This is a genomic window from Pseudomonas sp. H2_D02 (assembly GCF_054677635.1).
The window spans coordinates 1-57,671 of record NZ_CP162816.1 but is presented as its reverse complement, the minus strand read 5'-3'; the positions used below and the strand labels follow the sequence as shown (position 1 = coordinate 57,671).

Annotated in this window: 42 protein-coding genes, 2 tRNA genes, 8 pseudogenes and 1 riboswitch (1 of these 53 running past the window's edge); of the genes and pseudogenes, 39 read left to right on the top strand and 13 right to left on the bottom strand. The window is 62.1% G+C overall.

The window, feature by feature from the left end; all coding sequences use genetic code 11:
• A protein-coding gene (locus AB4N42_RS00260; RefSeq protein ID WP_030140191.1) for a LysR family transcriptional regulator crosses the window boundary here: on the top strand, nucleotides 1-509 show its 3' portion. The gene continues 382 nt to the left of window position 1, outside the view; only the last 509 of its 891 coding nucleotides appear in the window; its start codon lies beyond the left edge, outside the window; its stop codon occupies nucleotides 507-509.
• A gap of 22 nt (nucleotides 510-531) precedes the next feature.
• Nucleotides 532-1,806, top strand: coding sequence for a lipid IV(A) 3-deoxy-D-manno-octulosonic acid transferase (gene waaA / locus AB4N42_RS00255; RefSeq protein ID WP_460115697.1), 1,275 nt, complete (start codon nucleotides 532-534; stop codon nucleotides 1,804-1,806).
• A gap of 189 nt (nucleotides 1,807-1,995) precedes the next feature.
• On the opposite strand, the pseudogene AB4N42_RS00250 reads toward waaA, so the two are convergent.
• A pseudogene (locus AB4N42_RS00250) lies at nucleotides 1,996-3,437 on the bottom strand (TolC family outer membrane protein).
• Between the two features lie 156 nt (nucleotides 3,438-3,593).
• Nucleotides 3,594-3,699: riboswitch (TPP riboswitch) on the top strand.
• A gap of 161 nt (nucleotides 3,700-3,860) precedes the next feature.
• On the opposite strand from AB4N42_RS00250, the gene thiC reads away from it, so the two are divergent.
• Nucleotides 3,861-5,750 carry a phosphomethylpyrimidine synthase ThiC gene (thiC, locus tag AB4N42_RS00245; RefSeq protein WP_030140188.1) on the top strand — a complete coding sequence of 630 codons (1,890 nt, stop codon included), beginning with the start codon at nucleotides 3,861-3,863 and terminating at the stop codon, nucleotides 5,748-5,750.
• Nucleotides 5,751-5,921: 171 nt separating this feature from the next.
• Nucleotides 5,922-7,214, top strand: a complete 1,293-nt coding sequence (cytX, locus tag AB4N42_RS00240) for a putative hydroxymethylpyrimidine transporter CytX (protein ID WP_198797229.1) — start codon at nucleotides 5,922-5,924, stop codon at nucleotides 7,212-7,214.
• Here the strand turns inward: cytX and AB4N42_RS00235 are convergent.
• Nucleotides 7,183-7,926 (bottom strand): DUF3298 domain-containing protein, encoded by a 744-nt coding sequence (locus tag AB4N42_RS00235; protein ID WP_030140186.1) that lies wholly within the window; start codon nucleotides 7,924-7,926, stop codon nucleotides 7,183-7,185. The genes cytX and AB4N42_RS00235 overlap by 32 nt on opposite strands.
• 214 nt (nucleotides 7,927-8,140) lie before the next feature.
• On the opposite strand from AB4N42_RS00235, the gene AB4N42_RS00230 reads away from it, so the two are divergent.
• The 10 genes and pseudogenes from AB4N42_RS00230 (at nucleotide 8,141) to AB4N42_RS00185 (ending at nucleotide 17,623) form a co-directional block, all read left to right on the top strand.
• A complete protein-coding gene (locus AB4N42_RS00230) occupies nucleotides 8,141-8,758 on the top strand; it encodes an NUDIX domain-containing protein (RefSeq protein WP_030140185.1) in 618 nt (205 codons plus the stop codon).
• Nucleotides 8,749-9,201, top strand: a complete 453-nt coding sequence (locus tag AB4N42_RS00225) for a DUF1249 domain-containing protein (protein ID WP_024618006.1) — start codon at nucleotides 8,749-8,751, stop codon at nucleotides 9,199-9,201. Before AB4N42_RS00230 ends, AB4N42_RS00225 begins: the two co-directional genes overlap by 10 nt.
• Before the next feature lie 111 nt (nucleotides 9,202-9,312).
• Nucleotides 9,313-10,129, top strand: a pseudogene (cpdA, locus tag AB4N42_RS00220) (3',5'-cyclic-AMP phosphodiesterase).
• Between the two features lie 241 nt (nucleotides 10,130-10,370).
• A pseudogene (locus tag AB4N42_RS00215) lies at nucleotides 10,371-10,466 on the top strand (helix-turn-helix domain-containing protein); the annotation flags it as partial.
• Nucleotides 10,459-10,587: pseudogene (locus AB4N42_RS00210) on the top strand (DUF6124 family protein); the annotation flags it as partial. The pseudogenes AB4N42_RS00215 and AB4N42_RS00210, both read left to right, overlap by 8 nt.
• A 244-nt stretch (nucleotides 10,588-10,831) precedes the next feature.
• Nucleotides 10,832-11,441: pseudogene (locus AB4N42_RS00205) on the top strand (YqiA/YcfP family alpha/beta fold hydrolase).
• A 42-nt stretch (nucleotides 11,442-11,483) separates the two neighbouring features.
• Nucleotides 11,484-13,388, top strand: coding sequence for a DNA topoisomerase IV subunit B (gene parE / locus AB4N42_RS00200; RefSeq protein WP_030140182.1), 1,905 nt, complete (start codon nucleotides 11,484-11,486; stop codon nucleotides 13,386-13,388).
• The gene (locus AB4N42_RS00195) at nucleotides 13,388-14,374 is read left to right on the top strand and encodes an esterase-like activity of phytase family protein (RefSeq protein WP_431146400.1); all 987 of its coding nucleotides are present in this window, start codon (nucleotides 13,388-13,390) and stop codon (nucleotides 14,372-14,374) included. Before parE ends, AB4N42_RS00195 begins: the two co-directional genes overlap by 1 nt.
• Nucleotides 14,375-14,474: 100 nt before the next feature.
• Complete coding sequence (gene parC, locus AB4N42_RS00190; RefSeq protein WP_198797224.1) at nucleotides 14,475-16,739, top strand: DNA topoisomerase IV subunit A; 2,265 nt, start codon at nucleotides 14,475-14,477, stop codon at nucleotides 16,737-16,739.
• Between the two features lie 179 nt (nucleotides 16,740-16,918).
• Nucleotides 16,919-17,623, top strand: coding sequence for a PqiC family protein (locus AB4N42_RS00185; RefSeq protein ID WP_030140179.1), 705 nt, complete (start codon nucleotides 16,919-16,921; stop codon nucleotides 17,621-17,623).
• Nucleotides 17,624-17,857: 234 nt separating this feature from the next.
• On the opposite strand, the gene AB4N42_RS00180 is transcribed toward AB4N42_RS00185, so the two are convergent.
• Nucleotides 17,858-19,375: an AhpA/YtjB family protein gene (locus AB4N42_RS00180; RefSeq protein ID WP_407684275.1), complete on the bottom strand. Its 1,518-nt coding sequence runs from the start codon at nucleotides 19,373-19,375 to the stop codon at nucleotides 17,858-17,860.
• Nucleotides 19,376-19,508: 133 nt separating this feature from the next.
• Between AB4N42_RS00180 and serB the strand changes: the two genes are divergently transcribed.
• The gene (gene serB, locus AB4N42_RS00175) at nucleotides 19,509-20,723 is read left to right on the top strand and encodes a phosphoserine phosphatase SerB (protein ID WP_030140177.1); all 1,215 of its coding nucleotides are present in this window, start codon (nucleotides 19,509-19,511) and stop codon (nucleotides 20,721-20,723) included.
• 168 nt (nucleotides 20,724-20,891) lie between these two features.
• On the opposite strand, the gene AB4N42_RS00170 is transcribed toward serB, so the two are convergent.
• The 4 genes from AB4N42_RS00170 to AB4N42_RS00155 form a co-directional block, all read right to left on the bottom strand.
• Nucleotides 20,892-22,652 (bottom strand): molecular chaperone, encoded by a 1,761-nt coding sequence (locus AB4N42_RS00170; RefSeq protein ID WP_198797223.1) that lies wholly within the window; start codon nucleotides 22,650-22,652, stop codon nucleotides 20,892-20,894.
• 122 nt (nucleotides 22,653-22,774) lie between these two features.
• Entirely contained in the window at nucleotides 22,775-23,635 is an 861-nt protein-coding gene (gene asd, locus AB4N42_RS00165) for an archaetidylserine decarboxylase (protein ID WP_460115695.1), read from the bottom strand.
• Between the two features lie 17 nt (nucleotides 23,636-23,652).
• Complete coding sequence (locus AB4N42_RS00160) at nucleotides 23,653-24,468, bottom strand: rhodanese-like domain-containing protein (RefSeq protein WP_460115693.1); 816 nt, start codon at nucleotides 24,466-24,468, stop codon at nucleotides 23,653-23,655.
• A gap of 43 nt (nucleotides 24,469-24,511) precedes the next feature.
• Nucleotides 24,512-26,050: an HDOD domain-containing protein gene (locus AB4N42_RS00155; protein ID WP_217861117.1), complete on the bottom strand. Its 1,539-nt coding sequence runs from the start codon at nucleotides 26,048-26,050 to the stop codon at nucleotides 24,512-24,514.
• Nucleotides 26,051-26,217: 167 nt separating this feature from the next.
• Between AB4N42_RS00155 and motA the strand changes: the two genes are divergently transcribed.
• Both motA and motB read left to right on the top strand, forming a co-directional pair.
• Entirely contained in the window at nucleotides 26,218-27,069 is an 852-nt protein-coding gene (motA, locus tag AB4N42_RS00150; RefSeq protein ID WP_460115692.1) for a flagellar motor stator protein MotA, read from the top strand.
• Between the two features lie 3 nt (nucleotides 27,070-27,072).
• Nucleotides 27,073-28,114: pseudogene (gene motB, locus AB4N42_RS00145) on the top strand (flagellar motor protein MotB).
• Nucleotides 28,115-28,229: 115 nt separating this feature from the next.
• Here motB and rsgA read toward each other — a convergent pair.
• Nucleotides 28,230-29,261: a small ribosomal subunit biogenesis GTPase RsgA gene (gene rsgA, locus AB4N42_RS00140; RefSeq protein WP_053117887.1), complete on the bottom strand. Its 1,032-nt coding sequence runs from the start codon at nucleotides 29,259-29,261 to the stop codon at nucleotides 28,230-28,232.
• Nucleotides 29,262-29,370: 109 nt separating this feature from the next.
• Here rsgA and orn point away from each other — a divergent pair, with 109 nt between their 5' ends.
• Both orn and AB4N42_RS00130 read left to right on the top strand, forming a co-directional pair.
• On the top strand, nucleotides 29,371-29,913 hold the full coding sequence (orn, locus tag AB4N42_RS00135; protein ID WP_030140170.1) for an oligoribonuclease: 543 nt from the start codon (nucleotides 29,371-29,373) through the stop codon (nucleotides 29,911-29,913).
• Nucleotides 29,914-30,159: 246 nt separating this feature from the next.
• Nucleotides 30,160-30,774: a trimeric intracellular cation channel family protein gene (locus AB4N42_RS00130; RefSeq protein WP_170866829.1), complete on the top strand. Its 615-nt coding sequence runs from the start codon at nucleotides 30,160-30,162 to the stop codon at nucleotides 30,772-30,774.
• Here AB4N42_RS00130 and queG read toward each other — a convergent pair.
• Nucleotides 30,756-31,835 (bottom strand): tRNA epoxyqueuosine(34) reductase QueG, encoded by a 1,080-nt coding sequence (queG, locus tag AB4N42_RS00125; RefSeq protein ID WP_198797219.1) that lies wholly within the window; start codon nucleotides 31,833-31,835, stop codon nucleotides 30,756-30,758. The two genes, AB4N42_RS00130 and queG, sit on opposite strands and share 19 nt — an antisense overlap.
• Before the next feature lie 63 nt (nucleotides 31,836-31,898).
• Here queG and AB4N42_RS00120 point away from each other — a divergent pair, with 63 nt between their 5' ends.
• The 13 genes and pseudogenes from AB4N42_RS00120 to AB4N42_RS00060 all read left to right on the top strand — a co-directional run bounded on the left by AB4N42_RS00120 (nucleotide 31,899) and on the right by AB4N42_RS00060 (nucleotide 46,907).
• Nucleotides 31,899-33,398: an NAD(P)H-hydrate dehydratase gene (locus AB4N42_RS00120; RefSeq protein WP_460115691.1), complete on the top strand. Its 1,500-nt coding sequence runs from the start codon at nucleotides 31,899-31,901 to the stop codon at nucleotides 33,396-33,398.
• Complete coding sequence (gene tsaE / locus AB4N42_RS00115; RefSeq protein ID WP_460115690.1) at nucleotides 33,386-33,853, top strand: tRNA (adenosine(37)-N6)-threonylcarbamoyltransferase complex ATPase subunit type 1 TsaE; 468 nt, start codon at nucleotides 33,386-33,388, stop codon at nucleotides 33,851-33,853. The genes AB4N42_RS00120 and tsaE overlap by 13 nt, the downstream gene beginning before the upstream one ends.
• 4 nt (nucleotides 33,854-33,857) lie before the next feature.
• Nucleotides 33,858-35,288 carry an N-acetylmuramoyl-L-alanine amidase gene (locus tag AB4N42_RS00110; protein WP_030140165.1) on the top strand — a complete coding sequence of 477 codons (1,431 nt, stop codon included), beginning with the start codon at nucleotides 33,858-33,860 and terminating at the stop codon, nucleotides 35,286-35,288.
• A pseudogene (mutL, locus tag AB4N42_RS00105) lies at nucleotides 35,285-37,199 on the top strand (DNA mismatch repair endonuclease MutL). The gene AB4N42_RS00110 and the pseudogene mutL overlap by 4 nt, the downstream one beginning before the upstream one ends.
• Entirely contained in the window at nucleotides 37,199-38,170 is a 972-nt protein-coding gene (miaA, locus tag AB4N42_RS00100) for a tRNA (adenosine(37)-N6)-dimethylallyltransferase MiaA (protein WP_431146391.1), read from the top strand. Before mutL ends, miaA begins: the two are co-directional and overlap by 1 nt.
• A gap of 91 nt (nucleotides 38,171-38,261) precedes the next feature.
• The gene (hfq, locus tag AB4N42_RS00095; RefSeq protein ID WP_003186419.1) at nucleotides 38,262-38,522 is read left to right on the top strand and encodes an RNA chaperone Hfq; all 261 of its coding nucleotides are present in this window, start codon (nucleotides 38,262-38,264) and stop codon (nucleotides 38,520-38,522) included.
• A gap of 12 nt (nucleotides 38,523-38,534) precedes the next feature.
• A complete protein-coding gene (gene hflX, locus AB4N42_RS00090) occupies nucleotides 38,535-39,836 on the top strand; it encodes a ribosome rescue GTPase HflX (RefSeq protein WP_030140162.1) in 1,302 nt (433 codons plus the stop codon).
• 85 nt (nucleotides 39,837-39,921) lie between these two features.
• Complete coding sequence (gene hflK / locus AB4N42_RS00085) at nucleotides 39,922-41,094, top strand: FtsH protease activity modulator HflK (RefSeq protein ID WP_030140161.1); 1,173 nt, start codon at nucleotides 39,922-39,924, stop codon at nucleotides 41,092-41,094.
• Nucleotides 41,094-41,963 carry a protease modulator HflC gene (gene hflC / locus AB4N42_RS00080; protein WP_030140160.1) on the top strand — a complete coding sequence of 290 codons (870 nt, stop codon included), beginning with the start codon at nucleotides 41,094-41,096 and terminating at the stop codon, nucleotides 41,961-41,963. The genes hflK and hflC overlap by 1 nt, the downstream gene beginning before the upstream one ends.
• A 323-nt stretch (nucleotides 41,964-42,286) precedes the next feature.
• Nucleotides 42,287-43,474: an ATP phosphoribosyltransferase regulatory subunit gene (locus tag AB4N42_RS00075; RefSeq protein ID WP_198797214.1), complete on the top strand. Its 1,188-nt coding sequence runs from the start codon at nucleotides 42,287-42,289 to the stop codon at nucleotides 43,472-43,474.
• 55 nt (nucleotides 43,475-43,529) lie between these two features.
• The gene (locus AB4N42_RS00070) at nucleotides 43,530-44,822 is read left to right on the top strand and encodes an adenylosuccinate synthase (protein WP_030140158.1); all 1,293 of its coding nucleotides are present in this window, start codon (nucleotides 43,530-43,532) and stop codon (nucleotides 44,820-44,822) included.
• Nucleotides 44,823-45,308: 486 nt separating this feature from the next.
• Nucleotides 45,309-46,001: pseudogene (locus tag AB4N42_RS00065) on the top strand (methyl-accepting chemotaxis protein); the annotation flags it as partial.
• A 21-nt stretch (nucleotides 46,002-46,022) separates the two neighbouring features.
• Complete coding sequence (locus tag AB4N42_RS00060; protein ID WP_407684284.1) at nucleotides 46,023-46,907, top strand: methyl-accepting chemotaxis protein; 885 nt, start codon at nucleotides 46,023-46,025, stop codon at nucleotides 46,905-46,907.
• A 49-nt stretch (nucleotides 46,908-46,956) separates the two neighbouring features.
• On the opposite strand, the gene AB4N42_RS00055 is transcribed toward AB4N42_RS00060, so the two are convergent.
• The 4 genes from AB4N42_RS00055 to AB4N42_RS00040 form a co-directional block, all read right to left on the bottom strand.
• A complete protein-coding gene (locus AB4N42_RS00055; protein WP_030140156.1) occupies nucleotides 46,957-48,522 on the bottom strand; it encodes an ABC transporter permease in 1,566 nt (521 codons plus the stop codon).
• On the bottom strand, nucleotides 48,522-49,532 hold the full coding sequence (locus tag AB4N42_RS00050) for an extracellular solute-binding protein (RefSeq protein WP_030140155.1): 1,011 nt from the start codon (nucleotides 49,530-49,532) through the stop codon (nucleotides 48,522-48,524). Before AB4N42_RS00050 ends, AB4N42_RS00055 begins: the two co-directional genes overlap by 1 nt.
• 241 nt (nucleotides 49,533-49,773) lie before the next feature.
• Nucleotides 49,774-49,860, bottom strand: a tRNA-Leu gene (locus tag AB4N42_RS00045).
• Between the two features lie 175 nt (nucleotides 49,861-50,035).
• Nucleotides 50,036-50,122: transfer RNA gene (locus AB4N42_RS00040), tRNA-Leu, on the bottom strand.
• Nucleotides 50,123-50,348: 226 nt separating this feature from the next.
• On the opposite strand from AB4N42_RS00040, the gene rnr reads away from it, so the two are divergent.
• The 7 genes from rnr to dnaB all read left to right on the top strand — a co-directional run bounded on the left by rnr (nucleotide 50,349) and on the right by dnaB (nucleotide 57,627).
• A complete protein-coding gene (gene rnr / locus AB4N42_RS00035) occupies nucleotides 50,349-52,967 on the top strand; it encodes a ribonuclease R (protein WP_030140154.1) in 2,619 nt (872 codons plus the stop codon).
• Nucleotides 52,964-53,725, top strand: a complete 762-nt coding sequence (gene rlmB / locus AB4N42_RS00030; RefSeq protein ID WP_030140153.1) for a 23S rRNA (guanosine(2251)-2'-O)-methyltransferase RlmB — start codon at nucleotides 52,964-52,966, stop codon at nucleotides 53,723-53,725. The genes rnr and rlmB overlap by 4 nt, the downstream gene beginning before the upstream one ends.
• 304 nt (nucleotides 53,726-54,029) lie before the next feature.
• Nucleotides 54,030-54,458: a 30S ribosomal protein S6 gene (rpsF, locus tag AB4N42_RS00025; RefSeq protein WP_003186395.1), complete on the top strand. Its 429-nt coding sequence runs from the start codon at nucleotides 54,030-54,032 to the stop codon at nucleotides 54,456-54,458.
• A gap of 28 nt (nucleotides 54,459-54,486) precedes the next feature.
• Entirely contained in the window at nucleotides 54,487-54,717 is a 231-nt protein-coding gene (gene rpsR, locus AB4N42_RS00020) for a 30S ribosomal protein S18 (protein ID WP_002551829.1), read from the top strand.
• A 36-nt stretch (nucleotides 54,718-54,753) separates the two neighbouring features.
• Nucleotides 54,754-55,647, top strand: coding sequence for a YybS family protein (locus tag AB4N42_RS00015; protein WP_030140152.1), 894 nt, complete (start codon nucleotides 54,754-54,756; stop codon nucleotides 55,645-55,647).
• A gap of 18 nt (nucleotides 55,648-55,665) precedes the next feature.
• Nucleotides 55,666-56,112, top strand: coding sequence for a 50S ribosomal protein L9 (gene rplI / locus AB4N42_RS00010; protein WP_003186385.1), 447 nt, complete (start codon nucleotides 55,666-55,668; stop codon nucleotides 56,110-56,112).
• Nucleotides 56,113-56,229: 117 nt separating this feature from the next.
• Nucleotides 56,230-57,627: a replicative DNA helicase gene (dnaB, locus tag AB4N42_RS00005; RefSeq protein WP_027911801.1), complete on the top strand. Its 1,398-nt coding sequence runs from the start codon at nucleotides 56,230-56,232 to the stop codon at nucleotides 57,625-57,627.
• Nucleotides 57,628-57,671: the final 44 nt, after the last annotated feature.

The window sequence follows — 57,671 nt, the reverse complement described above, 5'->3', positions numbered from 1 at the left end:
AGCTGGCCAGCGCCGCCCAAGGCGATGTGGCGCGCAAGCTGGTGGAACGTCGCGCCGACCTTGGGTTGTTGTTCTATCACGACCAGATCCCCGAGGCGTTGGAGCGCCGGGTACTGGGCAGCGTGGAGATGGTCACGGTGTGCGGCCGGAATCATCCGCTGGCGCACCATGAATATGTGTCATGCCTGGAAATGGCCCGGCATCGCCAGTTGCTGATGGCGACCCAATCCAGCGTCTATCCCGGCAGCGAACAGGCCAGCCCGCAAGTCTGGCGCGCTGACAGCTTCTACGTGCTGGCCGAGTGGTTGAGGAGTGGCCTGGGCTGGGCCTGGTTGCCGCGGCATGTCGTGCAATACCCGGCGTACCTGGGGGATATGGTCGAACTCAACAGCGAATGGACCCCGCCGGCCCTGGTGGTGGAGCTGGTCTGGCGCCGCGATGAACCCCTTGGTCCCGCCGCCCGGTGGCTGGCGGAACGTTTTGCCGTGCAGTTGCAGGCGATCGGCTGAAAAACCGATAAACTCCGCCGCCATGAACAGAACTCTCTATAGCGCGTTGTTTTACTTGGGGCTGCCACTGGTAGCGATTCGGCTGTGGCTGCGGGCTCGCAAGGCGCCGGCCTATGCGCGGCGTATCGGCGAGCGGTTCTCGTGGGGCTTGCCGACGATGGCGCCGGGCGGCATCTGGGTCCACGCGGTGTCGGTGGGCGAAAGCATCGCCGCCGCGCCGATGATTCGCGCGTTGTTGCAGCGTTATCCACAGCTCCCGATCACCGTGACGTGCATGACGCCCACCGGTTCGGAGCGGATCAAGGCGTTGTTCGCCAATGAACCGCGCGTCCAGCATTGCTATCTGCCTTATGACTTGCCGTGCGCGGCCAAGCGTTTCCTCGACCGGGCCCGGCCGAAACTGGCGGTGATCATGGAAACCGAACTGTGGCCCAATCACATCCATCAATGCGCCCGGCGCGGCATTCCCGTGGCGTTGGCGAACGCGCGGTTGTCGGAGCGTTCGGCGCGCGGTTATGCGCGTTTTCCCAAGTTGACCCGGCCGATGCTCGCCGAGATGAACCTGTTCTCGGTGCAGACCGAAGCCGAGGCCGAGCGCTTTCGCCAGCTCGGTGCCAGGGCGGAAACCGTCGAAGTCACGGGCTCCATCAAGTTCGACCTGACCATCGACCCGCAACTGCTCGAAAGCGCCAGCGCCTTGCGCCGTCAATGGCAAGCGGTGGAGCGCCCGGTGTGGATCGCCGCCAGCACCCATGAGGGCGAGGACGAAGTGGTATTGACCGCCCACCGGCGATTGCTCGACAGCTATCCCGATGCGCTGCTGATCCTGGTGCCGCGTCATCCGGAGCGATTCGATTCAGTGGCGCAATTGTGCGAGCGCGAGGGTTTTGCCACGGTCCGGCGTTCCAGTGCTCAGCCGGTCGGCCCGCAGACCTCGGTATTGCTGGGCGATACCATGGGCGAGCTGCTGTTTCTCTATGCGTTGGCCGACAGCGCATTTGTCGGCGGCAGCCTGGTGCCCAACGGCGGGCACAACCTGCTCGAACCGGCGGCACTGGCAAAACCGGTGCTCAGCGGGCCGCACTTGTTCAACTTTCTCGAAATCGCCGCGCAACTGCGTGTGGCCGGGGCTCTGGCGGAGGTGGAAGATGCTGAAAGCCTGGCCCTGGCGGTTCAGCGCCTGTTCGAGTTGCCTCGGGACGCCCAGCGCATGGCAGAGGCGGGATTGGTGGTGATGCGCCGCAACCAGGGTGCGTTGCAGCGATTGCTGGATGGGTTGGGGCGGTTGATCGACTGAGCGCGAGTCCTGCATCTATGGCAGGGATTATCTGTGGCGAGGGGATTTATCCCCGCTGGGCTGCGCAGCAGCCCCAAAACCTGACGGCACATTTGTGTCAGGCCGTTTGAATGGGGGGTGCTTCGCACCCCAGCGGGGATAAATCCCCTCGCCACAAAAGGTGAGCTGTCGTTAGCGGGTGGCGGTAGATTATTGCGTCGGCCGCGAACGCAACTGCTCTGCCGCAGCCTGTGCCAGGTCCGGCGGCAGGAAGTCCTTGTCCGGGTTGTAATCGGGCTTGAGGTAACGGGACAGGGCTTGCAAATCTTCCGGGCTCAACGTCCCGGCGGCTTGCTTGAGGCGCAGGTTATCCAGGATGTAGTCATAGCGGGCGTTGTTGTAGTCGCGCACCGAGGTGTACAGCTGGCGCTGGGCGTCGAGCACATCGACGATGTTGCGAGTGCCCACCTGATAGCCGATCTCCGTGGCATCCACCGCGCTCTGGTTGGAGATGATCGACTGGCGCCGGGCCTGGACTTGTTCCACATCGGTGTTCACCGCGCGGTGCAGGTTGCGGGTGTTTTCCACCACTTGGCGGCGCAGGCCTTCGCGCTGCTGCTCGGTCTGGGTGAGTTGCGAATAGGATTCGCGCACCTGGGAGCTGGTCAGTCCGCCGCTGTAGATCGGGATGCTCAACTGCAGGCCGATGGTGCGTTGCTCCGCGTCGCCACCGTAGCGCTGGCCGGTGGGGCTCGGGTTGGTGAAACCGAGGCCGTCGTTGTCACCTTTCCTGTATTGGGCGATTGCGTCGAGGGTCGGCGCGTGGCCGGCCTTGCGCTGGCGCAAGGTGTCTTCGGCGGCATCGACGGCATAGTTGCTCGCCAGCAGATTGAGGTTCTGCTTGGCGGCGGTGTCGACCCAGGCCTTGGCGTCGTTCGGCGCCGCAGCGGCAGGATCGGCAGGGTGTGGACGACGCCCTGGATCGAATTGTACTGGCGGTTGGTCAGGGTGATCAGCGCTTCGAAGGCATCTTCGACCTGGCGCTGGGCGATGATCCGGTTGGCCCGCGCGGTGTCGTAGCTGGCCTGGGATTGCAGCACGTCGGTCTTGTCCGACAGGCCCACGTCGAAACGTTCGTTGGACTGGTCGAGCTGGCGCTTGAACGCGGCTTCCTCGGCCTTGGTCGAGGCCAGGTTGTCCTGGCTGCGCAGCACGTTGAAATAGGCTTCGGCGCTTTGCAGGATCAGGTTCTGTTCGGTGGCGGACAGTTGCAGCGACGCTTGTTCGTTGACTGATTTGGCCGCCTGCAGCTGGAACCAGCGGTCGGCGCGGAAGATCGGCTGGGACAGCGTGGCCTGGTAGACCGTGGAGCTGCGCGTGGCGGTCATCGCCGGTTGGTCGAGCTCGGTGCGGGTGTTGTTCAGGTCGGCGCCGGCCGACAGGTTGGGCAGCAGCCCGGCGCGGGCCTGGGGCACCACTTCCTTCTGGGCGCCATATTGGGCGCGGGCGGCGGCCAGGTCAGCGTTGTTGTCCACCGCTTCCTGGTACACGCTGACCAGGTCGGTCTTGTTGGATAACGGTGCTTCGGCGGCCCAGGCCATTCCATTGGACGCACAAGACACGGCAAGGGCCAGTGAGAGTTTGCGCAGCATGAGGCGATCCCTACGTTCAAATTGAATGCGCATAACAGGCGCGCGGCGTAGCGAGTGTAGTTGCGCCTACGCACGGCAACAATCCTGTATTTGTGCCATTCATCACGGCTTTTGCCCGGGCGATGGCGTTCTGCGCCGGTTGTGTCTAGACTGGCCGGGTTCTTGTCGGGGTGCCTTGCTATGAGGCTGAGATCGAATAATTTCGGATCCCGTTGAACCTGATCAGGTTAGCGCCTGCGTAGGGAACAAGATTTCTCGTCACCCGGCGAGTCCTCTTGTGCTTCGTCCGGGATGTCGTTCGATCATTGAACGCACTCGAGCAGCAAGCACAGCGTCCGCACTTTCGTGCAGGGACGCGTCCATTCGTTACAGGTTCGCTCCGACAAAAATCCACTGCCTGGATGTGTGTCTGGAGAGCCCGTGATGACGACAAAATCAAAAAACGCGACCAACCTCAGTGAATCGGCCCAGGTCGATCAGCAATCGGTCCAGCCCTTTACCCGCTCGCAAAAAATCTATGTCCAGGGCAGCCGTCCGGATATCCGCGTGCCCATGCGCGAAATCAGCCTCGACGTGACCCCCACCGACTTCGGCGGCGAGATCAACGCGCCGGTAGTGGTCTATGACACCTCGGGCCCGTACACCGACCCGAACGTGATCATTGACGTGCGCAAAGGCTTGGCCGATGTGCGCTCGCCGTGGATCGAAGCCCGTGGCGACACCGAGCGCCTGGCGGGCCTGAGCTCCAACTTCGGCCAGGAGCGCCTGGCTGATCCCGAGCTGACCCAGCTGCGCTTCGCCCACGTGAACAACCCGCGTCGCGCCAAGCCGGGCGCCAACGTCAGCCAGATGCACTACGCGCGCAAAGGCATCATCACCGCCGAGATGGAATACGTCGCCATCCGCGAAAACATGAAGCTGGAAGTCGCCCGCGCCGCCGGCCTGCTGGACCAGCAACACGCCGGCCACAGCTTCGGCGCCAGCGTGCCGAAAGTCATCACCCCGGAATTCGTGCGCGATGAAATCGCCCGTGGCCGCGCGATCATCCCGGCCAACATCAACCACACCGAACTGGAACCGATGATCATCGGCCGTAACTTCCTGGTGAAGATCAACGGCAACATCGGCAACAGTGCGCTGGGTTCGTCCATCGAAGAAGAAGTGGCGAAGCTGACCTGGGGCATCCGCTGGGGTTCGGACACGGTCATGGACCTGTCCACCGGCAAGCACATCCATGAAACCCGCGAGTGGATCATCCGCAACTCGCCGGTACCGATCGGCACCGTGCCGATCTACCAGGCCCTGGAAAAAGTCGGCGGCGTGGCTGAAGACCTGACCTGGGAGCTGTTTCGCGACACGCTGATCGAACAGGCCGAGCAGGGCGTCGACTACTTCACCATCCACGCCGGCGTGTTGCTGCGCTATGTGCCGATGACCGCCAAGCGCGTCACCGGTATCGTCAGCCGTGGCGGTTCGATCATGGCCAAGTGGTGCCTGGCGCACCACAAAGAGAACTTCCTCTACACCCACTTCGAAGACATCTGCGAAATCATGAAGGCCTACGACGTCAGCTTCTCGCTGGGCGATGGCCTGCGTCCGGGCTCGATTGCCGACGCCAACGACGAAGCGCAGTTCGGCGAGCTGGAAACCCTCGGCGAGCTGACCAAGATCGCCTGGAAGCACGACGTGCAATGCATGATCGAAGGTCCCGGCCACGTGCCGATGCAGTTGATCAAGGAGAACATGGACAAGCAGCTCGAGTGCTGCGACGAGGCGCCGTTCTATACCCTCGGCCCACTGACCACCGACATCGCGCCGGGCTACGACCACATCACCTCGGGCATCGGTGCGGCGATGATCGGCTGGTTCGGTTGCGCCATGCTTTGCTACGTGACGCCGAAGGAACACCTCGGCTTGCCGAACAAGGATGACGTCAAGACCGGGATCATCACCTACAAGATCGCCGCGCATGCTGCCGATCTGGCCAAAGGGCACCCGGGCGCGCAGATCCGCGACAACGCCTTGAGCAAGGCGCGTTTCGAGTTCCGTTGGGAAGACCAGTTCAACCTCGGCCTCGACCCGGACACCGCCCGCTCGTACCACGACGAAACCCTGCCGAAGGACTCGGCCAAGGTGGCGCATTTCTGCTCGATGTGCGGGCCGAAATTCTGCTCGATGAAAATCACCCAGGAAGTGCGCGAGTACGCGGCGAACCAGCGCATTGAAGCGGTGGATGTCGATGTCGCCCAGGGCTTGGCGGAGCAGGCTGAGCGGTTCAAGAAGGAAGGTAGTCAGCTTTACAAGAAAGTGTGATTTGAGCTGAAGAGGGCGGTGTTTTCACTGCCCTCATCGCGAGCAAGCTCGCTCCCACAGTGGGTTTCTGCTGTTCACAAGATTTGTGCACGCAGCAGGCCTTCTGTGGGAGCGAGCTTGCTCGCGATAGCGGCCAAAAAAACAATAAATATCCCTCTGAGATAACCACCCTTGAACATCCAACCCAGCACCTACTCCCCCGACACCGCAGTCCCCCTGGACAAACGCGTCTTCGGCGCCCGCGATCTGTTTTCCCTGTGGTTCTCCCTCGGCATCGGCCTGATGGTCCTGCAAGTCGGCGCCTTGCTCGCGCCGGGCCTGGGCCTGAGCGGTTCGTTGCTGGCGATTTTCCTCGGCACGCTGGTGGGCGTCCTGCTGCTGGCGGCGGTCGGGGTGATCGGCAGCGACACCGGCCTGTCGGCCATGGCCGCCCTCAAGCTCAGCCTCGGCAGCAAGGGTGCGAGCGTGCCGGCGGTGTTGAACCTGCTGCAGCTGATTGGCTGGGGTTCGTTCGAAATCATCGTCATGCGCGATGCCGCCAGCCTGCTTGGCGCCCGGGCTTTCAGTGAAGGCAGCTTGGGCACGAACCCTTTGCTGTGGACATTGTTCTTCGGCGCGTTGGCGACCTTGCTCGCTGTGAGTGGGCCGTTGACCTTCGTGCGCAAGGTCCTGCGCAAATGGGGCATCTGGTTGCTGCTGGCGGCTTGCATCTGGTTGACCTGGAACCTGTTCGCCAAGGCTGACCTGGCCGCACTGTGGGCGCAGGCCGGCGATGGCTCGATGCCGCTGGCGGTGGGTTTTGATATCGCCATTGCGATGCCGTTGTCCTGGCTGCCGCTGATCGCCGACTACTCGCGTTTCGGCAAGCGCGCCAAGAATGTCTTCGGCGGCACTGCCGTGGGCTTCTTCATTGGTAATTTCTGGCTGATGAGCCTGGGCGTGGCCTACACCCTGGCGTTCGCACCGAGTGGCGAAGTCAACGCGTTGCTGCTGGCCCTGGCCGGTGCCGGGTTGGGTATCCCGCTGCTGCTGATCCTGCTCGACGAGTCGGAAAACGCCTTCGCCGACATCCACTCGGCAGCGGTGTCCAGCGGCATGCTTTCAGGATTGAAGGTTGAGCACCTGGCCTTGGCGATTGGTGTCATCTGCACATTGATCGCCTGCTTTGCACCGTTGGCGCAATACCAGAACTTCCTGTTGCTGATCGGTTCGGTGTTCGCGCCGTTGTTCGGCGTGGTGCTGGTGGACCACTTCATCCTGCGCAAACGCAGCGGCCAAGTGCAGTCGGCCGCGTTGCGCTGGCCGGCCCTGTTGGCCTGGTTGGGCGGGGTAAGCACTTATCACCTGCTGGCCAATTTCTACCCGGACATCGGCGCAACCCTGCCGTCGCTGATCCTGGCGGGGTTGCTGCAACTGCTGCTGGGCCGGGCCTTCAGCTACGGCCGGGAAACAGCTCGGGCTTGAGGATGCCGTTGAGGCGTGGATAGGCGATCTTCAGTTCGATGTGGCCCAGGGCATACGGCGCGATGGTGCTCACTTCGTACTTGAGGATCACCCCGCCGTAGGTCAGCGCGATGTGCGGGGTTTTCTGGAAGGACCACTGTTTCAGGAAGTCCGGTTCCTGATCCAGCTTCGTGCTGATCAGCCAACTGTTGTGGGCGACCTGGGCGGCTTTCCAGAACGCTTCTTCCTGGCCCGGCAGCAGCATGTCCGACAGCTCAAGCACCTTGTGTTGCTGGCGCGAATAATTGATGAAGCCGCGACCCGGCGTGCCGTGGGCACCGCCGGTGTCCAGGTAGCTGGACAACTCGATGATCACCAAGCCGTCATGCTGCTCGCGTACCTTGGCTTGCAAATAGCTGCTGTTGCGCGGCGCGGCGTTGCGCAGGAACTGCTCGCGGTAGGCCGCCAGCGTCGGCGCCACCGGAGCGCCCGGGGTGCGGGTCAGTTGTAGCAAGCGTTTCTCGACGATGCCGTCCAGCGCGGGCTCGGTGGGAAAGTGCAGGGTGTCGATGTTCACCAGTGGGCAGTCGGCACTGGCGCAGCCGGGTTGCAATTGCTCCGAGGCATCGCGAGTGGTCTCCAGCGGCGCTCGATAATTGGGTTGGAACAGGCTTTGGCACGCACCCAGGGTCAGGGCAATGGCGGCCAGGGAAGCAATTTTGTAAAGCGACATGGGCGTCCTTCGTGGAACAGGGAAAGGCGAAAAGTTACCCGCTTCGACTGTCAGCAGGGCAATCAGTTCGCCACTAAGCTCATTAGAGTAATTTTAAGGGCAGCCGTCCATCCCGATCACCGGAAAGGGGCTGCATCAAACGGTACGGGCGCGTTAGGATGGCGCGAAGTCGAGGTTGGAACCTCGTATTGATCCATTGCACACGAGGATTGTCATGACTGATTTCGCCAACGCCACACCGAGCACCGTGGAAATCGTCGAGCGCGAGAGCTGCTACAAGGGCTTCTACAAACTTGATCGCGTGCGCCTGCGCCACGAACTGTTCGCCGGTGGCATGAGCCGTGAAATCAGCCGTGAGCTGTTCGTCCGCCATGACGCGGTGTGCGTGTTGCCCTACGACCCGCAGCGCGATGAAGTGGTGCTCATCGAGCAGTTTCGCGTCGGTGCCATGGGTAAAAGCGCTAATCCCTGGCTGGTGGAACTGGTGGCCGGCCTGATCGACAAGGACGAGCAGCCGGAAGAAGTTGCTCATCGTGAAGCGCAGGAGGAAGCTGGGCTTGTCTTCGCCGCGCTCTGGCCGATGACCAAATATTTTCCATCGCCGGGCGGCAGTGACGAATTCGTGCATCTTTTCCTGGGGCGTTGCGACAGCACGGGGGCGGGCGGCCTGCATGGCCTGCTGGAAGAAGCTGAAGATATTCGCGTGAAGGTCTGGGCTTTCGAAGACGCGCTGCAAGCAGTGCGCGACGGGCGTATCTGCAACGCGGCCAGCATCATTGCCTTGCAATGGCTGGCCTTGAACCGTGATGAAGTGAGGGGGCTATGGTCCTGAACAAGCTGCGCGATCGTTATCGCGTCGATCTGGTGGGGTTGCAGGCTGCCTGCGAGGCCAACTACGCCCGCTTGATGCGCTTGTTGCCGGACATGCGCAACGACCCATTGCCGCGTCGCATCGCCGTGACCCACGGTGACCAGATGCTCGGCGTGCTGGCCCTCGAAGTGCTGCAGACTTGCCCGTACACCACGACTTTGCAGGTCCGCCAGGAACACAGCCTGCCATGGCTGCCGGTGCCGCAGCTGGAAGTTCAGGTCTATCACGATGCGCGCATGGCCGAGGTTGTCAGCGCCGAACATGCACGACGCTTTCGTGGCATCTATCCTTACCCCAATGCGTCAATGCACCAGCCGGATGAAAAAGCCCAGTTGAACCTGTTCCTGGGCGAGTGGCTGAGTCATTGCCTGGCGCTGGGCCACGAGTTCGAAGTCGTTCGGTAGTCGTGAACGCTGGTTGTGAACCGGTTCCGGTTCACGGGTTTCCCCTTTCGATCTTCCCCAGCATAATTGCCGCTTCATGCAACGGCGTGACTGCGCCTGGGAGAGAGCGATTTGCCGAGCGTATCCAGCTTGACCACGGCCGATGCGGCGCTGTTGGTCCAACTGTCCGACAGCCATCTGTTCGCCGAGGCCGATGCCTCGTTGCTGGGCATGAATACGCGTGACAGCTTGCGGGCGGTCGTTGACCTGGTGCTCCAGCAACAACCGAATATTGACCTGATGCTCGCCACGGGCGATCTGTCCCAGGACGGCACGCTGGAATCCTACGAAGCGTTTCGACAACTGACCGCGCGAATCGATGCGCTCGGCGCGGTGGATTCCGGGTAACCACGATGAGCCGCAGGTGATGCTCGGGGCGGCGGTCAAGAGCACGTTGCTCGATCCGGTGGTGGACATCGGCAATTGGCGGGTGACGATGCTCGATTCCGCCGTGCCAGGTTCGGTGCCGGGTTTTTTGGCCGAGGAGCAGTTGATTCTGTTGGCCAATGCCTTGAGCGAGGCGCCGGAGCGGCATCATCTGGTGTGTCTGCATCATCATCCGGTGTCGATTGGGTGTACGTGGATGGAGCCGATCGGGTTGCGTAATCCCGAGGCGCTGTTTGCGGTGTTGGATCGGTTTCCGCAGGTGCGGGCGGTGTTGTGGGGGCACGTGCATCAGGAAATCGACCAGGTACGCGAGGAGGTTCGTTTGTTGGCTTCGCCTTCGACCTGTATTCAGTTTGAGCCGGGGAGTGAGGATTTTGCGGTGGGCTCGCAGGCGCCGGGGTATCGATGGTTGCGGCTTTTGCCGGATGGGCGGTTGGAGACGGGGGTTGAGCGGGTGGTTGGGTTTGCTTTCACTCCGGACTATGGTTCCAACGGGTACTGAGTTCGATCCTGTTTATTGTGGGAGCGAGCCTGCTCGCGAAGGCGGCTTGACGGAGTACATATCCATTTCTGCGGTAACGGCTACTTAGGGTTCCGCCCTTACGGCGGCTCACTTTTTTTCAGACGCCAAAAAAAGTAAGCAAAAAAGGCTTGGGTATGACTCACCCACATGGGTTACAAATCAGTTCACTCACATAGGTAACAGTTTTTAACTGGCAGGGTCGGTTTTCGAGGATCTGACCATGCCATGGCGAGAGCTGAAACCTATGGACCTGAAACTGCTGTTCATTGCGGACTTCATCAAAGGCCCGCCCAGCTTCAGTGCGCTTTGCCATGCTCGGTGACCTGGCCTTCGATCTGGAGGGCTCGCGCCGGCATTTCGCCTTGGGAGTGCAGCAGATGATCGAACTCGGTGAATTGCTGGCGAATCGGGCGTTGGACATCGTCGATCCACGCTAGGGCTGAGTAGGTTTTCGTGGCGAGGGGATTTATCCCCGCTGGGGTGCGAAGCAGCCCTAAGGCCAATCACCTCGGGGCGTCAGACTGTCCTGCATTCGGCTTTTTGGGCGCGCTTCGCGCCCCAGCGGGGATAAATCCCCTCGCCACAGGTTTTGTGTTTGTCCTAATAACCATCAGATCATCCGCCAATCCCCACAAACTCCCTGTAAACTCCGGCCTTTGCCCAACACCCAGGGAGTCGGCAATGTCGGGTTCGATCCTTTATATCCATGGCTTCAACAGTGCCCCAGCATCGACCAAAGCCTGCCAATTGGTTGAAGTGATGGCACGCCTTGGCCTCAGCGACCAGCTCCAAGTGCCCGCTTTGCATCACCACCCCCGCCAGGCCATCGGTCAGCTGGAACAGGCGATTACAGAACTGGGCCGGCCACTGCTGGTCGGCAGCTCGCTCGGCGGCTACTATGCGACTCACTTGGCCGAGCGCCACGGCCTCAAGGCCCTGTTGATCAACCCGGCCGTCAGCCCGCATCGGATGTTCGACGGCTACCTGGGCACGCAGAAGAATTTATACACCGACGAAACCTGGGAATTGACCCACGACCACGTGACGGCCCTGGCCGAGCTGGAAGTGCCTGGCGCCCCGGGATCCGCAGCGGTTTCAGGTATGGTTGCAAACCGGTGACGAAACGCTGGATTATCGCCACGCCCAACAGTATTACCGCGCCTGTGCCTTGCGCATCCAGGCCGGCGGCGACCACAGTTTCCAAGGGTTTGCCCAGCAGTTGCTGGCGCTGTTGAGTTTTGCCGGCATTGGTGCCGATTTGTACCAGGCGATCGACTTCACGTCGCTGTGAGCCATCGCCCCTTTTTCATTTGAACACTGACGACGAGACCCCATGGCCACTCCCAGCGCTAGCTCTTATAACGCAGACGCCATCGAAGTCCTCTCGGGCCTCGACCCGGTGCGCAAGCGCCCCGGTATGTACACCGACACCAGTCGGCCGAACCACCTCGCCCAGGAAGTCATCGACAACAGTGTCGACGAAGCCTTGGCCGGGCATGCGAAGTCGGTGCAGGTCATCCTGCACGCCGATCATTCGCTGGAAGTCAGCGATGACGGTCGCGGCATGCCGGTGGACATTCACCCGGAAGAGGGCGTGTCGGGCGTCGAGCTGATCCTCACCAAGCTCCACGCCGGCGGCAAGTTTTCCAACAAGAACTACCAGTTTTCCGGCGGTCTGCACGGGGTGGGTATTTCCGTGGTCAACGCTTTGTCGACCCAGGTGCGAGTACGGGTCAAGCGTGACGGCAATGAGTACCAGATGACCTTCGCCGATGGCTACAAGGCCACCGAGCTGGAAGTGGTAGGTACCGTCGGCAAGCGCAACACCGGAACCAGCGTGTATTTCGCCCCGGACCCGAAGTATTTCGATTCACCGAAGTTTTCGGTCAGCCGCCTCAAGCACGTGCTCAAGGCCAAGGCTGTGTTGTGCCCGGGGCTGCTGGTCAGTTTCGAAGACAAGGCCACCGGCGAGAAAGTCGAATGGCATTACGAAGACGGCCTGCGCTCCTATCTGGTGGACGCGGTCAGCGGTTTCGAACGCCTGCCCGACGAGCCGTTCTGTGGCAGCCTGGCCGGTAACAAGGAAGCGGTGGACTGGGCGCTGTTGTGGCTGCCCGAAGGCGGCGAAAGCGTCCAGGAAAGCTACGTCAACCTGATCCCCACGGCCCAGGGCGGTACGCACGTCAACGGCTTGCGCCAAGGCCTGCTCGACGCCATGCGCGAGTTCTGCGAGTTCCGCAACCTGCTGCCCCGTGGCGTGAAGCTGGCGCCGGAAGACGTCTGGGAGCGCATCGCCTTCGTCCTGTCGATGAAGATGCAGGAACCGCAATTCTCCGGCCAGACCAAGGAGCGCCTGTCGTCTCGCGAGGCGGCGGCGTTCGTCTCCGGCGTGGTCAAGGACGCCTTCAGCCTCTGGCTCAATGCCAACCCGGAAACCGGCCTGGCCCTGGCGGAGCTGGCAATCAACAACGCCGGCCGTCGTCTCAAGGCCAGCAAGAAAGTCGAGCGCAAGCGCATCACCCAAGGGCCGGCATTGCCGGGCAAGCTCGCCGATTGCGCCGGGCAGGACCCGATGCGTTCCGAGTTGTTCCTGGTGGAAGGTGACTCCGCCGGTGGTTCGGCCAAGCAGGCGCGGGACAAGGAGTTCCAGGCCATCCTGCCGCTGCGGGGCAAGATCCTCAACACCTGGGAAGTGGACGGCAGCGAAGTGCTGGCCAGCCAGGAAGTGCATAACATCGCGGTGGCCATCGGCGTCGATCCGGGCGCCGAGGACATGACCCAGTTGCGCTACGGCAAGATCTGCATCCTCGCCGACGCCGACTCCGACGGCCTGCACATCGCCACCTTGCTCTGCGCGCTGTTCGTCCAGCATTTCCGTCCGCTGGTGGACGCCGGCCACGTCTACGTGGCGATGCCGCCGCTGTACCGCATCGACCTGGGCAAGGAAATCTACTACGCCCTGGACGAAGCCGAGCGCGACGGCATTCTCGATCGCCTGGTGGCCGAGAAGAAGCGCGGCAAACCGCAGGTCACCCGATTCAAAGGCCTGGGCGAGATGAACCCGCCGCAGTTGCGCGAAACCACCATGGACCCGAACACCCGTCGCCTGGTGCAGCTGACCCTGGATGATTTCGCCGCGACGACGGAAATGATGGACATGCTGCTGGCGAAGAAACGCGCGGGCGACCGCAAGTCCTGGCTTGAATCCAAGGGTGACTTGGCCGAGGTCCTGGCCTGATGCGCAAGGGTTTCGCCCTGGCGTTGTTGCTGTGGGCGGGGGTAGCAGTCGCAGGACCCGCGCCGGAATTGAAGCTGTTGGCCGAGCATGCCGTCGATGGCATGCGTGGCGGCAACCTCTCCGGCTTGGCGTTGTGCGGCAACGAGATGTGGACGGTGTCCGACCGCGACGACGACCGGATCTATCGCCTCAAACCCAACGATGTAGCGGTCTGGCAGGCTGAAACAGTCGACATCCAGGTGCCGACCGTGCCGGATAACGATTTGCCGTGGGGCCTGAGGTCGCGCACCTGGGCGGCGTCGTTCCTGCGCGGGGGCGAGCTGGATTTCGAAGGCATCAGTTGCGACAGCGCCGGTAATCGCTATGTGGTCAGCGAGTCCAATGCCGCCGTGCTGCAAATACCGACGACAGGCGCTGCATCGTGGTTGAAAATCGCTCCGACGATGATCCGCCAGGCGCGTGGCAGCGGCATGTTGTTGCACTTCAACGCCTTGTTCGAAGGGCTTGCGGTCAACCCGGCCGGCGACCAGCTCTGGCTGGCGGCCGAGCGTGAGCGTCGTGGCTTGCTGTTGATCAAGCGCCAGCAAACGGTATGGGACTGCGACGGCAATTGCGTACTGCTCAGCGAAGCGGGGCAGGAGATGCAGCCGCCGCAGTTTCCCAAGGCCAAGGCCGTATCGCGGGATTTTGCCGACCTGTCATTGTTTGAGGGCAAGCTGTTCACCCTGGAGCGAAATGCCTATCAGATCTGCCGGCGCGACCCGCAGACCGCTCAAGTCGAGCGCTGCTGGTCGTTCGCTGCCGAGGCGCTGCAGGATAATCGTCGTTACTCGCAAGCCTATGGCCTGGCCGAAGCGCTGGTGGTGGACGCCCAAGGTGCCTGGATTGGCCTGGACAACAACGACGGTGCCCGTGTCGATGGCGAGCGGCGGCCCATCATCTGGCGCTTCGCCGCGCCGGACGGTGGCTGGGGCGCCTCGCCATGAGTGGGCTACCGCTGGGCACGAATGCCCCGGAAGAATTTGAATTTACCCAGCGCGATGGCACCACGCCGTTGCGCCAGACAACGAACTTGATGAGGCCCGCATGAGCGACATTCTTGCAGACAGCTTGGACGGCGTAGAGCGCCGATCGCTGGCTGACTTCACCGAAAATGCCTACCTCAATTACTCCATGTACGTGATCATGGACCGCGCCTTGCCGCACATCGGCGATGGCTTGAAGCCGGTCCAGCGGCGGATCGTCTACGCCATGAGCGAGCTCGGGCTGGACGCGGACTCCAAGCACAAGAAATCGGCGCGTACCGTCGGTGACGTGCTCGGCAAGTTCCATCCCCACGGCGACTCGGCCTGCTACGAAGCCATGGTGCTGATGGCCCAGCCGTTCAGCTACCGCTACACGTTGGTGGACGGGCAGGGTAACTGGGGTGCGCCGGATGATCCCAAGTCCTTCGCGGCCATGCGCTACACCGAGGCGCGGTTGTCGCGCTATTCCGAGGTGCTGCTCAGCGAACTGGGCCAGGGTACCGCGGACTGGGGGCCGAACTTCGACGGCACCCTCGACGAGCCCTTGGTCTTGCCGGCACGTTTGCCGAACATCCTTCTCAATGGCACCACCGGTATCGCCGTGGGCATGGCCACCGACGTGCCGCCGCACAACCTGCGGGAAGTGGCGACGGCGTGCGTGCGTTTGCTGGACGAGCCGAAAGCCACGGTTGAACAGCTCTGCGAGCATATCCAGGGCCCGGACTATCCGACCGAAGCCGAGATCATCACCCCGCGCGCCGATCTGCTGAAAATCTACGAAACCGGCCGTGGCTCGGTGCGCATGCGCGCCGTATACCACATCGAAGACGGCGACATCATTGTCACGGCGCTGCCGCATCAGGTGTCCGGGGCCAAGGTCCTGGAGCAGATTGCGGCGATGATGCAGGCAAAACCGTCGAAAGCGCCACAAGTGGCCGACTTGCGCGACGAGTCCGACCACGAGAACCCCTGCCGCATCGTGATCATCCCGGTCAACAGCCGGGTCGACCACGACGCGCTGATGCAGCACCTGTTCGCCAGCACCGACCTGGAGTCGAGCTATCGGGTGAACATCAACATCATCGGCCTGGACGGCAAGCCACAACTGAAAAACCTGCGGGCGTTGTTGGTGGAGTGGCTGGAATTCCGGGTCAAGACCGTACGCCGACGCCTGCAATTCCGTCTGGACAAGGTCGAGCGCCGCCTGCACCTGTTGGACGGCTTGTTGATCGCCTACCTCAACCTGGATGAAGTGATTCACATCATCCGCACCGAGGAGCACCCCAAGGCCAAGCTGATCGAGCGTTTTGCCCTGAGCGAAATCCAGGCCGACTACATCCTCGATACCCGCCTGCGCCAGTTGGCACGCCTGGAAGAGATGAAGCTGCGCGCCGAGCAGGACGAGTTGCTCAAGGAGCAGGCCAAGCTGCAAGCCTTGTTGGGCAGCGAAGCCAAGCTCAAGAAACTGGTGCGCACCGAGCTGCTGAAGGATGCCGAAACCTACGGCGACGACCGTCGCTCGCCGATTGTCGAGCGCGCCGAAGCCAAGGCGTTGAGCGAACACGACCTGCTGCCGAACGAGAAAGTCACCGTCGTGCTCTCGGAAAAAGGCTGGGTACGCTCCGCCAAAGGTCACGATATTGACGCCGCCGGGCTTTCCTATAAGGCCGGGGATGGTTTCAAGGCCTTGGCGCCTGGGCGCTCGAACCAGTTCGCGGTGTTCATCGACTCCACCGGGCGCAGTTATTCGGTGCCGGCCCACACCTTGCCATCGGCCCGTGGCCAGGGCGAACCGCTCACCGGTCGTCTGACGCCACCGCCGGGTGCAACTTTTGAGTGCGTGCTGATGCCTGATGATGACGGGCTGTACGTAATTGCGTCGGACGCCGGTTACGGGTTCGTCGTCAAGGGTGAGGACCTGCAAGCCAAGAACAAGGCGGGCAAGGCGCTGTTGAGTCTGCCGAACAACGCCAAGGTCATCGCACCGCGTCCGGTCATCGATCGCGAGAACAATTGGCTGGCGTCGGTGACGACAGAAGGGCGGTTGCTGGTGTTCAAGATCAGTGACCTGCCACAGCTCGGCAAAGGGAAAGGCAACAAGATAATCGGGATTTCCGGCGAACGGGTGGCGAGTCGCGAGGAATATGTCACGGATATTGCAGTGATACCGGAGGGTGCCACGCTTGTGCTGCAGGCTGGAAAGCGTACGCTTTCACTGAAAGCGGACGATCTTGAGCATTACAAAGGTGAACGCGGTCGGCGGGGCAACAAGCTTCCAAGGGGGTTTCAGCGGGTGGATGCGCTGCTCGTCGAAAACCTCAATTGAGCGTGCTAGAGGGCTCGGTCTGCGATTAAATGCCGCAGATCGGAGTTTTGGCGCTGGAGTCGGGACGCATATTCACGGATGATAGGCCCTTTCAAGCGCACGGCGTGGCCGAGCGTTCTTCATAATGACCGAGTATTTTTCACTGTGGTAAGCCTTGTGGCCGCCACCTGGACGAGACGATGACTGCTCTGCGCCTTCCTATTTTGTGGCTCGCCGGCCTGCTTGGCCTGGCGGGCTGCAGCATGAACCAGCCGGTGTCGCTGTACCAGCTGGACAGCGGTACCCCGGCCCAGCCTGCGCAAAGCACAGGCATGGCCGTATTGCTTGGCCCGGTTCTGATCGCTGACTACCTGCAGCGTGAAACCCTGTTGCAACGCCAACCCGACGGCAGCCTGCAAGCCGCCACTGATGGTCGTTGGGCTGGTAGCCTGTCTTCCGATATCGATCAATTGCTGTTGCGCCAGGTGGCCGGACACCTGGACAGCCAGCGCGTGGTGCTGGCCCCGGCCAACCAGGGGTTCACCCCGGATGTGCAAGTGCTGTTGTCGATCACCCGGCTGGATTCAGGGAAATCCCAACCCGCGGTGCTCGATGCCCAATGGCGCCTGATCGACCGTCGCGGCACGGTTCGCGAGAACCGCATCGTTCACCTGCAAGAACAACATGCAGGTACGACCGCTGCACAGGTCCAGGCGCAAGGCGTGCTTTTGCAGCGCCTGGCCGAGCAATTGTCCGTGTCCCTCAAGCCTTTGGCCAACCAGCCACCTATCGCGGAAGTGCCGCGCAAGGCAGCTCCGGCCCCGGCCAAGCCGGTGGAAAAGGAAAAGGACAAGATCCCGATGGCCCTGCCGATTCGTACCGACATGGAAGTGTTCCGGTTCTGATGACTGGAACGGATATAAAACAAAGCCCGCGTTGATGCGGGCTTTGTTGTTTCTGGCTCCAAGGATTTAGTGCCTGTCCTGGCCCTATCGCGAGCAAGCTCGCTCCCACAGGGATCTACAGTCGTATGAAGATCCCTGTGGGAGCGAGCTTGCTCGCGATAAGGCCAGTGAAGGCAATAAAAAGCCCGCAGATGATCACTCATCTGCGGGCTTGATTATTTCAGGGCCCGGGCCTCAGGCCTGACGCTCGTGCATTCGCGCCAGCTGCCGCTCCAGCATCGACGGATAAGGCTCCATCAACCGTTCCACGCAGCAAGCGCCTTCGGGGCTGGCGATGGGGCGGATGCGCGCGCGTTGGCGGATCAGCGCGTCATCATTGATCTTGCGCTCCACCAGCAGCAGATTGCGGCTGTGCTGGGAGAGCGCCAATGCGTCCTGGGCGGTTTCGGTCAGCAGCAGGTCGATCTGGCTCAAGCCGTACAGCCCATCGCCCAAGGTCAGGCCCAGTTGCAATTGCAGGGTAATGCCACTGTCGGCGACTTCGATTTGCAACTGGTGACCCAGCGCCCGCAGCAGTTCACCGCAGCAAATGGCATTGGTCAGGTAGTCGTCGCCGCTGTCCTCGGTGTGGAACAGCATCAGCGTGCTGCCATCATTCAAGGTGTGCAGTTCGCCTTGATAAAGCGATGCGGCCTGATCGAGGCAATCGCGATAGCGTTCGAGCAGCTCCTTCAGGCGCGCCTGGGGCAGGCGGCGCAGTTGATCCTGGGCGCCCAGTTGCACGGCCAGCACGGCGCTGTGCTGGGGCAGGTTCGAGGCGACAGGGCGGACCGCCGGTTGAGGGGCGCCGGCCACCGAGTCGTCTCGCAAGTCGGCAAAGGCGTCGTCGTCTTCCTCATCTTCGACAGCACGCACCACATGGCGCGGCGCAGGGCGGGAGGCAGGCATCGGCGTGCTTTCGTCGAAGCCCGGGTCACGCAAGTTGCGGACCTCGAAGCCTGGCTCGGCATCGTCTTCGTCGACGTAATCGATGTCTTCAGGTTCCGGCACAGGCTCCGGTTCCGGTGCGAAGCTGGCGTGAAGCTGCCGGGCCAGGTCGCCGATTTCGTCCTGGCGCTGGGTGGCCGGCGTGTGTTCGTCGATGTCCCGCAGCCAGACGCGCAGTTGCAGTAGCGGCGTGGAGATGTGCCGTCCCAGGCGCAGGCTCAAGGCCAGCGCCAGCGCCAGCAAAATTGCGCTGAGGATGCCCATGCTCTGCAGGCTGATGGTCATCGGTTGCTGGAACTGGTCCATGTCCAGGCTGATGCGCAGTTGCCCGGCAGTCACGTCCTGGAAAGTGATCTTGCTCTGGTACATGCCACCGGTCTCGCCCAGCAGGCCAGGCTTGGGACGTTGGCCGGCCTCGGCGAGGATGCGGTTGTCCACGCTGTAGATGGCAGCGTGGGCGACCAGTTTGTTCTTGGTCAGGTTGTTGAGCAGCACGTTGAGGCTGAGGATGTCGTTGGACACCAGCAGCTCGGTGGCAGACGTGGCGGTCTGGGTGGTCAGGCTTTCGCCCAAGGCATCCGCCTGCTCATGCATGGCCTGCTTGAATTGCAGGCCCATCACGCAGGCATAGATGACCAGGGCCAGGGCGACCAGGATCACGTTATGGCTGGCGATGCGCAATGCAATCGGCACGCGACGATGGCGCAATGCACGGAAGATCAGCAGGAAGAAATTGTCGGTTTTGACTGGCGTGGGCCGGTTCACTGAGCTCGGCTCTTTGTCCGTGAAATTGACGCGCAGTATAGCGACAGGCCCATGACCGGCAAAGCACTGGCGGTGCCCGATGGTCACTGAATGTGGGTAGAATGCGGTTTTTTTCCACCTGCGGGGGTGCGCCTTGCGCGAAATCGTCCTGATAAACATCACTGGCAGCGACCGTCCGGGTCTGACTGCGGCCATTACCGGCGTTCTGGCCCAGGGTGGTGTGAACATTCTCGACATCGGTCAGGCGGTAATCCATGACACGTTGTCGTTCGGCATCCTGGTTGAAATCCCGGACGCCGAACAGAGCAAGTCAGTGCTCAAGGACATCCTGTTCACGGCCTACAAGCTCGACCAGCAGGTGCGTTTCACGCCGGTGTCCGAAGCCGATTACCAGCATTGGGTGGCCGGCCAGGGCAAGAAGCGCCATATCGTGACGCTGCTGACCCGCAAGGTGACTGCCGAGCAGTTGCAGCGCGTCAGCTCGATCACCGCCCAATACGGGCTGAATATCGACCACATCGACCGGCTGTCCGGGCGCATGCCGCTCGATACCCCGGCTGACCAGGGCAAGGGCTGCATCGAATTTTCCGTGCGCGGCGAACCGGCCGATCCCCAGGCGCTGCGTGCCGAATTCCTCAGCGTCGCCCAGGAACTGAACGTCGACATCGCCTTCCAGGAGGACTCGCTGTTCCGCCGCAACCGCCGCCTGGCGGTGTTCGATATGGATTCGACGCTGATCGAAGCCGAAGTCATCGACGAGCTGGCCAAGGCGGCGGGCGTGGGCGACAAGGTTTCGGCTATCACCGAGCGGGCCATGGCCGGGGAGCTGGATTTTCGCGCCAGCTTCAAGGAACGCCTCGCATTGCTCAAGGGGCTGGACGTCGGCGTGCTCGATTCCATCGGCGCCTCCCTGCGCCTGACCGAGGGCGCCGAAACCCTGTTTGCCGAACTCAAGCGCCTGGGCTACAAGACCGCCATCCTGTCCGGCGGCTTCACTTATTTCGCCAAGCAACTGCAGGCCAAGCTCGGTATCGACTACGTGTTCGCCAACGAACTGGAAGTGGTGGACGGCAAGGTCACCGGGGTTGCCGTCGAGCCGATCGTCGATGCCCAGCGCAAGGCGGACTTGCTGCGCGAATTAGCCGAGAAGGAAGGCCTTCGCCTGGAGCAGACCATTGCCGTGGGTGACGGCGCTAACGACCTGCCGATGCTGGCCATCGCCGGCCTGGGCGTGGCGTTCCGGGCCAAGCCATTGGTCAAGCAGTCGGCCCGGCAGGCGATTTCGACCTTGGGGTTGGATGGGGTGTTGTACTTGCTGGGTTTCCGCGATCGCGACGGGCAGGTTTGAGCAAACGCCGATCTGTGAATTTCGCATACTCGTGGCGAGGGAGCTTGCTCCCGTTGGCCTGCGCAGCAGGCCTAATGCGGCCAACCTGAAACACCTGGGTGTCAGATTTCGGGGCCGCTTCGCGGCCCAGCGGGAGCAAGCTCCCTCGCCACGTGATCCTGCCGTATTTTAAAGCGACTTCCACAACGAATCGAAATCCCCGTCCTGCGTACCGTCCTCCCCGCTGGTGCCTGAATCCTCCTGGCGATAAGCAAACTGGTTGAAACTGTGGGTGCTGGTCACCCGGCGATCCAGGCCGGCGCGGCGTTCCTGGCCGTTGGTGTTGATCAACACCTTCTGGCCTTCCTGGAAGGGCAGGCGCGGTGCGATCACGGTGGGTGGCAGGTCGATGGCGCTTATCTCGGGAAGCAGCAGCCCACGCAGATAGTGCCCTTGTTCGTTCTGCTCGCGAAGCAATTGCAGGCCGCAAGGCTGGGCATGCGGTGCGACCAGCTCAATGCCCATCTGCATGGCGCCATTGCGGACCTGGCGGATCCAGCGCACCACGGCGATGCTCCAGCTCTGATCATTGGTGTCCCGGATGCCGACCATTTCGCCGGCCTGCAATTGTTCCGGCACCTCTTTCGGCCAGCCAAGGCAATAGCCGCCGGGGCTGTGGTTGATGATCGGCAGATCGTAAGTAGGGAAATGATGCCGGTTGTCGGAGCTGGCGCCATCGTCGTCGGCCGGGTTGACCGGATACTCGATTTCTTCGTAGGGCAAAAGCTCGCTGTCACCGGTGGGCGCGGCGTCGAAGGCCTGGTCCCAGGTGTCATTTTTCTTTGTCGGCGAGGCTTCGAAGTGCGCCTTGCGTGGGCCGGGCGTCTTGAGTATCTCGTTGAACGAGCGCTCTCCCCCAAGATAATAGTGCAGCGCGCTCATACCCACGCACAGCGTCAACGTACCGTTGCCCTCGGTGCGTTGGAAGCTGCGTTCGGCGGCCTCGCCCCAGGCGGCTTGCAAGTGATGCAGCGTATCGGCGCTCATGCCGGCGGGGACCGTCAGGGTCGACTCGACAGGTTGTGCCAGGTGGGCGGTGATGGCGCGCACCAACGGCTGGGGGTCGAAACCCAGCAGGGTGGGTTGCTGTTCGGCGCGGAATTTCGACCGATAACGCGGCCCGACGTCCAGTGCCGGTGCGACGGCGAACAGGCTGGCGGCGGTGACGGCTGGGTCCAGCTTGACCCAATGGCTCCACGGTTCCAGGACCTCGGCCAACCGCGCGATCTGGCTCTGGCGCAATTGGTTGCTGCGCGAGGCGCCCAACAGCAGGGCAACCACGTAGGTCTGCTCGATATTCAATTCGTGAATCTGGCTGGCCAGTTCGTCGCTGACGCTCAGGTGCTGCAATTTGTGTTGGCAAGCGATCCGGTACAGTTGGTGCAAATCGAGCCAGAGCCCCTCCGGCACCGGGCTGTAGAGCTGGCTGGCGCGCAACAGGGTTCCATCAAGGGCGTGCGTGGCCCGCTGCAATGCCGTGGCCAGCAGGCGCGCCCGGTCCTTGGAGAATTTTGCCGAGATTCGCCCGACGATTTGCTTGTAGCCCATTGCCAGGTGGGCTTGCAGGGCCTGGCACAGGTTGACGATCTTGCGTGAGCGGTCATCCAGTACGATGGCTTGTTGCAGGAAGTGTCGCTCAAGGTGCTTGCAGACGTAATAAACCTCAGGCCGCAGCAGCTCCAGCAATTGCAGGCGGTTATCGCTGGGCGTGAGCAGTTGGTTCAGCTCGCCGAGCGCCTGGTATAGCAGGCGGGCGGTTTCGCCGATGTTGGCCTTGGGCAGGTTGGCGATCCAACGCTTGAGGTCGCGTGGCGTGGCATCGCAAAAGGACAAGCGCGACTGGGTCGGTGTCGATATGCGCAGTAGCTGGAGAGGGCTGGTCTCATTCATGCCGTGGACGGGCTCCGGCGGGAAATGAAAGGGATGTTTCCAACTCTAGCAGCTGTAGGCGGGGTATGTAGTTTGAGAATGGTCATTCCTGCCCTTGGGCAGGAATGACCATCCTGGATGACTCAGGCGTTCGGCAGTGCCAGGGCCTGGCCCATCTGGACTGGCGAGCCGGCCACCAGGTCCTCGGCCCATTTCACCTGCTCTGGACCAAACAGAACGATGGCCGTCGAACCCAACTTGAAACGGCCCAGTTCGGTGCCTTTTTCCAAGTGGATCGGTGCACGAGCGGCTTCGTCGTAGCGGAAGGTCTTCAGCTCGCGCTTGGGCGGCGTCACCAGCCCGGCCCAGACGGTCTCGATGGACGCGACGATCATCGCACCCACCAGCACCACGGCCATCGGCCCGCGCTCGGTGTCGAAAATGCACGCGACGCGTTCGTTGCGGGCAAACAGCTCCGGGACGTTTTCGGCGGTGGTCTGGTTGACCGAGAAAATCCGGCCAGGGATGTAGACCATTTCCCGCAGGGTGCCGGCCAGCGGCATGTGCACGCGATGGTAATCCTTGGGTGACAGGTAAATGGTGGCGAAATCGCCGCCCATGAACGGCGCGGCATTGGCTGCATCACCGCCCAGCAGTTCCAGCACGCTGAAGCTGTGGCCCTTGGCCTGGAACACACGGCCGTGCTCGATCGGGCCGAGCTGGCTGACGGCGCCGTCGGCGGGGCTGAGGATTGCGCCGGGGGTCTGATCCAGAGGTCGCGCACCGTCTTTCAGTGCACGGGTGAAAAACGCGTTGAAGTGCTCGTAGGCGGTGAGGTCTTCCACCAGCGCCTGGGACATGTCCACTTGGTAGCGCTTGGCGAACCAGGCCGTGAAGGCGTTCTTGAACCAGCGCACGCGGCATTCGGCGATGCAGCCGGCCAGCCGCGACAGCAGGTGGTGCGGCAGCAGGTACTGGGAAAGGATGAACAAGCGGTTTTTCATTAACTGTCCTTAAATCTTCAAAGCTCGATGGGGGTGTCGGGGTGGTTGCCCCATTCACCCCAGGAACCGGCATAGCCTTTGACCCGTGGATAACCGAGCGCCTTGGCCACCAGGTAGGTGAAGCCAGAACGGTGGTGAGTCTGGCAGTGTGTGATGACTTCTTTGTCGGGCGTGATGCCCAGCTGTTCGAGGATCTGCGGCATGTCTTTGCGGATGCGCAGGCTGCGCGCCGGGTCCATGCCGGCCGTCCATTCGAAATTGACCGCGCCGGGGATGTGTCCGCCCCGGGCGGCGACGACTTTCTCGCCAGAGTATTCCAACGGGCCACGGGCGTCCCAGATCGCCAGGTCGGCGGCCCCGAGACGGCTTTGCAGGTACTCGCGAGTGGCGGTGGGTTCTTCGTGCAGCACCAGGCTGACTGGACCTGCGACCGACGCCGGGACCTCGGTCGACACTGGCAGGCCGAGGTCCAGCCAGGACAGCAGGCCACCGTCGAGATAGTGATAATTCGAATGCCCGATCACATCGAGCAACCAGATAAAACGCCCGGCCCAGCCACCTCCTTCGTCGTCATACACCACGTAGACCGCGCCGGGGTCATGCCCGAGTTCGCCGAACAGCGCTTCCAGGTCGGCCTTTGCCGGCAACAGGCCCGGCGCCGGGGGCTGGCCCAGTTGCGTGCGTTTCGGATCGACGAAGCGTGCGCCGGGAATATGGCCATTGCTGTAGCGCGCGGCGCTGGTCAGGTCCACCAGAATCAGATTGGGCGTATCGAGGCGCGGCAAGAGCTCGCTCGGCTCGATTACCAGCGGCAAGCCAGAGAAGTCAGGCATGTGAGGTCTCCTGGGGGCGCAAAGGGAAAAGATTGTAGCAAGTTCAGCGGCCGCGGTTGGTAAAGGTGTGCAGGGCCCTTTCGATGCATTGCACGGTTTTGCCGAAGGCCTGCACGGTCACGTCCGAGAACGGCCCGCCGCCCTGGTCCACGACCACCAACATGATCACCCGCCCATTGCAGGTCAGTGAGCGCAACAGCAGGTGCTCGCCCCGGAACAAGGCGCGCAGGCCCGGAGGCAGCAAGGCGGAAAATTGAGCGTTGTTCTCGGGGTTCAAGCGAACCTGGGCTTGCTGGGCCAACAAGCGCTGCAAGACTTTGCTTTGGCTGATGGAAAAGCTCATCGCCGCCGCTTCCTTGGGCAGGCCGGCAGTCTGATGCACGCGTACGCTGGTCTGGCTGCGGTCGGCCATCAAAATCATCACCCGGCGCATGCCGCACGCCACCAACGCATTTCGGGCCGAGGTGGTCAGGTGCATGGCGTTGCTGAACGGGCTCGGCTCCAGCAGCAGCTCGGCGCATTGCTTGCGCCATTGGCTCAGGTCCTGTGCGCTGGGCGGCGCGGCTGGCAACAAGCCAGGGTGAACACGGCGGTTGCCCCAGGGCCAGATCAACGCCACGGCCGGGTGCCAGAGGTCCGGCATGGCGTGATGGCGGGCGCTGGTGGCGGCTTGCTGGTGGAGCTGCTGCTGGAGTTCGTCCATCGGCATCTGCAGATACAGGCTCGTGAGGTATTGCCAGCGAGCGCTGTGCGGACTGTCCCAGGCCTGTTGCGCCGACAGTGCCAGGCCGTTGGCCAGCAGCACCGTGTTGGCGGGTTGGTTGAGCCAGCGCCGCAGCGTTGGGTCGTCATCCAGTCGATTTTGTTGGCGCAGCGGATGTTCGCTGTCGCGGGCAATGCGCAACACTTTAATCAGCTCGCGGCGTTCATTCAGCAACAGGCGATAGCCTTGCACCACCCAGATGGGCAGGCGCCATGCCTCCACCAGCGCGAGGCAGATTTTCAGCAGGCTGACGCCAAACAGTTCGCGCTCGACCTTGCGTGCGGGCTCGCCTTTGTGGATCACCCGCAGTTCCCACTCCCCCAGCAGTCGCGGATGAGTCAGCGCCAACGGCCAGAGCGGCGAGAGAAACAACAGGCTGCCCCAATGGATGTCCTGCCACAGACGCGCCAGGCGGCTGGCAAAAAAACCATTGGCCTGTTGGCTAGCGTGCTGGCTGATCAGTTGCACCTGGCGCAGGGCAACCGGTATCTCGTGTTCCGGCAGCGAGGGCAGGCGCGCCAGCAGCTCCTCGGTGCGCTTGAGGCCGAGGCGGTTGATCGCCACTTCGAGATTTTCCGCCGGCTCCGCCAGGGTGCCATGGGTGTGATGATTGGCTTCGCGGATGACGCTCAGGGCCAGGGCAGGGCTGTCCTGCATAAGCTCGGCGATGTCGCGCAACGAGCGACGACTGTCTGCGATCGCCTTGCAGACCAGGTCGTGACTGGCCTGGGGCACCGGTAGATGAACGCCCTGGAGCAGCTTCAGCCAGCCTTCGAGCGTGGTCGGTCTTGGTGTCGGAACGTTCGTTTCGTTAGCCATGGTTGGACGTGATCATCGCATGGGGTATCTGCGCCCGGAGCGGGGCAAAATTGGCTTTTCGCCGGAACTGGCTATAGTCTGGCGCAGTTTTGCCGATAAGTAGAAGAAGAGATTTTTCAGCTTCCGAATATGACCTTGAACCCGACTTAAATAAGTACTTTCTATCTATGGCTAAAATTATCGGCATCATTGTCGTGTTCGCGAGCGTGCTCGGCGGATACGTGCTTTCCCATGGCAAGATCGCAGCCCTGATCCAGCCTTTCGAGGTGATGATCATCGGCGGTGCGGCCCTCGGCGCATTCTTGCAGGCCAACCCCGGCTACATGACGATGCACGTGCTCAAGAAATCCCTGGGCATGTTCAGTTCGCGTTTCAGCCACACCTTCTACCTGGAAGTCTTGGGGCTGATCTACGAGATCCTCAACAAGAGCCGCCGCGAAGGCATGATGGCGATCGAGGGCGACATCGAAGACGCCGCCGCCAGCCCGATTTTCGCCAAGTACCCCGTCGTACTGAAGGACGCCCGCATGACGGCGTTCATCTGCGATTACCTGCGCATCATGTCGTCCGGCAACATGGCGCCCCATGAACTCGAAGGCCTGTTCGACATGGAGCTGTACAGCCTCAAGGAAGACCTGGAGCACCCATCCCACGCGGTGACCGGCATCGCCGACGCCATGCCCGGCTTCGGTATTGTCGCGGCGGTACTCGGGATCGTGGTGACCATGGCGTCCCTGGGCGATGGCGACCAGAAATCCATCGGCCTGCACGTCGGTGCGGCACTGGTGGGTACCTTCTTCGGTATCTTGGCGGCGTACGGTTTCTTCGGTCCGCTGGCCCATTCCCTGGCCCATGACGCCAAGGAAGAACTCAATGTGTATGAGGCCATCAAGGCCTCGCTCGTGGCCTCGGCCTCGGGCATGCCGCCATCCCTGGCGGTGGAGTTCGGTCGCAAGGTCCTGTACCCGGCGCACCGTCCGAGCTTCGCCGAGTTGGAACAAGCGGTCCGCGGTCGCTAAGTCATGGAAAATAATCAGCCGATCATCATCAAGCGCGTCAAGCGCATCGCCGCGGGGCATCACGGGGGCGCCTGGAAAATCGCCTTCGCCGACTTCGCGACGGCGATGATGGCGTTCTTCCTGGTGTTGTGGCTGCTGTCCACCGCGACGCCGGAACAAAAGATCGCCATCGCCGGTTACTTCAAGGACCCCGTCGGTTTTTCCGAAAGCGGCACGCCCTACATCATCGACTTGGGCGGCTCGCCGACCCTGGCGCCGGACACCACCCTGAACCCGGAGGTCAAGTCGCAGCCCCAGCCTGACAAGGTGACGGTGGATTCCGAGCAGGTCGAAGGCATGGCCGAGCAGGTCGAACGCGAGCGCCTGGAACTGCTCCTGCAGGAATTGCAGAACAAGGTCGAAGAGAACCCGCAACTGCAGAAGTTCAAGGACCAGATCCTGTTCGAAATCACGCCGAACGGCTTGCGCATCCAGATCATGGATGCCGAGAACCGGCCGATGTTCGATTCTGGCAGCGCACGCCTGAAGCCTTATTTCGAAGACATCCTGCTGGCCATGGCCGATACCATCAAGGCGGTGCCGAACAAGATCAGCATCAGCGGTCACACCGATGCCAAGCCTTACGTGGGCAAGGGTGATTTCGGTAACTGGGAGTTGTCGGCCAACCGCGCCAACGCGGCACGACGTGCCTTGGTGGCGGGCAGCTATCCGGATGAGCAAGTGGCTCGGGTGGTCGGTTATGCATCTTCGGCGCTGTTCGATCGCAAAGACCCGTTCAACCCGGTCAACCGGCGTATCGATATCGTGGTGTTGACCAAGAAGGCGCAGAAAGCCATCGAGGGCTCGCAGACCGACGATCCAACGCCAGACCCTGCCCAGGGCCAAGGCGCTCCAGGCGAAGCGCCGGCGACAACACCCGGCGCGGCGGCGGATCCGAACGCGCTGCCGGCTGGACCAACAGCCCGTGCCGGCCCATGAATTGCGAGAACGCCTGAACCTGTTCGATGACGCCGCGCCAAAACCGGCGGAGCCGCCAGCGCAGTGACCCACAAAAAAGCCGACATCGATGTCGGCTTTTTTGTGGGTATCGGTTTGCTTGAGACTTGCTTGCCTTTGTGGCGAGGGAGCAAGCTCCCTCGTCACAAAGGCGTCCAGCCAACTCAGTAACTGCTCTCCGGCAAGCTGGCGATGATCGAGCGGTAGCTGTTCATCCGTTGCTGGTGCACACGGCCTTCTTCCAAGGCCTTGAGCAAGGCGCACCCGGGCTCGCGGTCGTGCTTGCAGTCGCGGAAGCGGCAGGTGCCGATCAGCTCGTTGAACTCGATGAACCCGGCTTCGACATCGGCCCGGCTGACATGGCCCAGGCCGAATTCGCGGATACCGGGTGAGTCGATCAATTCACCGCCGCCAGGGAAGTGGAACAACCGCGCGGTGGTGGTGGTGTGGGTGCCCTGGCCGGACAGTTCGGACAACGGCCCGACGCGGGTCTCGACCTCCGGCAGCAGGCTGTTGACCAGGGAAGACTTGCCGACCCCGGACTGGCCGACGAACACGCTGATGCGCCCGTCCAGCTGCCGTTGCAATTGCTCCATGCCGTTGCCGTGATGGGCCGAGACCTCCAGCACCGGATAACCGAGGTCCCGATAGACCGACAGCAAGGCGTTCAGCGCCGGGGCGTTGTGCTCGTCGATCAGGTCGAATTTGTTGAGCAGCAGCAGCGGGCGGATGCCGGCGTGTTCGGCCGCCACCAGGTAGCGGTCGATCAGGTTGGCGTGAGGCTCGGGCAACGGGGCGAACACGATGACGATCATGTCGACGTTGGCCGCCACCGGCTTGAGCTGGCCCCGGCTGTCCGGACGGCACAGCTCGGTGTGACGCGGCAATTGCGCGACGATCACGCCGATGCCCTGGTTGCCGGCACGCCAGACCACTTGGTCGCCGGTCACCAGCGCCGGCAGGTTGGCACGCAAGTGGCAACGGAATACCTGGCCGGCCAGTTCGCCTTCCTGGGCCTCGACTTCGACTTGCACACCAAAGTGAGCGATCACCAGGCCGGTCTGTTCAGGACCCAGGTCGCCCCCCTCCAGGGCTTCGACCGCACTGGATTCGCGTTTGGCGGCACGGGCGGCGCGCTCGCCCTGGATCTTTTCGATGCGCCAGTTCTGACGACGATTGAGTTGGCGTTTGGCCATGGGTGTTCCGTATGAAGAAATGCAGCGAATAGGGTAAAACGGCCGCGAGTTTAGCACGCCCGAGACGCTGCCTAGGCTAAACTGCGCAGCTAAGCCGAGGAGCTCCCCCATGCAAAACCCGCAGAACCTGATCTGGATCGACCTGGAAATGACCGGTCTGAACCCTGACACCGATGTCATCATCGAGATGGCCACCATCGTCACTGACAGCGACCTCAACACCCTGGCCGAAGGGCCGGTGATCGCGATTCATCACAGCGACGAAATCCTCGCCGGCATGGACGAGTGGAACACGCGCCAGCACGGCGGCTCGGGCCTGACCCAGCGCGTTCGCGAGAGCAAGATCAGCATGGCCGAGGCTGAGGCACAGACCATCGCCTTCCTGGAGCAGTGGGTGCCAAGAGGCAAGTCGCCGATCTGTGGCAACAGCATCTGCCAGGACCGTCGCTTCCTGTATACCCACATGAAATCCCTGGAAAGCTATTTCCATTACCGCAACCTCGACGTCTCGACCCTGAAGGAGTTGGCTGCCCGCTGGGCCCCTGAGGTTCGCGACAGTTTCCAGAAAGGCAGCACGCACCTGGCCCTGGACGACATCCGTGAATCCATCGCCGAGCTGCAGCATTACCGCAAGCACTTCATCAAGTTCTGAGCTAACCCCAAGCGACTGGCGGGCAAGCTTTTGTGGCGAGGGGATTTATCCCCGTTGGGCTGCGGAGCAGCCCCTCGACCTGATGTTTGGTTGTGTCAGGCCGGTCGGTGTTGATTGTATTTGGGGCTGCTTTGCAGCCCAGCGGGGATAAATCCCCTCGCCACGCTCAGGCAGGAGGCGGGACCTTGCCCTCTTTTGGTGCCGGCCCAAACTGGCTAGACTGCGCGCCTTCTTGTAAGGACCGCCATCATGTTGCTGATGCTGTATCTGATCGCCATTACCGCCGAAGCCATGACTGGCGCGCTATCCGCCGGGCGGCGGGGCATGGATTGGTTCGGCGTGGTGCTGATCGCCTGTGTCACGGCGCTGGGCGGCGGCTCGGTTCGCGACGTGCTGCTCGGGCATTACCCGCTGACTTGGGTCAAGCACCCGGAATACCTGGTGCTGACCACCGCAGCGGCGATGCTGACGGTGTTCCTGGCGCGCTGGATGCGCCATCTGCGCTCGTTGTTCCTGGTGCTCGATGCTGTAGGCCTGGTGGCATTTACCCTGATCGGCTGCATGACGGCCCTGGAAATGGGCCATGGCATGTTGGTGGCCTCGGTCAGCGGCGTGATTACCGGTGTGTTTGGCGGCATCCTGCGGGATATCTTCTGTAACGATATTCCCTTGATCTTCCGTCGCGAACTCTACGCCAGCGTCTCGTTCGCCGCGGCGTGGTGCTATCTATTGTGTGTCTTCCTGCAACTGCCGAACGAGCAGGCGATCCTCATCACCTTGTTCGGCGGTTTCCTGCTGCGGCTCCTGGCAATCCGCTTCCATTGGGAAATGCCGAAGTTCGTCTACAACGACGAAGTCTGACGCTCGGCGTGCTGGCGCAACGCCCATTCCACATGCTCGCGCACCAGTTCCGATGGATAGTCGCGCCGCGCCTCCAGTGCTTGCAGCACGGGAATCGTTGATGGCGCATTGCCCAGGCCCACCGCGAGGTTGCGCAACCAGCGTTCGTAACCGGCGCGACGCAAGGGCGAGCCTTCGGTGCTGCTGAGGAATTTTTCCTCGTCCCACAGGAACAACTCGGCGAGTCCGGCATTGTCCAGGTTATGGCGCGGCTTGAAATCGCTCTCACCGGACGGCCGGGCGAAGCGGTTCCAGGGGCAGACGATCTGGCAGTCATCGCAGCCGAACACCCGGTTGCCGATCAACGGCCGCAGCTCTTCCGGGATGGCATTCTTCAATTCGATGGTGAGGTAGGAAATGCACCGCCGGGCATCCAATACGTAAGGGCCGACGAAAGCATTGGTAGGGCAGATGTCCAGGCAGGCGGTGCATTTTCCGCAATGCTCGGTGCCGTGGGGCGGATCCACCGGCAGCGGCAGGTCGACAAACAGCTCGCTCAAGAAAAAATAACTGCCGGCCTTGCGGTTCAACACGAGGGTGTTTTTGCCGATCCAGCCCAGTCCGGCCTGCTCGGCAATGGCTTTTTCCAGTACCGGCGCACTGTCGACGAAGGCGCGGTAGCCGAAAGGGCCGATGACCGCCTGGATTTTTTCCGCCAGTTGTTGCACGCGTTTACGGATCAATTTGTGGTAATCGCGGCCCAACGCATAACGCGATACGTAGGCTTTTTCCGGTTCGGCGAGCAGTTGGGCCATTTGTGTGTCGCCCGGCAGGTAATCCATGCGCAGGGACACCACGCGCAATGTTCCGGGCACCAGTTCCTCTGGGTGCGACCGCTTGCTGCCGTGGGCGCCCATGTAATCCATTTCGCCGTGGTAGCCGGCCTCGAGCCAGCGTTGCAGATGTTGCTCATGCTCGGCAAGGTCCAGGCCGCTGATGCCGACCTGCTGGAAACCCAGTTCGCGGCCCCAGTCCTTGATGGATTGGGCGAGGGTGGCAAGGTCTGTGGGAATGGCAGGCATGAGGCGAGAGAAACCGGAGCTGAGATGCGTATAATTCTGCCAGACATCGGAGCCCGAAGACGCATGCCGCACACTAAAGATGATTTTCCCGACGCGCTGTACAGCGCCGCGCAGGTCCGGGCCCTCGATGCACAACTGATCGCGGCAGGTACCAGCGGCTTTGAATTGATGCAGCGTGCCGCTCGCGCCACCTGGCGAGCGATCGTCCGGCGCTGGCCCGAAGCGACCGAACTGACCGTGTTGGCCGGCCACGGCAACAATGCCGGTGATGGTTATCTGGTGGCCGCCTTGGCCCGCCGCGCCGGCTGGTCGGTGCGGGTGCTGGCGGTGGGCGAGCCCCGGCGCTTGCTGGGAGACGCCGCCAATGCCCATGCCGAGGCGGTGGCGGTCGGTGTGCCGGTGGAGCCCTGGGCGGACGATTCCGAATTGCGTGGTGTGTTGCTCGACGCGTTGCTTGGCACCGGGACGACTGGCGAAGTGCGCGAACCGTATGTCCGCGCGATCGATACAATCAATGTCAGCGGTTTGCCGGTGGCGGCGGTGGATATCCCCTCTGGCTTGTGTGCCGACACTGGCCGCGTGCTGGGAACTGCGGTAGCGGCTGACCTGACCGTGACGTTCATTGGCCTCAAGCTTGGCCTGTTCACCGGGGATGCAGCGGATCGAGTGGGTGAGTGGGTGTTCAACGACCTGCACGCGGACCCTGACCTCGTCGAGTCGGCGCCTGCCAGTGCTCGATTACTCTTGCCACATAATCTGCCGCGTCTGGCGCCTCGAGTCCCCACATCCCACAAAGGCAAGTTCGGTCATGTGCTGTTGATTGGCGGCGACCGAGGTTTCGGCGGCGCGATCCAGATGAGCGCTGAAAGCGCCCTGCGCTGTGGCGCGGGCATGGTTTCGATGGCAACGCGCAGCGAGCACGTCGCCTCGGCGCTGGTGCGTCTGCCGGAAGTGATGGTGCAAGGCACCCATTCGGCGAACCAGTTGATGGGCTTGCTCAAGCAGGCCAGCGTGTTGGTGGTCGGCCCGGGCCTGGGCCAGGCCGCCTGGGGGCGTAGCCTGCTGTCGGCGGCGGCCAATGCGTCGCTGCCCCAGGTGTGGGATGCCGACGCGCTGAACTTGCTGAGCGGCGGCGCGGTCAGCCTGCCCGAGCAATGCGTCATCACCCCGCATCCGGGCGAAGCCGCGCGGTTGCTGGGAATATCCACCGCCCAAGTGCAGGCCGATCGCCCGGCGGCGGCCCATGCATTGAGCAAAAAATATGCAGCCACCGTGATCCTCAAGGGCGCCGGCAGCCTCATCGCCAGCCCGGACGGCCGCCTGGCGGTCTGCGGCGAGGGGCATCCGGCCATGGCCACTGCCGGCCTGGGGGATGTGCTCGCCGGGGTGGTCGGCGCCTTGCTGGCCCAGGGAATGGAAGGATTCGAAGCCGCCTGCCTGGCGGTCTGGCTGCATGCCAATGCCGGTGTCCAGGTCGGTCGCGCGGGCCGAGGATTGGCGGCGACCGATCTGATCCCGGCCATTCGTCAGTTGTTGGAGGAGCAATCACCGTGTCTGAAGTAATCCTGTACGTGGCGGACGAACAAGCCATGACACAATTTGGCGCCCGCATCGCGCAGATCACCGCAGGCCACGGCCTGATCTTCCTCGAAGGCGACCTGGGCGCGGGGAAGACCACCCTGTCCCGCGGCATCATTCGCGGCCTCGGACACGTCGGTTCGGTCAAGAGTCCTACGTTCACCTTGGTCGAGCCCTACGAGATCGGCGACGTCCGGGCCTTCCATTTCGACCTGTACCGACTGGTGGATCCCGAAGAGCTGGAGTTCCTCGGCATCCGCGACTATTTCGAGGACGACACCTTGTGCCTGATCGAATGGCCCCAGAAGGGTGCAGGCTTTTTGCCAAAGCCCGACCTGACCATTACCATTGGCGCGCAGAACGGCGGGCGTTCATTGAAACTGACACCGCAAGGCTCGCGTGGCGAGTCGTGGTGTGCCGCCTTGGCTTTGGAAAACTAATTAGATGATGGGGTTTGGTATGCGCTTTCGCGCGGTGGTTGCTGTCGTAGGACTGTTGCTTACGGCACTGGCCGTCGATGCTGTGGCTGAGACAAAGGTCAACAGCGTTCGCCTGTGGCGGGCGCCGGACAATACCCGGCTGGTGTTCGACCTGACAGGCCCGGTTCAGCACAGCGTATTCACCCTGAGCGCCCCGGATCGCCTGGTGATCGACATCAACGGTGCGTCCCTGGGCGCACCGCTGAACGTGCCCACCGCCAACACGCCGATTACCGCAATGCGCTCGGCCCAGCGTACGCCGACCGACCTGCGGGTGGTCATCGACCTGAAAAAAGCCGTGACGCCCAAAAGCTTCACCCTGGCCCCGAACGCCCAGTACGGCAACCGGCTGGTGGTCGATCTGTTCGACAACCCGGCCGACGCCGCGCCGCCTCCACCGCCGCCGACCAATGTCGCCACGGTGCCTGCGGTTCCGGTGACGCCGACCGAGCCTGCGATCAAGCTGCCACCGGCTCCGGCCGGCAAGCGCGACATCATTGTCGTGATCGACGCCGGCCACGGTGGCGAAGACCCGGGCGCCTCGGGCTCGCGTGGGCAGCGCGAAAAAGACGTGGTGCTGTCCATCGCCCGTGAGTTGCAGCGCCAGGTCAACGGCATGAAAGGCTTCCGCGCCGAATTGACCCGCACGGGGGACTATTTCATCCCGTTGCGCGGCCGTACCGAAATCGCCCGCAAGAAAGGCGCCGACCTGTTCGTTTCCATTCACGCCGACGCCGCGCCTTCCGCCGCCGCGTTCGGCGCCTCGGTGTTTGCCCTGTCCGACCGTGGCGCGACTTCCGAGACTGCCCGTTGGCTGGCCGACAGCGAAAACCGTTCCGACCTGATCGGCGGTGCCGGCAACGTCAGCCTCGACGACAAGGACCGGATGCTCGCCGGTGTCCTGCTCGACCTGTCGATGACGGCCTCGTTGACGTCCAGCCTGAACGTCGGCCAGAAAGTCCTGAGCAACATCGGCCGCGTCACACCGTTGCACAAGCAACGCGTGGAGCAGGCCGGGTTCATGGTACTGAAGTCGCCGGATATCCCATCGATCCTGGTGGAAACCGGGTTCATCTCCAACGCCAACGAAGCCTCGAAGCTGTCGTCTTCGAGTCACCAACAGGCCTTGGCCCGCTCCATCAGCAGCGGCGTGCGGCAGTTCTTCCAGCAGAATCCACCGCCGGGCACCTACATTGCCTGGCTGCGCGATTCGGGCAAGATCGCCCAGGGGCCGCGGGACCACCGGGTCAGTCCGGGCGAAACCCTGGCGATGATCGCCGTGCGCTACCAGGTGTCGCCCGCCACCTTGCGCAGCGCCAACAATCTCAAGAGCGATGAGCTCAAGATTGGCCAGACCCTGACCATTCCGGGCAATGAAGTGGCGGTCAAGCAATGAGCGACGAAGCGAACGGCAGCAACGCCCGTATCGAGTTGCTCAGCCCCCGGCTGGCAAACCAGATCGCCGCCGGCGAGGTGGTCGAACGTCCGGCGTCGGTGATCAAGGAGTTGCTGGAAAACAGCCTCGACTCCGGGGCCAAGCGCATCGACGTGGATGTCGAGCAGGGCGGAGTCAAGCTGTTGCGGGTGCGCGACGACGGTCGCGGGATTCCGGCTGACGACCTGCCCTTGGCCCTGGCGCGTCACGCCACCAGCAAGATCCGTGACCTGGAAGACCTCGAACGGGTCATGAGCCTGGGGTTTCGTGGCGAGGCGCTGGCGTCGATCAGCTCGGTGTCGCGCCTGACACTCACGTCCCGCACCCGCGACGCCGACCAGGCCTGGCAGGTCGAGACCGAAGGCCGCGACATGGCCTCGCACGTACAGCCCGCCGCCCATCCGGTGGGCACTTCGGTGGAAGTGCGCGACCTGTTCTTCAACACTCCGGCCCGGCGTAAATTTCTCAAGGCCGAGAAAACCGAATTCGATCACCTGCAAGAAGTTATCAAACGCCTGGCCCTGGCGCGTTTTGATGTGGCCTTCCATCTGCGCCACAACGGCAAGACCATCCTCAGCCTGCACGAAGCCCGGGACGATGCGGCCCGCGCCCGGCGCGTGGGGGCGGTGTGCGGCGCGGGGTTCCTGGAGCAGGCGTTGCCCATCGAGGTGGAGCGCAATGGCCTGCACCTGTGGGGTTGGGTCGGTTTGCCGACGTTCTCCCGCAGCCAGGCGGACTTGCAGTATTTCTACGTGAATGGCCGGGCGGTGCGCGACAAACTGGTGGCCCACGCGGTGCGCCAGGCTTATCGCGATGTGCTGTTCAACGGTCGGCACCCGACTTTCGTGCTGTTTTTCGAGGTCGATCCTTCGGTGGTGGACGTCAACGTGCACCCGACCAAGCATGAAGTACGTTTCCGTGATGGGCGCATGGTCCACGATTTCCTCTATGGCACCTTGCACCGTGCCTTGGGCGATGTGCGCCCCGAAGACCAGTTGGCGGCCCCGGCGGCGGTGGCCGGCATGGTCCGCCCAACCGGGCTGGAGGCTGGCGAATTCGGCCCCCAGGGTGAAATGCGCCTGGCCGCCCATGCACTGCTGGAGCAACCTCAGCCCCAACCGAGCTTCAATACGGCCGGAAGCGGCGCCTAGCAGCGGTTATCAATATCAATACACCCCGCGTCCCCAGTCGAATGTGCCGGCGGCCGAGGCCCAGGCGGCGTATCGCGAATTCTTCAAGCCGTTGCCTGAAATCGCGGCGACGGCGTTGCCCGACGGCCAGGGCGATATCCCGCCGCTGGGTTATGCCCTGGCGCAGCTCAAGGGCATCTACATCCTTTCCGAGAACGCCCAAGGCCTGGTCCTGGTGGACATGCACGCCGCCCACGAGCGGATCATGTACGAGCGATTGAAGATCGCCATGGCCAGCGAAGGCTTGAGCGGCCAGCCGCTGCTCGTCCCCGAATCCCTGGCCGTCAGCCAGCGTGAAGCCGATTGCGCCGAAGAACATGTGAGCTGGTTCCAGCGCCTGGGCTTTGAATTGCAGCGCTTGGGCCCGGAAACCCTGGCGATCCGGCAGATCCCGGCCTTGTTGAAGCAGGCCGAGGCCAATCGCCTGGTCAGCGACGTGCTGGCAGACCTGATGGAATACGGCACCAGCGACCGGATCCAGGCGCACTTGAACGAGTTGCTCGGCACCATGGCTTGCCACGGTGCGATCCGCGCGAACCGGCGCCTGGCCTTGCCGGAAATGAACGGCCTGCTGCGGGATATGGAAAACACCGAACGCAGCGGTCAATGCAACCATGGCCGGCCGACCTGGACCCAACTGGGCCTGGACGACCTGGACAAACTGTTCCTGCGCGGTCGTTGATGAGCCAGTTGCCCCCCGCAATTTTCCTGATGGGGCCGACGGCCGCCGGCAAGACCGACCTGGCCATCGAGCTGACCAAGGTCTTGCCCTGCGAGTTGATCAGCGTTGATTCGGCGCTGGTCTACCGCGGCATGGACATCGGCACCGCCAAGCCATCGAAAGAACTGCTGGCTGAGTTCCCTCATCGGCTGATCGATATCCTTGACCCGGCCGAAGCCTATTCGGCGGCTGATTTTCGGCGTGACGCGCTCCAGGCCATGGCCGAGATCACCGCGCGGGGCAAGATTCCGCTGCTGGTGGGCGGCACGATGCTGTATTACAAGGCCTTGGTCGATGGGTTGGCGGACATGCCGGCGGCCGATCCCGAGGTGCGCGCGCAGATCGAAGAAGAGGCTGCACGCCTTGGCTGGCAAGCGCTTCACGAGCAATTGGCGGCTATCGACCCCGAGTCCGCAGCGCGCATTCACCCCAACGACCCGCAACGACTCAGCCGGGCCCTGGAGGTTTATCGGGTCAGCGGCCAGAGCATGACGGCGTTGCGGCAACGACAATCTGCGCAAAGTACTGAAGCAGCCGCTTCGGGACTGCAACAATTGCCCTATACTGTCGCGAATCTGGCCATCGCTCCGGCGGACCGGCAAGTGCTGCATCGGCGAATTGAACAAAGATTCACATTAATGTTGGAACAGGGATTCATAGACGAGGTCGTAGCCCTGCGTGAGCGAAGTGACCTGCATGCCGGGTTGCCGTCTATACGTGCGGTGGGTTATCGACAAGTCTGGGACTACCTGGACGGCAAGCTGACGTCAGCCGAGATGCGCGAGCGGGGGATTATCGCCACGCGTCAATTGGCGAAGCGCCAGTTCACCTGGCTGCGCAGCTGGACTGATCTGCATTGGCTCGACAGTCTTGATTGCGACAATCTGCCACGCGCCTTGAAATACCTCGGGACCATCTCCATATTGAGCTGAGTCCTTGCAATTGCCGTCTATCCTTGGGGGTGTGACGGCCCAAGTCATCTGATTCCGAATTTTATAATTGATCCTTAAAGGAGTGCGGCACATGTCAAAAGGGCATTCGCTACAAGACCCTTACTTGAACACTTTACGTAAAGAGAAAGTTGGGGTGTCCATCTATCTGGTCAACGGGATCAAACTGCAAGGCACGATCGAGTCTTTCGACCAATTCGTCATCCTGCTGAAAAATACCGTCAGCCAAATGGTCTACAAGCACGCTATCTCGACAGTGGTGCCGGTTCGTCCGATTCGTCTGCCTAGCGCAACCGAATCCGAAGGCGGTGACGCTGAACCGGGTAACGCCTGATAGGAGCCTCCTTTGTTCTTTGAGCGCCACAGTGGTGGTGAGCGGACTATTCTCGTTCACTTGGAAGGACAGGACCCTGAGGCGCGCGAAGATCCGCAGGAGTTTCAGGAATTGGCAATTTCGGCCGGCGCCGAGACCGTCGCGTTTTTCAACGTGCCGCGTCATCGGCCAACCGCCAAATTCCTGATCGGCAGCGGCAAGGTCGAGGAATTGCGCGACCTGGTCAAGGCCGAGCATATCGATCTGGTGATCTTCAACCACATCCTTACGCCCAGCCAGGAACGCAACCTCGAGCGCGTCTTCGAGTGTCGCGTGATCGACCGCACCGGGCTGATTCTCGATATCTTCGCCCAACGTGCCCGTACCCATGAAGGCAAGCTACAGGTCGAATTGGCCCAGCTTGAACACATGAGCACGAGGCTGGTTCGCGGCTGGACTCACCTTGAGCGGCAGAAGGGCGGTATCGGCCTGCGCGGCCCGGGTGAAACCCAGCTGGAAACCGACCGGCGTCTGCTGCGGGTTCGCCTGCGCCAGATCAAGGGGCGCTTGGAGAAGGTCCGCAGCCAGCGCGAGCAGTCGCGACGCGGCCGCAAGCGCGCCGACATCCCGACGGTTTCACTGGTGGGTTATACCAACGCCGGCAAATCGACCCTGTTCAACAACGTCACCCAATCCGACGTGTACGCCGCCGACCAATTGTTCGCCACCCTCGACCCGACCCTGCGCCGGCTCGAGCTGAACGACCTCGGGCCGATCGTGCTGGCCGATACCGTGGGTTTCATCCGGCATTTGCCACACAAGCTGGTCGAGGCTTTCCGAGCTACGCTCGAAGAGTCGAGCAACTCCGACCTGCTGTTGCATGTGATCGATGCCGCCGAACCGGATCGGATGCTGCAGATCGAGCAGGTCATGGTGGTGCTGGGCGAGATCGGGGCCCAGGACTTGCCGATCCTCGAGGTATACAACAAACTCGATTTGCTCGAAGGGGTCGAGCCGCAGATCCAGCGCGATGCCGATGGCAAGCCGCAACGGGTCTGGCTCTCGGCCCGCGATGGCAGCGGCCTGGACCTGCTCAAGCAGGCCGTGGCGGAGCTGCTGGGCGATGACCTGTTTGTTGGCACCCTGAAGCTGCCGCAGCGTTTTGCCCGGCTGCGTGCGCAGTTTTTCGAGCTGGGTGCGGTACAGAAAGAAGAACACGACGAAGAAGGCGCTTGCCTGCTTGCCGTTCGCCTGCCACGGTCGGAACTGAACCGACTGGTCAGTCGTGAAGGGCTGCAACCGATGGAATTCATCGAGCAACACACTTTGCAATAAAAGCCTGAGAAAGCTGTGTCAGGCATTCTGTAGCATTGGCCGGCGCGCCGTGGGTGCGTCTTTGCTTTATCAGATGGAGAGCGCTATGGCTTGGAATGAGCCGGGTGGCAACTCGAATAACCAGGATCCCTGGGGCGGCAAGCGTCGTAACAACGGCGACCGCAAGGGACCACCGGATCTCGACGAGGCCTTCCGCAAGCTGCAGGAAAGCCTGAACGGTTTGTTCGGTGGTGGTAAGAAACGCGGTGACGATGGCGGCAGCCGTCCGGGCAAGGGCGGCGGTTTCGGCCTGCTCGGCATCGGTCTTGTCGTGCTCGCGGCTGTCTGGCTGTACAGTGCGGTTTATGTCGTGGACGAGCAGGAGCAGGCCGTTGTGCTGCGCTTCGGCAAATACTACGAAACCGTCGGCCCGGGCCTGAACATCTATTTCCCGCCGATCGACCAGAAGTACATGGAGAACGTCACGCGTGAGCGTGCCTACACCAAGCAGGGCCAGATGCTGACCGAAGACGAGAACATCGTCGAAGTGCCGCTGACCGTGCAGTACAAGATCACCAACCTGCAGGACTTCGTGCTGAACGTCGACCAGCCGGAAATCAGCCTGCAACACGCGACTGAAAGTGCCTTGCGCCATGTGGTGGGCTCCACTGCCATGGACCAGGTGCTGACCGAAGGCCGTGAGCTGATGGCCAGCGAAATCAAGGAACGCCTGCAGCGCTTCCTCGATACCTATCGCACCGGTATCACCGTCACCCAGGTCAACGTCCAGAGCGCAGCGGCACCGCGCGAAGTACAGGAAGCCTTCGACGACGTGATCCGCGCCCGTGAAGACGAACAGCGTTCGCGCAACCAGGCCGAAACCTATGCCAACGGCGTCGTGCCGGAAGCCCGTGGCCAGGCCCAGCGCATCATCGAGGATGCCAACGGTTATCGCGACGAAGTGGTTTCCCGTGCGAAGGGTGAGGCTGATCGCTTCACCAAGCTGGTGGCCGAGTATCGCAAGGCCCCTGAAGTGACCCGTCAGCGTCTGTACCTGGACACCATGCAGGAAGTCTTCAGCAACACCAGCAAGGTCCTCGTGACCGGCAACAAGAACGGCCAGAGCAATCTGCTGTACCTGCCGCTGGACAAGATGGTCGAGGGCAGCCGCAATACCGGTACGCCACCCACCAGCGCGGCAGCCGCGAGCAATGAAGCCAATGCCCGTGCGGCGGCGGATCTGCAGCAACAGCAAGCACGTACCAGGGAGAGTCGCTGATGAGCAATAAATCGCTGATCGCCCTTATTGTCGGTGTCGTCGTGGCGATCGCTGCCTGGAACTGCTTCTACATCGTGGCTCAGACCGAGCGTGCGGTGTTGCTGCAATTCGGTCGCGTGGTCCAGGCTGATGTCCAGCCAGGGCTGCATGTGAAGGTGCCGTACGTCAACAAGGTGCGCAAGTTCGACGGCCGCCTGATGACCCTCGATGCACCGACGCAACGCTTCCTGACGCTGGAAAAGAAAGCCGTGATGGTCGATGCCTACGCCAAGTGGCGCGTGAAGGATGCCGAGCGCTTCTACACCGCGACTTCCGGCCTCAAGCAGATCGCCGACGAACGCCTGTCCCGTCGCCTGGAGTCGGGCCTGCGTGACCAGTTCGGTAAGCGTACCTTGCATGAAGTGGTGTCCGGCGAGCGTGATGCGCTCATGGCCGACATCACCCGTTCGCTGAACGCAATGGCGGAAAAAGAGCTGGGTATCGAAGTGGTCGATGTCCGGGTCAAGGCCATCGACCTGCCGAAGGAAGTGAACCGCAGCGTGTTCGAACGCATGAGCACCGAGCGCGAGCGTGAAGCCCGCGAGCACCGCGCCAAGGGTAACGAGCTGGCCGAAGGCATCCGTGCCGACGCCGACCGTCAACGCCGCGTGCTGCTGGCCGAAGCCTACCGTGAATCGGAAGAGGTCCGCGGTGATGGTGATGCCCAGGCCGCGGCGATCTACGCCAAGGCGTACGGCCAGGATCAGGAGTTCTACGGGTTCTACCGTAGCCTGCGCGCCTACCGTGAAAGCTTTGCGAACAAATCCGACGTCATGGTCCTGGACCCAAGCAGCGACTTTTTCCACTACCTGGAAAAGGCCAAGCCTTGATACGACGTTGACCTGAAGCACTCCGCCCGGCGGCTAAAACGTCGGGCGGGGTGATCCTTTGGGAAAACGTGTGTATGATGCGGCAGCCGGGAAATTCCCGGCTTTTTTGCGTCTGCGCGTTCGATTGTGGTTTATGCGGTGCAGGCGTCGGGTTGAACGACCCGACAGGTTTTTCGAGGAAAGTGCTTGGCGAGGCCGATCCAGGGCCATTCGTCACGTCGCCCTTGCGCGTTGTTTGCGGTTTTTCGCATGACGCGGGCATTTTCTGCTTCACTCAAGGCCAGCCCGAAAGCTGGCCGCCCGGACCATAGGGGAATGGCGTAATGGCAACGGTAGACCGCTGGCTGCTGCCAGATGGCATCGAAGAAGTACTGCCACCGGAAGCCGCGCGTATCGAAGTAGCGCGTCGGCAGGTGTTGGATCTGTTCCAGAGCTGGGGTTACGAGTTCGTCGTGACCCCGCATATCGAGTACCTGGAATCCCTGCTGACCGGTGCGGGCCAGGACCTGGATCTGCGCACCTTCAAGGTCATCGACCCGCAATCGGGGCGGCAGATGGGCTTTCGGGCTGACATCACGCCTCAAGTGGCGCGCATCGACGCCCACACCCTGCGTCGCGAAGGCCCGAGCCGCCTGTGCTACGCCGGCAGCGTCCTGCATGCCCAGCCGCGCGCCTTGTCATCCTCGCGCAGCCCGATTCAGCTGGGTGCCGAACTGTACGGCGATGCCAGCCCAAGCAGCGACGTTGAAGTCATCAGCCTGATGCTGGCCATGCTGCAACTGGCTGATGTGCCGGATGTCCACATGGACCTTGGCCATGTCGGTATCTACCGTGGCCTCGCCCGTGCGGCCGGTTTGTCCGGTGAAGTGGAGCAACGGTTGTTCGACGCCTTGCAGCGCAAGGCCATCGATGAAGTCATCAGCCTGACCGAAGGCCTGCCGAGCGATCTGTCTGGCATGTTGCGGGCGTTGGTGGATCTCTGTGGTGGCCGTGAAGTGCTGGACGCTGCCCGCGAGCGCCTGGCCGGCGCGCCGGCCCCGGTGTTGGCGGCGCTGGACGATCTGTTGGCGATTGCCGAGCGCCTGTCGGTGCGTTTCCCGGAATTGCCGCTGTATTTCGACCTGGGCGAGCTGCGCGGTTATCACTACCACACCGGCGTGGTGTTCGCGGTGTTCGTCCCGGGTGTTGGCCAGTCCATCGCCCAGGGCGGTCGCTACGACGACATCGGCGCTGACTTCGGTCGCGCTCGTCCGGCGACCGGTTTTTCCACCGATTTGAAAACCCTGGTGACCCTGGGGCGTGCTGAAGTCGAGCTACCGTCTGGCGGTATCTGGATGCCTGACAGTACGGATGCGGCACTCTGGCAGGCGGTCTGCCAGTTGCGCAGTGAGGGTCAGCGTGTCGTCCAGGCCTTGCCTGGACAACCTTTGGCCGCCGCCCGTGAAGCGGACTGCGACCGGCAATTGATTCAGCAGAACGGGCTTTGGCAAGTATTGCCGCTGGCTTCTTGAGTTTTCCTGCCGGCCTGGAGCCGGCACCAAGTTTGCGCGAATGAGGACAAGTGTTATGGGTAAGAATGTCGTAGTCCTGGGCACCCAATGGGGTGATGAGGGCAAAGGCAAGATCGTCGATCTGCTGACCGAACATGCTGCCGCCGTAGTGCGCTACCAAGGTGGCCACAACGCCGGTCACACCCTGGTGATCGACGGTGAAAAAACCGTCCTGCACCTGATTCCATCTGGCGTGCTGCGCGAAGGCGTGCAATGCCTGATCGGCAACGGTGTGGTGGTGGCGCCCGACGCCCTGCTGCGGGAAATCATCAAGCTGGAAGAGAAAGGCGTACCGGTGCGCGAGCGCCTGCGTATCAGCCCGTCCTGCCCGCTGATCCTGTCCTATCACGTGGCGCTGGACCAGGCCCGTGAAAAGGCCCGCGGCGAGCTGAAGATCGGCACCACCGGTCGCGGCATCGGCCCGGCCTACGAAGACAAGGTGGCCCGTCGCGGCCTGCGTATCGGTGACCTGTTCCACCGTGAGCGTTTCGCCGCCAAGCTGGGCGAGTTGCTGGACTACCACAACTTTGTCCTGGTCAATTACTACAAAGAGCCGGCCATCGACTTCCAGAAGACCCTGGATGAGTGCATGGAATACGCCGAGCTGCTCAAGCCGATGATGCTCGACGTCACTGCCGAGCTGCACGAGCTGCGCCGCGCCGGCAAGGACATCATGTTCGAAGGCGCCCAGGGTTCGCTGCTGGACATCGACCACGGCACCTACCCGTACGTCACCAGCTCCAACACCACTGCGGGCGGTATCGCCACCGGTTCGGGCTTTGGCCCAATGTACCTGGACTACATCCTGGGTATCACCAAGGCCTACACCACCCGCGTCGGCTCGGGTCCGTTCCCGACTGAGTTGTTCGACGACGTCGGTGCCTTCCTGGCCAAGCGCGGCCACGAGTTCGGTGCTACCACCGGCCGTGCCCGTCGTTGCGGCTGGTTCGACGCCGTGATCCTGCGTCGCGCCATCGACGTCAACAGCATCTCGGGCCTGTGCCTGACCAAGCTGGACGTGCTGGACGGCCTGGAAACCATCAATATCTGCGTGGGCTACAAGAACCAGGACGGCGCCGTCATCGACGCACCGACCGACGCCGACAGCTACATCGGCCTGGAGCCGGTGTACGAGCAGATGCCAGGCTGGACCGAGTCGACCGTGGGCGCCAAGACCCTGGAAGAGCTGCCGTTGGCCGCGCGCAACTACATCAAGCGCGTCGAAGAGTTGGTCGGTGCGCCGATCGACATTATTTCGACGGGGCCGGACCGCAACGAAACCATCGTCCTGCGTCATCCGTTTGGCTGATAAGTCGTTGATGTAAAAAACAAAGGGCTCCTTAGGGAGCCCTTTGTCGTTTCTGTCTGGTCGACGGCACGACACTTGCTATGCCTCACCAATAAGGCACCGCTTTCACGAGTGCCATCAAATTAATGGCGTTTGGTAGAGGGATTTCAAGTGTCGGCCGTTCTCTCACTGTTACAAAGCCGTTTGTTGCGGCCTGTGTTCGTTACGCTCGGTATCGCCCTTTTGGTGCAAGTACTGGTTGCGGTTGCGCTGACCCGAAGCACGGTCACGGCGTTGGAGTCCGATCTGGGCGCGCGCCTGGGCGCCGACAGCCAGAAGCTGGCTGGTGAGTTGGAGCAGGCTGGGCGCGAAGTCACGTCGAGCCTGGACAGTTTGTCCGCCAGCACCCGCCAGCGATTGACGGCCGGTTTGTCCTCCCGTCTGAAGGAGGAACAGGCCCAACTGCGTGCGACCCTGGAAAAAGACTTGCGTGATTCCGCCAATGATATGGCGCAGCTTCTGGCCTCGGTCGCGCCTCGCGCCATGTGGGACAGTGACGTGCCGACCTTGTCTGAATTCGCCCGTCGGGCCCAGCGTAATCCCAATGTGCTGTTTGTCATCTACGACGACGCCGCTGGGGAACACCTGACCCGTTATCTGAACCGGGAAAATCCGATCAACAAGGCCCTGTTGGAAAAGGGCAAGGGCGAACGGGCACTGGACAAAGTGCTGGACGCGGCGAAGAACGATCCATCGGTTTTTTACCTCGAAGCCTCGATCAACCCCAATGGGGTGGAAATCGGCAAGGTGCTGATGGGCGTTTCCACTGCTTCGGTGGAAACCGACCTGAAGGCGCTGGACCAGCGTTTCTCCGCGTTGATTGCCAGCAGCGATCAACTGGTGGGCGACAGCCTGAAGGGCGCGGCTGCCGACAGCGCCGCCGCGATGCGCGGCCGGCTGGGCTCGGCGCAGGCCACCGCCACCGAAATGCAGACCAATACCGCTGCGACCGTGCAGGAGGCTGCGGGGACGTTGCGCTGGCGCATCGGCCTGGGCCTGGCGCTGGTGGGGTTGGGCGTGTTGGTGTTGCTGGCCGTGGTGCTGGGGCGTCGGGTGGTCAATCGCTTGAAGCTGTTGATCGCTGCGATGAACGACCTGGCGGCGGGCGAGGGCGATTTGACCAAGCGCGTGCAGATCAACAGCAAGGACGAAATCGGCGACATGGCCTCGGCGGTCAATCGCTTTGTGGATAAGTTGCAACCCATCGTGCGCGAGGCGGGGGACGTGGCCCAGCGTACTGGTCAGGAAATTGGCGCGATGACCTTGCGCAACTCCGGTGCCGACGCGGCGGCCGGCATGCAGCGCGATGAAGTGGCCGAGAGCCTGCGTGCCCTGTCGCAGATGGCCGATGAGGCGCAGTCGGAAAGCCAGGCGATGCAGGCGGCCTTGCAGCAGGTCGTGGAGATCCGTCAGGCCACTGATGAAACCACTCGAACGTCGGCCAAGGTCGGCAGTTTGATCGAGGCGCTGGCCGGGCAGGTGGACACGGGGGCGAAGGTCATCGAGCGACTGGCCCAGCAGAGCGAGCAGATCGAAGTGGTGCTGACGGTGATCCACGGCATCGCCGAGCAAACCAACCTGCTGGCCTTGAATGCGGCCATCGAGGCAGCGCGTGCCGGGGAGACCGGGCGCGGGTTTGCGGTAGTGGCGGATGAGGTGAGGGCGCTGGCGAGCAAGACCCAGAGTTCAACCGGCGACATTCAGGCCCATATCGTAGCCTTGCAGCAGGGGGCTCGGGAGGCAGTGGCTGCGATTGGCCAGGCCGGGCGCCAGGCCAGTGAGGGGCTGTCGGTATTGCGTGACAGTGCGCGGCTGCAGCAGTCGGTGCAGGCGTCGGTCGAGCAGGTGCATGCGGCCATCGGTCTGGCGACCCAGGCAGCGGCGCATCAGGCCCAGGGTGCGCAAGCGGTGCGTGGTCGGGTCGAGACCATTCATGCCCAAGCCGAGAAAGCTGCCCAGGCGGTGGTTGAGACGACGGCCAGTGGCAAGGTGTTGGATAATCTGGCGGCGCAGTTGAAGGCTAGCCTGGGGCAGTTCAGGGCCTGATTCGAGATTCAATGGCTGTCTCTTCGCGAGCCTGCTCGCGAAAGCTCTCTCAGCGGCTCAGATACATTCGCGTCGTCAGTAAATACACCGGCAACCCCGACACCACGATCAACAGCGCCGCATACGGCGCTGCCGCCGCGAACTCCACATTCGACGTATGTGCCCAGACCGCTGTCGCCAACGTATTGAGCCCGGTCGGGCTCAGCAACAGCGTGGCGGTCAATTCCTTCATCGCATCCAGGAACACCAACGCGAACGCCGCGCCCAGCGCCGGGAAGATGATCGGCAGGGTCACGCGGCAAAACGCGCTGAACGACGACGCTCCCAGCGTGCGCGCCGCTTCTTCCAGCTGCGGCGCGGCCTTGTTCAGCGCGGTACGTACCGGGGCCTGGGCCAGTGGCAGGAACAGCAGCGCATAGGCAATCAACAGCAGGCCTGAAGTCTGGTACAGCGCCGGCACGTAGTGCAGGGCGAAATACACCAGGCTCAGGGCGATCACCAATCCGGGCAGCGCATGCAGCAGGTAAGGCAGGCGTTCGGCCCATATCGCCAGCCGCCCCTTGTGGCGCACTACCAGCAGGCCGACCGGCACGGCCAGCACAAGGCAGAGCGCGGCGCCGCCCAGCGAAAGTGCCAGGGACGACAATAACGCTTCGCCAATTTCGCTCGCAGGAAACGCGGCGGACGTACCCACTGCCAGCCAATACGCCAACATCCCCAGCGGAATTCCGCTGCCGATGACCGCAAGGGCCAGGCAATACAGTTGCCCAAGAAGCGTCCATGGGCCGAGCCGTACCTGTCCGGCCTGGCGCGCCGCGCCTTGGCCGGTGCGCACATGGCGGCCCTTGCCGCGTACTCGCAGTTCCAGCCACAACAGCGCCATGCACAGCACCAGCAACACCGCTGACAGCATGGCGGCATTGGCGTTGCTGAATTCCAGTTCGAACTGTTGATAGATGGCTGTGGTAAACGTCTGCAGGCCGATGATCGACAGCGCGCCGAACTCCACCAGCATGTGCAGGGCAATCAGCAGGGAGCCGGCCAGCAGCGAAGGCCAGAGCAAGGGCAGGGTGACGCGAAAAAACACGCCCCAGCGGTTGTGGCCCAGGGTGCGGGCGGACTCTTCAAGGGACGGGTCGAGGTTGCGCAGCGTTGCCGCCACGGGAAGAAAGATCAACGGATATTTGGACAGTGTCATCACCAGGATTGCCCCGCCCAGCCCTTCGAACTGAGCGCTCAGGGAAACCCAGGTGAAGCTGCTGATAAACGCCGGCACCGCGAACGGCAGGCACAGGATAACGCCCCAGACGCGCCGCCCCGGCAGGTTGCTGCGCTCCAGCAGCCAGGCCAGGGACAGACCGATGATGCCGCAGGCCAACGTGACGCCGGTCATCAGCATCAGCGTGTTGCGCAGCAAGCCGAATACATAAGGCCGCCACAACAAATGCAATGCCTCTGCCCAGCCTGCCTGCCATGCCTTTGTAACCACGTAGGCCAATGGCAGCAGGCTCAGCAGGACGAGCAGCAGCACTGGCAGCAGCAACCCGATCGAAGGGCGCTTGCGCCGGGGAGCGTAAGCCCCGGCTGCGGGAGAGGCACTTGGCGACGGCGTCATCAGTTCAGGCCGACTTCACGTTCCAGTTCCAAGGCTTCTTCGGCATTGCCGAGGTCGGCCGGGGTGACGTTCGGTGGCTCCAGCTCATTGAACGGCTTGAGGCCGCGGTCCGAGGTCATGCCCTTGTGCAGCGGGTATTCGGCCGACGTCTGGGTAATCACCCGCTGGCCTTCTTCGCTGGCCATGTAGGCCAGCAACTGTTGGGCTTCCTTGGGGTGTTTGCTGGATTTCAGTGCGGCGGCGCTGGAGACGGTGACCAGGCCACCGGCATCGCCGCCGGTGAAGTAATGCAGTCTGGAATCGAGCTGTCCCTTTTCCCGCTGCAGGGCGAACCAGTAGTAATTGTTCACCAGGACCGTCGCCACTTCGCCGTTCTCCACGGCTTTGAGGGCGACCATGTTGTTGCTGTAGACCTTGCCGAAGGCGCGTAGCCCGGTGAGCCATTCTTCGGCGGCTTCCTTGCCGTGCAATTTGATGATCGCTACCGCTTGCTCCTGGAACGCGCCGCTGGTCGGTACGAAGCCGACCTTGCCTTGCCATTGTGGCTGGGCGAAATCGAGGACGGTTTTCGGCAGGTCCTTTTCATCGACCAGCTTGGGGTTGTAGGCGACCACGCGAACGCGAGCGGTCACACCCATCCAGGTGCCGTTGTTGGCGACGTAGTCTTTGGGAAGCACATTGAGGGTTGCATCATCGATCTTTGCCAGCAGGCCTTGTTCGCCGAGCTTGTTCAGCGGCGGCGACTCTTCGGTGTAGATCACATCGGCGGGGGAGCGGTCGCCTTCTTCGACGACTTGGCTGGCGAGCTGGTTGCTGCTGCCCTTGCGCACGTTGACGTGAATGCCGGTCTTGGCCTCGAAGGCCTTGGCGAGTTCGTCGCCGACTTCTTTGTGTTGGCCGTTATAGAGTGTCAGTTCCACTTTGTCGGCGGCTTGGGTGAGGGGCGTTGCGAGGGTCAGGCCGAGCAGGGTGAAGGTCAGGGCGCGGCGCAGGGTGGATCGAAACATCATTCGCGGGGTTCCTCACTGTCGTGTAGCAAAAACTTGTAACAATGATAAACGATATTGTTTCTCATGTGCGTCTTGACGATAAGTGGGGAGTTGGGCTTGTCTGGCAGATGGCCGGGGAGGGCTTCGCCCTCCAGCGGGAGCAAGCTCCCTCGCCACGGAGGGAGTATTAAACCCGGAAACGCAAAAACCCGCTTTCGCGGGTTTTTGTGAGGTTCAAGGCGTATAACCTTGAAGCTTGAATTGGTGCCCAGAAGAAGACTCGAACTTCCACGACCTTGCGGTCACCAGCACCTGAAGCTGGCGTGTCTACCAATTTCACCATCTGGGCAGCATCTTCAGCGTTGCCGCTGTTGATGGGGCGCACTATACGGAGCGCGCTTTGATCTGTAAACCCCTGTTTTTGTTTTAGTAATTGCTGAAACGCATTTGCAGGGGCAGAAATGCAAAAACCCGCTTTCGCGGGTTTTTGTGAGGTTCAAGGCGTATAACCTTGAAGCTTGAATTGGTGCCCAGAAGAAGACTCGAACTTCCACGACCTTGCGGTCACCAGCACCTGAAGCTGGCGTGTCTACCAATTTCACCATCTGGGCAATATCGGCAACGTGTCTACGTCGTCGATGGCGCGCACTATACGGAGCGTGTTTTTAACTGTAAACCCCCGGGCGCAAAAAAAACGCTAAATTTCACGAGCGGTGCAATCAGGGGCTTCAAAGGCGTGTCGAAAGACTTTAGAAAAGGCATCTGATGCTTGAAATTTCCCGTTTCATTACGCCTATGCCAAACTAACCCGCATATAGACAAGGTGAAAACTCTCTAATGGCCGATTGGCAGTCCCTCGATCCCGAGGCCGCTCGTGAAGCGGAAAAATATGAAAACCCTATTCCTAGCCGCGAACTGATCCTGGCGCATCTCGCCGATCGGGGTTCGCCTGCTAGCCGTGAGCAGTTGGTCGAAGAGTTCGGCCTGACCACCGAGGACCAGCTCGAAGCCCTGCGCCGCCGCCTGCGTGCCATGGAGCGCGATGCTCAACTGATCTACACCCGGCGTGGCACCTATGCCCCGGTCGACAAGCTCGATCTGATCCTGGGCCGCATCGCCGGCCACCGCGACGGCTTCGGTTTCCTGATTCCGGACGATGGCAGCGACGATCTGTTCATGAGCCCGGCGCAGATGCGCCTGGTGTTCGATGGCGACCGTGCGCTGGCCCGGGTTTCCGGCCTGGACCGACGCGGGCGTCGTGAAGGCGTGATCGTCGAAGTGGTTTCCCGTGCCCACGAAACCATCGTGGGGCGCTATTTCGAGGAAGGTGGCATCGGTTTCGTCGTTGCCGACAACCCGAAGATCCAGCAAGAAGTGCTGGTCACGCCAGGCCGTAATGCCAACGCGCAGATCGGTCAGTTCGTCGAAGTGAAGATCACCCACTGGCCAACCCCGCGCTTCCAGCCGCAAGGCGATGTGGTGGAAGTGGTCGGCAACTACATGGCGCCGGGCATGGAAATCGACGTTGCCCTGCGCACCTACGACATTCCTCACGTCTGGCCTGAAGCGGTCTTGAAAGAAGCCGCCAAGCTCAAGCCGGAAGTCGAAGAGAAAGACAAAGAGAAGCGCATCGACCTGCGCCACCTGCCGTTCGTCACCATCGACGGTGAAGACGCCCGTGACTTCGACGATGCGGTCTACTGCGAAGCCCGGCCCGGCAAGTTGCGCCTGTTCTCGGGCGGCTGGAAGTTGTACGTGGCGATTGCCGACGTTTCCAGTTATGTGAAGCTCGGTTCGGCGCTGGATGCCGAAGCCCAGGTTCGCGGCAACTCGGTGTACTTCCCCGAGCGCGTCGTGCCGATGTTGCCTGAGCAACTGTCCAACGGCCTGTGCTCGCTCAACCCCCATGTCGACCGCCTGGCCATGGTCTGCGAGATGACCATCTCCAAGGCCGGCGAGATGACTGACTACTGCTTCTATGAAGCCGTGATTCATTCCCACGCCCGCCTGACCTACAACAAGGTCAGCGCGATGCTGGAAACGCCGAAGCTGGCCGAGTCGCGCAAGCTGCGTGGCGAGTACACCGACGTCGTGCCGCACCTCAAGCAGCTCTACTCGCTGTACAAGGTTCTGCTGGCGGCGCGCCACGTGCGCGGCGCGATCGACTTCGAAACCCAGGAAACCCGGATCATCTTCGGCACCGAGCGCAAGATCGCCGAAATCCGGCCGACCGTGCGCAACGATGCGCACAAGCTGATCGAGGAGTGCATGCTGGCGGCCAACGTTGCCACGGCGGAATTCCTCAAGAAGCATGAAATCCCTGCGTTGTACCGGGTTCACGACGGTCCGCCGCCAGAGCGCCTGGAAAAACTGCGGGCGTTCCTCGGTGAGCTGGGCTTGTCCCTTCACAAAGGCAAGGAAGGTCCATCGCCGAAGGATTACCAGGCTCTGCTGGCGAGCATCAAGGATCGTCCGGATTTCCACCTGATCCAGACCGTGATGCTGCGCTCGTTGAGCCAGGCGGTGTACAGCGCCGATAACCAGGGTCACTTCGGCCTGAATTACGAGGCCTACACCCACTTTACGTCGCCGATCCGTCGCTACCCCGACCTGCTCACGCACCGGGCCATCCGCAGCGTGATCCACTCGAAGATGAACACCCCGCACGTCAAGCGTGCCGGTGCGATGACCATTCCGAAGGCGCGTATCTATCCGTACGACGAGGCCGCCCTGGAGCAGCTCGGCGAGCAATGCTCGATGAGCGAGCGACGTGCCGACGAAGCGACTCGCGACGTGGTGAACTGGCTCAAGTGCGAATACATGAAGGATCGCGTCGGTGAGTCGTTCCCTGGCGTGATTACCGCCGTGACTGGTTTTGGCCTGTTCGTCGAGCTGACTGACATCTACGTCGAAGGCCTGGTGCATGTCACCGCGCTGCCGGGCGATTACTACCACTTCGATCCTGTGCATCACCGCCTGGCGGGCGAGCGCACCGGGCGCAGCTTCCGCCTTGGCGATACCGTCGAAGTGCGGGTGATGCGTGTCGACCTCGACGAGCGCAAGATCGACTTCGAGATGGCGGAAAAAACCATCAGCGCGCCGATCGGTCGCAAGAAGCGTGGTGCCGAAACCACAGCGCCTGCCGGCAAGTCCGAGGAGCCTGCTTCGTCGTCCCGGTCGGGGCGTCGTGGTCCGGCCAAGGAAAAAGCTGTCGAAGCCTATCGGCCAAGCGATGCTGCGGCGAAGAACGCCGAGTTGCGCAAAAGCCGTGAAATGAAACAGGCGTTGCTGGCCGAAGCCAAGAATGGTGGTAAAGCTGCATCCGGGAGCAAGGCCGGACGGTCGGCCCCGGACAAGGCGGCCAGCAAGCCTAGCAAACACCGTAAGGGCCCGCCGAAAGCGGGCTCGGCCCCAGCCAAGAGCGGCGGGGCGCGTAAACCCAAGGCCAAGTCATGAGTCAGTTGGAAAAAATCTACGGCGTGCACGCCGTGGAAGCGTTGCTGCGTCATCACCCCAAGCGGGTCAAGCAGATCTGGCTGGCGGAAGGGCGTAGCGATCCGCGCGTCCAGACCCTGGTTGAGCTGGCTGGCGAAAACCGCGTTGCGGTCGGCCAGGCCGAGCGACGCGAAATGGATGCCTGGGTCGAAGGCGTGCACCAGGGTGTCGTGGCCGAGGTCAGTCCGAGCCAGGTCTGGGGCGAAGCGATGCTCGACGAGCTCCTGGATCGCACTGAAGGCGCTCCCCTGCTGCTGGTGCTGGACGGCGTGACCGACCCTCATAACCTTGGCGCCTGCCTGCGTTCGGCGGATGCCGCCGGTGCGCTGGCGGTGATCGTGCCCAAGGACAAGTCGGCAACCTTGACGCCCGTGGTGCGCAAAGTTGCCTGCGGCGCGGCGGAAGTCATTCCGTTGGTGGCGGTGACCAACCTGGCGCGCACCCTGGAGAAACTCCAGCAGCGCGGCTTGTGGGTTGTCGGCACGGCGGGCGAGGCCGAGGTCAGCATTTATGACCAGGACCTGACCGGCCCGACCATCCTGATCATGGGCGCCGAAGGCAAGGGCATGCGCCGCCTGACCCGCGAGCATTGCGATTACCTGGTCAAGCTGCCGATGGCCGGCAGTGTCAGCAGCCTCAACGTCTCGGTCGCCACCGGCGTCTGCCTGTTCGAGGCCCTGCGCCAGCGTGGCGCCAAGGCTGCCGCCAAGAAGCCTTAATCCAGGCGCGGTCAAAATGTGGGAGCGAGCTTGCTCGCGATGACGGTGTATCAGTGACGCAAATGTCGACTGACACGCCTCTATCGCGAGCAAGCTCGCTCCCACAGTGTTTTGTGTAGGGTCAGGAACGGCGCTGTTCAAATAATCACCAATTGCCTTGCGCCGCCCTCGGCCCTTCTCTACAATTGCGCCCCTTGCTGTGATGGCAGGCACTTATGTGTCTAGCGTCCTCAAGTCCATAAGTGTCATTCACTCCTTGTCTGACCGTTTTTGAGCGGCAGGCTACAACCCGTAAGGAGCATTCATGCGTCATTACGAAATCATCTTTTTGGTCCACCCGGATCAAAGCGAGCAAGTCGGCGGCATGGTTGAGCGTTACACCAAGCTGATCGAAGAAGACGGCGGCAAAATCCACCGTCTGGAAGATTGGGGCCGTCGTCAACTGGCCTACGCAATCAACAATGTTCACAAGGCTCACTACGTGATGCTGAACGTTGAGTGCACTGGCAAGGCCCTGGCCGAGCTGGAAGACAACTTCCGCTACAACGATGCAGTGATCCGTAACCTGGTCATCCGTCGCGAAGAAGCCGTCACCGGCCAATCCGAGATGCTCAAGGCTGAAGAAAACCGCAGTGAGCGCCGTGAGCGTCGCGACCGTCCTGAGCACTCTGACAGCGCCGATGGCGATGACAGCGATAGCGACAGCGACAACAGCGATAACGCTGACGAGTAATCCACGGACCTTTTAAGGAGCCAATCACATGGCACGTTTCTTCCGTCGTCGTAAATTCTGCCGCTTCACCGCTGAAGACGTGAAAGAGATCGATTACAAAGATCTCAACACTCTGAAAGCCTACGTATCCGAGACCGGCAAAATCGTTCCAAGCCGTATCACCGGTACCAAAGCTCGTTATCAGCGTCAGCTGGCCACCGCTATCAAGCGCGCCCGCTTCCTGGCCCTGCTGGCCTACACCGACAGCCACGGCCGCTGAGACCGGGCAGTCGACAAGTAGTAAGGGATTGAATGCATGCGCGCCTTAGCTGACTTCATCATGCGGGGACGTGTGCAGGCCACTCTGGTAGTGGCTGGATGTGCGGCATTGCCGTTGTTGTATTGGTTGGGTGCTGCCGCGGTGGGTCTTGTACTCCTGCGGCGCGGATTGAGGGACGCCTTGGGCGTTCTTGCTCTGGGACTGCTGCCGGCCTTGCTCTGGTGGTTGTATGCCGCTGACCCGCGTGCCGTCATGGTGCTGCTGGGGACTTCGGCGCTGGCGTTGGTGTTGCGCGCCAGCGAATCCTGGAACCGCGTGCTGCTGGTCAGCATAGCGACAGGCGTGGTGTTTTCAGTGGTGCTCGGGGTGGCTTTCGAACCCCAGATCGAGATGCTGTCGCAGGCTTTGATAAAAATCCTGCCCGAAGCGCTCGGTGATCTCTACCAACAGATGTCGGTAGAAGAGCAGGCGCGTTTCGCGTCCCTGATCGCCCCCGTCCTGACCGGACTGATTGCGGCCTTGTTGCAGATCGTCAGTGTGCTGAGCCTGGTTATCGGGCGCTACTGGCAGGCGTTGTTGTACAACCCGGGTGGTTTTGGTCGCGAGTTTCGCGCCATCCGTTTCCCGCTTGGGCTGGCGATGTTGCTGTTGGCGGGCATGCTTCTGGGGCCGAACTTCGGTCCGCAGATGGCGATGCTCACGCCGTTGTGCAGTGTACCGCTGGTCTTTGCCGCGCTGGCCCTGATTCACGGGCTGGTGGCGCAAAAGCGGCTGGCCAGGTTCTGGCTGGTGGGGTTGTACGTCACGTTGTTGCTGTTCATGCAGCTGATCTATCCGTTGCTGGTGGTCCTGGCCATCGTCGACAGCCTGATTGATTTTCGCGGTCGTATGGCGCCGAAAGACGCCGACAGCGCGAACGGTGAAGGTTAAAAGTTAGAGGATTTTCACATGCAACTGATCCTTCTGGAAAAAATCGCCAACCTGGGCAACCTGGGCGACAAAGTAAACGTTAAGGCCGGCTACGGTCGTAACTACCTGCTGCCTTTCGGCAAAGCCACCGCTGCGACCGCTGCCAACCTGGCTGCGTTCGAAGAGCGTCGCGCTGAGCTGGAAAAAGCCGCTGCAGACCGTAAGGCATCGGCTGAAAGCCGTGCTGCCCAACTGGCCGAGCTGGAAGTGACCATCACTGCCACCGCTGGCGACGAAGGCAAGCTGTTCGGTTCGATCGGTACCCACGACATCGCTGACGCACTGACCGCCTCGGGCGTTGAAGTTGCGAAAAGCGAAGTTCGTCTGCCGAACGGCACCATCCGCAACGTAGGTGAATTCGACGTAGCCGTGCACCTGCACGCCGAAGTTGAAGCCACCGTACGCGTTGTCGTGGTAGCAGCCTAAGCAACACCTGTCGGTTGGCACCCCCGGGTGCTTGCCGGTAACATCGGGCACGATCCTGTCTACAGGTCGTGCCCTTTGTCTTTCTGCAATTCCTGATTTTCATAACCAGACGTGGCCATGAACGAAATCACCGCCCCCGAGCAATACGATCTGCAAACCGCTGCCCTGAAGGTGCCTCCGCATTCCATCGAGGCCGAACAGGCCGTGCTCGGTGGCCTGATGCTGGACAACAACGCCTGGGAACGTGTGCTCGATCAAGTCTCCGACGGCGATTTCTACCGGCATGACCACCGCCTGATTTTCCGTGCGATCGCCCGACTGGCCGATCAGAACATGCCGATCGACGTCGTGACCCTGGCCGAGCAATTGGACAAGGAAGGGCAGACGTCCCAGGTCGGCGGCCTTGGTTATCTGGGCGAACTGGCGAAAAACACACCGTCGGTCGCCAACATCAAGGCCTATGCGCAAATCGTGCGCGAGCGGGCGACCTTGCGCCAGTTGATCGGCATCAGCACCGAGATCGCCGACAGCGCGTTCAACCCGGAAGGGCGAACCGCCGCCGAGATCCTCGACGAAGCCGAGCGGCAGATTTTCCAGATCGCCGAGGCGCGGCCGAAAACCGGCGGCCCGGTGAGCGTCAATGACCTGTTGACCAAGGCCATCGACCGCATCGATACCTTGTTCAATACCGACAACGCCATCACCGGCCTGTCCACCGGCTACACCGACCTCGACGAGAAGACCAGCGGCCTGCAACCGTCCGACCTGATCATCGTCGCCGGCCGTCCCTCCATGGGTAAGACCACCTTTGCGATGAACCTGGTGGAAAACGCCGTGCTGCGCAGCGACAAGGCGGTGCTGGTGTACTCCCTCGAGATGCCTGGCGAATCGCTGATCATGCGTATGCTCTCGTCCCTGGGGCGTATCGACCAGACCAAGGTCCGTTCCGGCCAACTGGAAGATGACGACTGGCCGCGCCTCACGTCGGCGGTCAACCTGCTTAACGACCGCAAGCTGTTCATTGACGATACGGCGGGTATCAGCCCGTCGGAAATGCGCGCCCGGACCCGTCGCCTGGTGCGCGAGCACGGTGACATCGCACTGATCATGATCGACTACCTGCAGTTGATGCAGATCCCCGGTTCCAGCGGTGACAACCGGACCAACGAGATTTCCGAGATCTCCCGTTCCCTCAAGGCCCTGGCCAAGGAATTCAACTGCCCGGTCGTGGCCCTGTCGCAGCTGAACCGTTCCCTGGAACAGCGCCCCAACAAGCGCCCGGTGAACTCCGACTTGCGGGAATCCGGAGCGATCGAGCAGGACGCCGACGTGATCATGTTCGTCTACCGTGACGAGGTGTATCACCCGGAGACGGAGCACAAGGGCATTGCCGAAATCATCATCGGCAAGCAGCGGAACGGCCCGATCGGCTTTATCCGCCTGGCGTTTATCGGTAAATACACGCGCTTCGAGAACCTGGCGCCGGGTAGCTACAACTTCGACGATGATGAGTGATCAGGTCTTGGGGCCAAACAACAAATTGATTGCCGGTTCGTCGT

Bases quoted from the DNA above. Each gene is read 5' to 3' on its own strand.
- queG (WP_198797219.1), bottom strand. From the start codon at position 31,835: ATGCCTGCCATTCCCACAGACCTTGCCACCCTCGCCCAATCCATCAAG.
- AB4N42_RS00155 (WP_217861117.1), bottom strand. From the start codon at position 26,050: ATGGCTAACGAAACGAACGTTCCGACACCAAGACCGACCACGCTCGAA.
- AB4N42_RS00050 (WP_030140155.1), bottom strand. From the start codon at position 49,532: ATGATGTTTCGATCCACCCTGCGCCGCGCCCTGACCTTCACCCTGCTC.
- rplI (WP_003186385.1), top strand. From the start codon at position 55,666: ATGCAACTGATCCTTCTGGAAAAAATCGCCAACCTGGGCAACCTGGGC.
- AB4N42_RS00015 (WP_030140152.1), top strand. From the start codon at position 54,754: ATGCGCGCCTTAGCTGACTTCATCATGCGGGGACGTGTGCAGGCCACT.
- parC (WP_198797224.1), top strand. From the start codon at position 14,475: ATGAGCGACATTCTTGCAGACAGCTTGGACGGCGTAGAGCGCCGATCG.
- miaA (WP_431146391.1), top strand. From the start codon at position 37,199: ATGAGCCAGTTGCCCCCCGCAATTTTCCTGATGGGGCCGACGGCCGCC.
- waaA (WP_460115697.1), top strand. From the start codon at position 532: ATGAACAGAACTCTCTATAGCGCGTTGTTTTACTTGGGGCTGCCACTG.
- rpsF (WP_003186395.1), top strand. From the start codon at position 54,030: ATGCGTCATTACGAAATCATCTTTTTGGTCCACCCGGATCAAAGCGAG.
- AB4N42_RS00120 (WP_460115691.1), top strand. From the start codon at position 31,899: ATGCCGCACACTAAAGATGATTTTCCCGACGCGCTGTACAGCGCCGCG.
- motA (WP_460115692.1), top strand. From the start codon at position 26,218: ATGGCTAAAATTATCGGCATCATTGTCGTGTTCGCGAGCGTGCTCGGC.
- hfq (WP_003186419.1), top strand. From the start codon at position 38,262: ATGTCAAAAGGGCATTCGCTACAAGACCCTTACTTGAACACTTTACGT.
- rpsR (WP_002551829.1), top strand. From the start codon at position 54,487: ATGGCACGTTTCTTCCGTCGTCGTAAATTCTGCCGCTTCACCGCTGAA.
- orn (WP_030140170.1), top strand. From the start codon at position 29,371: ATGCAAAACCCGCAGAACCTGATCTGGATCGACCTGGAAATGACCGGT.
- dnaB (WP_027911801.1), top strand. From the start codon at position 56,230: ATGAACGAAATCACCGCCCCCGAGCAATACGATCTGCAAACCGCTGCC.
- hflK (WP_030140161.1), top strand. From the start codon at position 39,922: ATGGCTTGGAATGAGCCGGGTGGCAACTCGAATAACCAGGATCCCTGG.
- AB4N42_RS00060 (WP_407684284.1), top strand. From the start codon at position 46,023: ATGGCCTCGGCGGTCAATCGCTTTGTGGATAAGTTGCAACCCATCGTG.
- AB4N42_RS00185 (WP_030140179.1), top strand. From the start codon at position 16,919: ATGACTGCTCTGCGCCTTCCTATTTTGTGGCTCGCCGGCCTGCTTGGC.
- parE (WP_030140182.1), top strand. From the start codon at position 11,484: ATGGCCACTCCCAGCGCTAGCTCTTATAACGCAGACGCCATCGAAGTC.
- AB4N42_RS00170 (WP_198797223.1), bottom strand. From the start codon at position 22,652: ATGAATGAGACCAGCCCTCTCCAGCTACTGCGCATATCGACACCGACC.
- AB4N42_RS00110 (WP_030140165.1), top strand. From the start codon at position 33,858: ATGATGGGGTTTGGTATGCGCTTTCGCGCGGTGGTTGCTGTCGTAGGA.
- asd (WP_460115695.1), bottom strand. From the start codon at position 23,635: ATGAAAAACCGCTTGTTCATCCTTTCCCAGTACCTGCTGCCGCACCAC.
- thiC (WP_030140188.1), top strand. From the start codon at position 3,861: ATGACGACAAAATCAAAAAACGCGACCAACCTCAGTGAATCGGCCCAG.
- AB4N42_RS00235 (WP_030140186.1), bottom strand. From the start codon at position 7,926: ATGTCGCTTTACAAAATTGCTTCCCTGGCCGCCATTGCCCTGACCCTG.
- AB4N42_RS00075 (WP_198797214.1), top strand. From the start codon at position 42,287: ATGGCAACGGTAGACCGCTGGCTGCTGCCAGATGGCATCGAAGAAGTA.
- AB4N42_RS00070 (WP_030140158.1), top strand. From the start codon at position 43,530: ATGGGTAAGAATGTCGTAGTCCTGGGCACCCAATGGGGTGATGAGGGC.
- AB4N42_RS00225 (WP_024618006.1), top strand. From the start codon at position 8,749: ATGGTCCTGAACAAGCTGCGCGATCGTTATCGCGTCGATCTGGTGGGG.
- AB4N42_RS00160 (WP_460115693.1), bottom strand. From the start codon at position 24,468: ATGCCTGACTTCTCTGGCTTGCCGCTGGTAATCGAGCCGAGCGAGCTC.
- AB4N42_RS00055 (WP_030140156.1), bottom strand. From the start codon at position 48,522: ATGACGCCGTCGCCAAGTGCCTCTCCCGCAGCCGGGGCTTACGCTCCC.
- rsgA (WP_053117887.1), bottom strand. From the start codon at position 29,261: ATGGCCAAACGCCAACTCAATCGTCGTCAGAACTGGCGCATCGAAAAG.
- AB4N42_RS00230 (WP_030140185.1), top strand. From the start codon at position 8,141: ATGACTGATTTCGCCAACGCCACACCGAGCACCGTGGAAATCGTCGAG.
- AB4N42_RS00195 (WP_431146400.1), top strand. From the start codon at position 13,388: ATGCGCAAGGGTTTCGCCCTGGCGTTGTTGCTGTGGGCGGGGGTAGCA.
- rlmB (WP_030140153.1), top strand. From the start codon at position 52,964: ATGAGTCAGTTGGAAAAAATCTACGGCGTGCACGCCGTGGAAGCGTTG.
- rnr (WP_030140154.1), top strand. From the start codon at position 50,349: ATGGCCGATTGGCAGTCCCTCGATCCCGAGGCCGCTCGTGAAGCGGAA.
- hflC (WP_030140160.1), top strand. From the start codon at position 41,094: ATGAGCAATAAATCGCTGATCGCCCTTATTGTCGGTGTCGTCGTGGCG.